Origin of the sequence: Bacteroides intestinalis DSM 17393 (assembly GCF_000172175.1) — a bacterium.
GTDB lineage: Bacteria > Bacteroidota > Bacteroidia > Bacteroidales > Bacteroidaceae > Bacteroides > Bacteroides intestinalis.
This window is the reverse complement of sequence record NZ_ABJL02000001.1, coordinates 57,672-115,342: the sequence shown is the minus strand read 5'-3', so window position 1 is coordinate 115,342 and position 57,671 is coordinate 57,672. Positions and strand designations below refer to the sequence as shown.

The window sequence follows — 57,671 nt, the reverse complement described above, 5'->3', positions numbered from 1 at the left end:
ACAGGTACAAGCTGCCTTTGAGATGTGGCAAAAAGCCAAAGCAGGACTTGAAATTGCCGAGAAATCTTACAAACGTGTGAAGAATCTTGCTGATCAGGGCGTGATGTCAGCCCAAAAGCTGGATGAGGTTACTGCACAGCGGGACGCTGCCGTCGCTACAGAAAAAGCCGCCAAAGCTCAATACGACATGGCAAAAAACGGTGCGGAACGAGAAGATAAAGCAGCAGCTGCCGCCTTGGTAGACCGTGCCAAAGGAGCCGTTGCAGAAGTAGAATCTTATATCAAAGAAACTTATCTTATAGCCCAGACAGCCGGAGAAGTTTCGGAAATCTTCCCCAAAGTAGGTGAATTGGTAGGAACCGGTGCACCGATCATGAACATAGCCATACTGGATGATATGTGGGTAACTTTTAATGTTCGGGAAGATTTGCTGCAAGGTCTGACAATGGGAACTGAATTCGAAGCTTTCGTTCCGGCATTGGATAAAAATATCCGCCTGAAAGTGAACTACATGAAGGATCTTGGTACTTATGCAGCCTGGAAGGCTACGAAAACAACCGGGCAATTTGATCTGAAGACTTTTGAGGTAAAAGCTTTACCACAGGAGAAAGTGGAAGGCTTACGTCCCGGAATGTCGGTGATACTGAAGAAGTGATTAACGGTTAGTGATTAGTGATAAGTATAAGGAATGGCACGAGATAAGAAATATATAGCTTTGTGGAACGTCATGAAACGGGAAAGCCGACGGCTCGTTTCCCGTCCGCTGTACCTGTTCTGCATGGTGATAGCGCCGTTGTTCTGCTACGTGTTCTTCACGACACTGATGGATTCGGGCTTACCGGTCAATATGCCTGTAGGGGTGGTGGATCAGGATATGACATCCACTTCACGCCAATTGATGCGAAACCTGGATGCATTTGAGCAGACCGCCATCGTAGCCCATTATCCTACTATCAACGAAGCACGTGCCGCCATGCAGAAAGGAGAAATCTACGGATTCTACTACATTCCGAAAGGTACCACTGCCAAGGCGCAATCTCAACGACAGCCTACCGTATCGTTCTATACCAACAACACGCTGCTTATCGCTGGTTCTCTGCTTTACAAAGATATGAAGATGATGAGCGAGTTGGCATCGGGAGCCGCAGCACGCACCAGTTTGTATGCCAAAGGTGCTACGGAAGACCAGGCTATGGCATTCCTGCAACCCATCGTCATCGATACACATCCGCTGAACAATCCGTGGCTGAATTACTCCGTATATCTGTGTAACACATTTGCACCAGGTGTATTGATGCTGCTTATATTTATGATAACGGTTTACTCCATCGGCGTGGAAATAAAAGACCGTACCGCACGCGAATGGCTGCGCATGGGAAATAATTCCATCTATATCTCCCTTGCCGGAAAGCTGTTGCCGCATACGGCTATTTTCTTCCTGATGGGTATATTGTATAACGTATATCTATATGGCTTCCTGCACTTCCCCTGCAACAGTGGCATCATGCCGATGCTTCTTGCCACTCTCTGCCTTGTACTGGCTTCGCAAGGGATGGGTGTACTGATGATAGGTACATTGCCTACCCTGCGTCTGGGACTGAGTTTTGCATCCTTATGGGGAGTGCTTTCATTTTCTATGTGCGGACTATCATTCCCTGCCATGGCAATGCATCCGGTTCTGCAAGGATTAGCCAATCTGTTCCCGCTGCGTCACTATTTCCTGATCTATGTAGATCAGGCCCTGAACGGTTATCCGATGATTTATTCATGGATAAACTATGTGGCGTTACTTATTTTTATGATGCTTCCTTTCTTTGTCGTACACCGGCTCAAAGAAGCGTTGATTTATTATAAATACGTGCCCTAATGAAACATCTGACGTTCAAACAGAAAGTAGTACAAGGTATCCACGACCTATTCTATATCTGGATACGGGAATTCCGCACGACCTTTCGCGATCAGGGTGTGCTCATCTTCTTTGTGCTTGTCCCGTTGGTGTATCCACTGATTTATGCTTTCATTTATACCAATGAAACCATACGGGAAGTACCTGCTGTGGTAGTGGATAACTCACGCAGTTCGTTAAGCCGCGAATACCTGCGCAAAGTGGACTCCAGTCCGGAAGTGAAGATTGTATCTTATTGCGCCGACATGGAAGAAGCCAAACTGATGCTGAAAGATCGTCTGGCTTATGGCATCATCTATATACCTGCTGAATTCAGTGAAGATATTGCACGGAGAAAGCAAACGCAGGTCAGTCTGTATTGCGATATGAGCGGATTGCTTTATTATAAATCTTTGCTGAACACCAATACCAGCGTGTCATTGGATATGAATGCAGACATCAAAATGCAACGTGCCGGCAATACCACCAACCGCCAGGATGAGATTACCGCCTATCCGATAAAATATGAAGATGTTACCTTGTTCAACCCTGCAAATGGTTTTGCGGCTTTCCTGATACCTGCGGTATTGATACTGATTATTCAGCAAACCTTGCTGCTGGGTATCGGACTTTCTGCCGGAACAGCCCGCGAACAGAATCGTTTCAAAGATTTAGTTCCTATCAACCGCCACTACAACGGCACATTACGTATCGTGCTGGGTAAAGGTTTAAGTTACTTCATGGTGTATGCACTTGTATCCGTATATGTGCTCTGTGTAGTGCCACGTCTGTTCAGTCTCATCCAGATAGCTCAACCGGGTGTACTGACCCTCTTTATGTTGCCTTATCTGGCAGCATGTATATTCTTTGCCATGACAGCTTCTATTGCCATACGCAACCGTGAAACCTGCATGTTGATATTCGTCTTCACATCCGTACCTTTATTGTTCCTTTCAGGTGTTTCCTGGCCGGGAGCCGCCATGCCGGATTTCTGGAGATACTTCTCTTATATCTTCCCGTCCACTTTCGGCATCAATGGCTATGTACGTATCAATAGCATGGGAGCTACACTGGGCGAAGTATCCTTTGAATACCGTGCATTATGGATACAGGCAGGCATCTACTTCCTGACTACTTGCTGGGTATATCGCTGGCAGATTATCCAAAGCAGGAAACATGTGATTGAAAAATACAAAGAATACAAGAACAAATAACATACTGTAGTGTCACCTTTCATGGTAACTCTGTTTACCCCACACGGTAACTCTGTTTACATACCGAGGTAAAGGCCGTTACATGCCGAGGTAAAAGCCGTTACAATAAGGGGTAAAGGTCGTTACATACGGCAGTAAATGCTTTTACATCCTGCGGCAAACAATCGGTAAATGCAACGCATTGGTAATCAAAACACTAACTCATCCATCGCAGTTGGTTCGGGTCCCATATCGAATTCCAGTACCCCACCCTTCACAATCTCATTATGCGTTATCCACAAACGGTTCAATTTCTTACCGTTCAATGATACCGACTGAATATAAATGTTCTGAGGCGAGTTATTATGCGCTATGATTTTGAAATTCTTACCGGAGTAAAAATGTGTATCCAGGTTTATCTCTACGCTTTCGAAGACAGGGCTGGTAATCTCATAACGGGGATTTCCCGGACAAACCGGATGAATGCCCATAGCCGCCAATACATACCACGCCGACATCTGCCCTACATCTTCGTTTCCGCACAATCCCAGAACATCGTCACCATAAGCTTTATCACAAATCTTTCTCGTCCACTTCTGTGTCAGCCACGGGCAAGAAGAGTAGTTGAAAAGGAATGGTACATGATGGTTCGGTTCATTAGGATGATTATAATAATCATTCCATAAAAAATCTTCCGGAACATTGGCAAAGAACTCTTCCAGTTCCGCATCAAACTTCTTTTGTCCTCCCATCAGAGCTTTCTTTCCGTCAATGTCATGAGGGACAAACCAGCCTTGCTGGAAAGGATTACTTTCCGTGGTACCCTGATCCTGTGCCGTGCGACCTCGCCAAGGCAACCAGCCTCCACCCTTCACGCGGGCACGAAACCACTGCACGCTGTCACACCACACATTCCGGTAAGCTTTGGCACGTTTTTCATATTCAGCTGCTTCTTTCTTTTTGCCCAAGGAACCCATGAGTTGTCCTAAGCACCAATCCGTATAAGCATACTCCAATGTATGGGAAAGACTGCCGGGAGTATATCCCAGTTCTCCATTACCAAACTGCTTCTGTGTATTCTCAGCATACTCAACGGCTTTCTGTACATCATACTCCCGGATCCCCTTCTCATAGGCATCCGCCAGCACCGAGATAGCGGGATTTCCCAACATACAGCCGGAATATGCATTCACTACTTCCCAACGCGGGAAATACTCCTTCCCACTTAATTGGGCAATCTGGATCAAAGAGTTTATCTCATCATTCACCAATCGGGGATTAATCAATGTTTGCAATGGGAACTGACTACGGAATACATCCCAACCGCTAAATACAGTACGATAAGTAAAATTCTCCGTCTGGTAGATCTTCTTATCCGCACCGACATATCGGCCGTCACAATCGGAGAAGCAACGTGGATCGATCATTGTATGATACAAAGAGGTATAAAAGATAGTCTTATCCCTTTCACTTCCCTCAACCTTTACCGAAGAGAGTGCCTGATTCCACAGATTACGTGTATTTTCTTTTACCCGCTCAAAATTCCAGTCCGGAATATCCTGTTCCAGATTGCGCTGGGCACCTTCCATGCTGACAAACGATATACCACACTTCAGTTGCACCTGTTCGTCTTTCCGGGTAGGAAACTCTGTATAAAAGCCCAAGTGCTTTCCCTGTGCTTTCCCGATAGCAGGTATTATCCGGGCATCCTTAATATAGTTGAAATAGGCCGGATTATCATTGGCATCATTCTTTCTGCTAACACCCTCAGGAATAGAAGCACTCCAAACACCGTATTCCGTCAATGGGCGATCAAAACAGCAATAGAAGTAAACGGTATAATCAGATTTACCCGAGCCGTTTCCCCAACCTCCACAAGCAGGCGTACATTTCATCCATCCCCGAATCGTATATTCATCTACTTTTTCCACATACTGTTCATCAGATGTGCCACCAATTCTACGGGCCAGATCAATCTGGATACGTGACTTTTCCGACTCTGGATATGTGAAACGCAGAATCCCTGAACGAGGAGCGGATGTCAGTTCCACCTTCACCTGATAATCTTGCAAGTATACCGAATAGTATCCGGCCTGTGTAATCTCCGTATCATGGGAATATCTGGAACGGTAACCTTCCTCCGGTTTATTTTCGGTTCCCTTGAATGTCCGTAATGGTCCGGTGGTAGGCATTACCAGAAAGTTTCCGAAATCACCATACCAGCCAATACCGCTTAAATGCGTAAAGCTGAATCCTTCGATAGTAGAATGATGCCACGAATATCCGGGGCCGTTATCACCACCTGTTTTAGTATCCGGACTCAACTGTACAAGTCCGAAAGGAGTACAACTTCCCGGAAAGGTTTTTCCCAACCCATGCCCCGACTTTCCGGCCTCTGCCGAAGTTGAAGCACCAATAATCGTATTGACATAATCCACCGGCTCTTTTTGAGCAAATGACAAAATAGAAAAAGAAATCAATAAAGCCGATAGCCAAGACCTGCCATGTTTCATAGAATAATAAAATAGAAAAAGTTACCGAATATGTTTTTTAATTAACGGATATAATACTTCCGCATAGCGCATAAAGCCCAGATCTGTAAAATGAATACCATCAACAGTAGCCTCACCATCGTGCCCGATGATATCCTTTGAAGAAAGAAGATAGATGTTCTTTTCACCCTTTTTCTTCATTGACTGGAAAATAGCCGCAATCGTTTCATTTTTAGCTTTCACTTCTCTTGCAACCCTTTTATCAAAACGGGAATGAGTGAAAATAGGATCTTCTACAAAAAGGATGGGAGTCTCGGGATGTTTGCTACGGACGATAGAGTAAAATTTCTCCGCCCGTTCTTTCATCTGTTCCACTGTGGCATTGGGAAGGAAATCAAGCACAAACATGGAAGCATCGACCGTAGCTATAAGTTCCGCAATCTCCAGATCGAGCAAAGCATTACCGCTAAAACCTAAATTGATACATTCACGATTGAGCCAACGTTCCAGAATATTCGTATGGGCCATTCCGGGACGGGAAGCACAACCACCCTGCAAAATACTGGTTCCATAAAAAACAACGGGCTTCTCACGTACCGGCAAATCAACAGTAGGCTGGTCAAGCGTCGAAAGACTATCCACACCGATTGCCAATGAGGTGACCCCGTCATACAAAGAAAGATATAAAAGATATTCCCGTTCTTCAGGATCCATATTCTTCACGATAGTAGCCTCATTTACCTTTCCTTGAGGTCGCCCGCTACCGGCAAAGACCCACTTACCATCTTGCAGACAATACAGATCCAATCCTTTGATTCCGGTAGGGGTCATGTGGTTCATACTTCTGTTATCCCTCACTTCCCACTTTGCCCCAATGCATGTAGAGTTGGAACGGAAGCGCAAAGCAAGTCCGGCACTGTTACGTCCTAAATCCCAGAGCGGTTTACGGGAAACAGATTCCAGAGAAGCCGGAAGGCGTTCGTAACGGGTAAGAGTAGCATCCGTAGCTTTGCCTAACAGGGGGAAAGCGGAAGCATCGTGATAAAGAAGCTGGGCATGAGTAGAAGCTGCCAGCAGCAATCCAAAAATTAAAGCTTTGGTTCTCATGATTTAATAGATATTAAGATGACCCAAAGTTACACTGAAAAACTACATTTTTCATTCGTTTTACATCAATTAACAAGCAAGATGTTCTACGGTTACGAAAGATTCGTAACTTTGGTAAAAACTATATAGTATGAAAAAGCTCAATTTTCTCCTCAGCAGTCTGCTACTATGCATGTGCTGCACCATTCAAGCTAAAAACAAAGTGATTGAACAACCTCCGTTCGTCGTAAGTAACACCACTTCTATTGAAGTCAGCCAGGTCGAAATCAGTGACACGGCTACAGTCCTGCACATTTTTGCCAAATACCGGCCTAAAAACTGGATAAAGATTGCTTCGGGAAGTTACTTGCAAGATAATAACGGAAAAACTTACCAACTACGTTCGGGCATAGGCATCACACCGGATGCAGAGTTCTGGATGCCGGAATCCGGTGAAGCTGAGTTTCAACTGGTATTTCCTCCCCTCCCCGCATCCGTTACATCCATTGACTTCACAGAAGGTGCCGACGTTGAAAATGGATTCAGTATTTGGGGAATCCAGTTGAAAGGCAATAATCTGCCAAAGTTGGTACTGCCGAAAGAGGCTGTTATCCATAAAGCAGACAAAGAAACTGCCTTGCCAAACCCTGTCATAGAATATGGGAAAGCTACCTTGAAAGGTAAGTTACTGGATTTCCGTCCCGGCATGTCCAAGACCATGACTCTGGTATCATGGGAAAGTGCCAAAGGCGATATATCGGAAGCACTGGTAGAAATCCAACCGGATGGTAGTTTCAGCAAAGAAATATCCTTGGCAAGTACTACACCCGTTTCTATATATATGTCCGGCAGCTCACCCCTCCAACTATTTATGGAACCGGGAAAAACGACTGAAGCATATATCAATTTGCGTGAAATCTCCCGCCGCCGATCCAAATTCCATAGCGAGGAGAAGCCTTACGGAGAGATTCTATACATTAACGGCCCCTTAGCAACTGTTGCACAAGAATTGAACCAGGATATGCCAGACACCAATGTACAAGATAAGGTATATAAGGATATGAAGGCATTTGCCGGTATGGATATAGACACTTACAAATCAAAAGTGCTGGAGTTGTCGGCTGAAGTGCAAACGGAAATAGATAAACTCCCATGCAGTCTGGCAACACGTCAAGTACTCACCATCAACAACAAGTTGTCCACAATTGGGTTATTGCGTTTAGCTGCAAATACACTGACATCAGCTGCCATACAGGCCAATCAGATAACACGCGAAGAAGCTCAAAAATACTATATGGAACGGGCACAGAAAATACCGGCTGACTATATTCCAAATGCTAACTTTGCAATACTAAACGATCTGCAAGCCACCCTGTCCAGCAATTACTCAAACATCGTAATCGGTTGTTATCAGAAAAGTGATGACCTTGCCAAAACTTGGGGAACAGACAACGGTATCTTCTTTGACATCGTCCGGGTTATCCCTCTTTATCAAAGCATCAAGAATTTCACTCCGCTGACTGAAGAGCAAATTAGCACAATCAACACTTTCCCTTCCGCTTATCGTGAAATGCTGACTGTAGCCAACGATGAACTCCTGGCAAAGATTGAAGCCAATAAGAAAAAGACGGGATTCACAGTAAATGAAGCCGGTGAAGTCAGCGATGAAGACCTCTTTGCTTCCATTATCAGTAAGTTCAGTGGAAAAGTATTGCTGGTTGATTTCTGGGCTACCTGGTGCGGTCCATGCCGCATGGCTAACAAAGAAATGATTCCAATGAAGGAAGAATTAAAAGATAAGGATATTGTGTATTTGTATATCACCGGTGAGACATCTCCGTTGAAGACATGGGAAAATATGATTCCTGATATTCATGGTGAACATTACCGTGTGACAGCCGCCCAATGGAATTTCTTAGGCAAGAGTTTCAATGTTTCAGGTGTTCCTACCTACCTCATTATTGACCGCGAAGGAAATATAAAATACAGACAAGTAGGTTTCCCCGGTGTTAAAACAATGAAAGAAGAGCTCCTGAAAGTAGCTGATCAATAAAAAAGAAGTACCGGACGGTACGAAGCCTGTTAAAAAAAAATGGCACTGCCCATCATTTACATTCAATGATGAACAGTGCCATTCGTTTTATTTCTCACCCGATTCCTGCTTCCAGCCTTCGGCTCCTTTTTCTTTCAATTTGCTTGTAAAGGCTTTAGCTTTATCCATAGTCTCTTTTTCTTCTTCAAGACTTGCATAAGCAAACTTATAGCCTTTTATAACATTCCATTCGCCGCGGGTAAAATCAGGAAATTCCACAGCAGCACAATTGTTATCCATAGAAAGCTCACCCAGTTCTGCCAGACAGCACCATTCTGCTAAGTCGTATACATCCAGATCCAAAGGTAAACCGTTCTGCAAGCAATATACCAAACGGCTATCCATAATGAAATCCATGCCTCCATGGCCTCCTACTTCCTTAGCCATTTCACCATACTTCTTTAATATTGGATGCTGGAACTTTTCTACAAGCGCCTCCATTTCCTCTTTAGGCAAAAAGCTATGGGTATTCAGATTGTCAACTTGCGGTTCTACTCCCGAAGCGCTCAACTGCTTAGCATCAAGAGCATACCCCTGAATCGGATACTTATTGGCAAAGCCCTTGGTTCCGGTAAGCTGATACAAACGGTTATAAGGTTGCGGTGTCATCACATTATGTTGAATCTCGATAACTTTTCCGTTTGCCGTACGAATCAGTGTAGTTGTATGGTCACCGTTACGGAAATCATCACATTCCTCTCCGGTTCTTTTTTCTACCAGATCCTTACCAACAACCGACTTGGTATCCATAGCTACCAACGTCACCATACGGTCGCCACGATGAATATCAAATGCTTGCGCCACAGGACCAAGACCGTGAGTAGCATACACATCACCACGATGTTTCTTGTTGTAATCCAAACGCCATCCCAGTTTATCATTCTCACCGTTCTTCCAATAATGATCCCAGAACGGGCTCAATTCATGGATGTAAGCACCTTGTCCGCGAATCACTTCACCAAATACTCCCTGCTGTGCCATGTTCAGCGTATTCATTTCAAACCAGTCATAACAACAGTTTTCCAGTATCATACAATGTTTGCGAGTCTTTTCACTCATGTTGATCAAGTCCCAACACTCCTGAAGATTCATAGCCGAAGGAACTTCTATAGCTACATGTTTGCCGTTCTCCATAGCGCACATTGCTACAGGGAAGTGATGCAACCAATCGGTAGCAATATAAACCAGGTCTATGTCATCGCGTTTACAAAGTTCTTCGTATCCTTTCTCTCCGGAATAAACAGCTGCCTTAGGCAAAGATGCTTTCTGCAAATACTTCTGGCAGCCCTCAGCACGTGATTGTTCATAATCACAAAGAGCCACGATCTGCGTACCGGGAATATGGGTAAAACGCTCTACAGCACCGGGGCCACGCATACCCAGTCCTACGAATCCTACTCTAACGACTTCCATCTTCGGGGCAGTCAGCCCAATCACACTCTGCTGCCCAGCCGGACGCTCGGGAGTTTTCACAATAATAGTTCCATTCTTCCATTCCCACTGAGTGCCCTTGTCATTGGTTTGCACAGTAGAAGTTTGAGATGTGCATGCACATAATGCGACACACATACCCAACAACAATGATTTCAAAATCTTCATGTTCTATTTAATTTAAAGTGAATCAATCTGTACGATACTACAGTCTATTTCAAATCCAAATTTGTTTGATGCTCAAAGATAACCAATCTCTTCAAAGTAAATGCAAATATTCTCCTCTTTTTCCATACAAAAGCCATAAAAACATATCACAGCAAAGAAATACCCACAATATACTTTAGCTCCAACTGCCCAATAATACAATCCACATGATTCAAAAAGCAGTATTTAGAATAATTAACTCACTGTTCATTGCTTTATTACGAAACTTTCGTAGCTTTGTATTGAATTCATTCAAAAACTTTTATTCCATGGAAAAATTAACAATACAAGAAGAAGAAGCAATGATCTACATCTGGGAACTGGGCAGTTGCTTCGTAAAAGACATTGTTGCCAAATATTCCCAACCGGCACCTCCCTACACTACGGTAGCTTCCATCGTCAAGAACCTGGAACGCAAGCAGTATGTTACAGCCGCACGCGTAGGAAATACGTACCAATATACACCCGCTATCCGTGAAAGCGAATACAAACGTACGTTCATGAGTGGCTTTGTGCGTAATTACTTTGAAAACTCGTATAAGGAAATGGTTTCTTTCTTTGCCAAAGAGCAAAAGATTTCGACCAATGACCTGAAAGATATCATCAATATGATTGAGAGAGGAAAAGAGTGAAGATTTATGATTCTTGATTTATGATATATAACATCCGGAATAAGGGAAATATTTCATGATTCAAGAAACACATAAATCATAAACTATAAATCATACTTCAAAAGATGTTGGCCTATTTTCTAAAAATCAACGTAGCCATTGCGCTATTTTATGCGTTTTACCGGCTATTCTTCTATAAAGACACGTTCTTCACGTGGCGCAGGGTTGCTTTGCTCTGTTTCTTTGCCGTATCTGCCGTCTATCCATTACTAAATATACAAACTTGGATTACGGCACAGGAACCTATGGTTGCCATGGCAGATTTATACGCTGACATCGTTTTGCCGGAGTTTACCCTGACGCCGGAAAAGACAACCTTCGACTGGAAAGCAATCCTGCTCCAAACGGCTGGTTTTGTTTATTGGGGAGGAGTAGCCCTATTAGCTGCCCGTTTTCTTATACAACTGGCAGGCATTATTCGGCTAGCTTTCCGTAGCCGGAAAACGAAGATTGGAAATACCAACGTACACTTGCTTAAGCAAGCAAGCGGACCTTTTTCCTTCTTTCACTGGATTTTTATTCATCCGACTTCACATACAGAAGATGAACTAAGCGAAATATTAACCCACGAACAGACTCATGCCAACCAATGGCATTCCATTGACGTACTTGTCAGTGAGATTGTATGTACATTTTGCTGGTTCAATCCTTTTGCCTGGCTCATGAAACGGGAAATCCGCACCAATCTGGAATATCTGGCGGACAACCGTGTACTGGAAACCGGGCATGATTCCAAAGCCTATCAGTATCACCTGTTAGGATTATCACACCATAAGGCTGCAGCAACTATCTATAACAGTTTTAATGTATTACCTCTAAAAAAACGCATCAAAATGATGAACAAAAAGAGAACCCGAGAAATAGGGAGAACTAAGTATCTTATGTTCCTCCCCTTGGCAGCCTTACTTATGATTATCAGCAACATCGAAGCCGTGGCACGCACCACGAAGGAAGTTGCCAGAGATGTCATAGAGGCTGTGGAAGATAATCTGACGTCAGATACAACGGCGCCGGATATGGAAGTTGCTACTGAAACGGCACCGCTGGAAACACCGGCACCGCAACAGGATAAAGACAAGCTTGTGACTTACAAAGGGGTAGTAGTGGATAAAGACGGAAAAGCGGTGGAAGGCGCTGAGTTTTTCGTTGATGGCGACTACAAATTACCACAAGGTCAATCGTATGTCACAGGAAAGAACGGTAATTTTTCTTTCAAAGCATTTGAGAATGCTAAAATGATAGTAATTTGGAAAAAAGATGGAAAAATGATGGGGGTACCCGCCACTGTCAACAAAGAAAACAACTCCAACATGAAGATTGTCATGGATAGGGAATGGCAAAATCCGCCTGCCGATGACCCGGACAATCCTGTATTTGAGGTAGTGGAAACAATGCCGGAATTTCCGAATGGCGGAATGGGAGCAATGATGGAATTCTTATCGAAAAACATCAGATATCCGGTAAATGCACAGAAGAATGGTACACAAGGACGCGTCACCGTACAATTTATTGTAAATACGGATGGAAGCATCTCCAACATAGGAATTCTCCGTGAAGTAGACCCTGAATTGGACGGTGAAGCAGTGCGCGTTATCAGTGCAATGCCTAAATGGAAACCCGGTATGCAAAAAGGAAAACCTGTCCGGGTGAAATATACTGTTCCTGTTATGTTCCGCTTAAATGACGACGCAGTCCCAAAAGAAGACTACAAGCCTATAGAAAAAGTCGATGAAATGGTAGTCGTGGGTTATGCCCCTAAGGAAGAATCGCCTGTCAATGAAGACGTAGTATTTGAAGTAGTGGAAGAAATGCCTTCATTCCCCGGTGGCACGAATGGATTAATGCAATATTTATCCAAAAATATCAAATATCCGGTAGAGGCACAAAAGGAAAAGATACAAGGACGGGTAGTCATACAAATGATAGTCGATAAAAATGGTAATGTCACACGTCCTAAAATCATCGAGGGCGTAAATCCATCTTTGGATGCAGAAGCAATCCGTATTACTACGAACATGCCTAAATGGAAACCGGGTATGCAAAGAGGAAAAGCAGTAGACGTGAAATACACATTCCCTATCGTTTTCAGATTACAATAAAGTAACCTCTATTCAGTTTAAATTCTCTCTTACACAATAGATTATCCGCAAGTCCTCCCCCTGATCATTTATTCCGGTATCAAGGGGAGGATGCAGATAATCATAAAATTCTTGCACCATGAAAAAGCTACTTGTTCTATTATCCTTCTTATTTATAATCAACACAGTCAATGCACTGGAAGACCCAAAGGTATACTTACAGAAAGTACTCAATAACCTTGAAAAGGTAGAGTCGGCAAGCTACACAAGTTTTAATGAATCCTGGCAACCTGGTGATACAGTTCCGGTATTCATTCATTCTGATTATACCAATGAATACAATAATCCGAATGATAGTACCATTGGAGCAAGTTATGTTTCTTTCGAAACGAAAGATATGGGCAAAATGGTCTTTTGCTATGATGGGCACAAAAGAGTATTAGTGTACGACGATGACAAGGCAATTGTAGAAGACGACTTCACCGCCCGGCCACTCCCTTTCAGATTAGTAGGACCACCTTTTTACAACTTCACTAAAAACATAATCAAATACGCTCTGCAAACAAAGGACAATATAACCGTTGACTTGCAAGATAAAGGTAACGATTACTTTTTCAGATTGGTTATTGAAGAAGACACACAAGTGGAATTTTTCGGAAAAGCCTATCACATGCAGAAGCCACCGTTTTATGTAGAACCGACTTCAATCTATGAGCTATGGATACGTAAATCGGACAATCTACCTTATAAAGCACGGAGAGAAATGTCACATGATATATCAGTTACGGCTATTACATCCGTAGAATTCAACAAGTTGTCCATTAATGATTTCAATGTATCTGATTATTACCCAAAGGGGTATACTGTTGAGCCATACAGATACGGTAATAAAAAAGCCGCCTCAGCACCCGAACTTACAGGCAAGCAGGCACCGGAATGGACTTTAAACGACTCCAATGGCAATCCAGTATCACTTGCCAACCAAAAAAGCAAAGTGTTGCTAATCAACTTTACCGGAATAGGTTGTGGTGCCTGTCAGGCTGCCGTTCCCTTCCTGAAAGAATTGAAAGGCAAATTCAGTAATGAAGATTTCGACCTTATAGCAATAGAAGGCTGGAGCCGGAAGGAACACTCCATTCAAGTTTATGCAAATAATAAAAAACTCAATTACACCATTCTGAATGCAAACGACCAGGTAATCAAAGACTATCAAACAGGGAATGCAGCCCCCTTCTTCTTCATACTGGACGAACACCACATTATCAGAAAAGTTATCAGGGGATATGGCAATGAAAGAACAGACAAAGAAATTATGGATGCCATAACGGAATTATTATAGAAACATGTCCCAATAAAAAAACAGTAGATTGAGCTATCCATACTCAGTCTACTGTTTCTTTTATAAATATAAGGGATACTTCTTATTTCTGCATCTTCACCACTTCCGTCGGTGCCATTTCCACATTCCGCTTATCTACCTGGCGAACCACACTTGCCGCTAATTGCAGGAAAGCACGTCCTGTCACAGTATTCTCATCAAGCGCTACCGGTGTACCTTTGTCGCCACTTTCGCAGATGCTTTGTACAATAGGAATTTGCCCCAATAAAGGTACATTCATTTCCTCTGCCAGCTTCTTAGCGCCTTCCTTACCGAAAATATAATATTTATTTTCCGGTAGTTCGGCAGGCGTAAACCAAGCCATATTCTCTACCAGACCGAGAATAGGAACATTTACCTTTTCATTGACAAACATATTGATACCTTTACGAGCATCGGCCAATGCAACGGCTTGCGGAGTACTGACTACGATAGCCCCCGTCAAGGCGAGCGTCTGAACCACTGTCAAGTGAATATCGCTTGTACCGGGAGGCAGGTCGATAAGGAAATAATCAAGGTCGCCCCAATTCGCATCACCTATCAGTTGCTTCAAAGCATTGCTCGCCATACCACCACGCCACAGAGTTGCCTGGTCAGGATCAACAAAAAAACCTATGGAAAGTAGCTTTATACCATATTTCTCAACCGGTACAATCAGGTCACGTCCTTCTACATTTTCTGCGTAAGGACGTGCATCTTCTACCTGAAACATCTTCGGCATAGACGGACCGAAAATATCAGCATCCAGCAAACCTACTTTATAGCCCAACTTTGCCAAAGCTACTGCAAGATTGGCAGATACCGTTGATTTACCTACCCCACCTTTACCAGAAGAAATTCCGATAATATTCTTTACCTGAGGCAATAACTTACCCGGTTCAGGACGTGCCGCCTGCTTACTCTCCGTAGCAATAACAACCTCTACCTCATTGGATACATAGGTATGAATAGCTGTTTCAGCAGCTTTTATTACAGACTTCATAAAAGGATCGGTCGGCTTCTCAAATATCAATGAGAAACTGACTTTCATGCCTTCAATACGCAGATTATCAGCAACCATTTCCGCTTCTACAAGGTTCTTTCCGGTGCCGGGATACCGCACTGTTGCCAGTGCATCTAAAATCAGTTTAGGATAAAGTGTCATAATCTAAAGTTGTGATAGAGTGATAAAGCGGTAAGGTGATAAAGTGACTATCAGTTCAGCACTTTATCACCCTAACACTTCATCACTATGTATTATTTTGAAGTTTGCAGTCCGCTCCGCTTACTGCGGTTATAACTGCGATATTCATCTAACTCTATTTCTACATCGGGTTCATGCAGTTCACCTTCTTTCGGCAGATGAAACTTGATATACTTGATGTTCAACCCACGATCCAACCATTGTTGTTCGTAATAAGTTTTAATGCTAAGGATTTCATCAGCCATGCCGGAGTGATACAGATCTTCTGTCATCACATCCACTGGAAGGCTATTCTCCTCAATCATATAACGGGTATAAGTGAACATAAAGTTACTATCTGTCTTGAGATGAATGATACCATCCGGTTTCAGGAATCTACGGTAGCGCTCCATGAAATAAGTGGAAGTTAAACGCTTTGTGGCCTTCTTCATCTGTGGATCAGAGAAGGTCAACCAGATTTCACTCACTTCATTTTCTGAAAAGAAACGATCGATGATTTCGATGTTCGTACGCAGGAAAGCGACATTCTTCATGCCAGCCTGCATCGACTCCGTAGCACCAGACCACATACGGGCACCTTTGATGTCTACTCCGATAAAGTTCTTATCTGGAAATAGCCGTCCCAGTCCTACTGTATATTCACCGCGTCCGCAACCCAATTCCAAAACAATGGGATGGTCATTCTTAAAGAACGACTCATTCCATTTTCCTCTCATCTCAAAAGGCACGTCATCTACTGCCGAATAGGGGTATTCGAACACATGCGGATAACTTGCCATATCGGCAAACTTCGCTAACTTACCTTTACTCATGCGTTATTCTACAATGGTTACCCAGCCATGCGTATCAGGTTCGTCACCATATTGGATACCACGCAACTTATTGTATAACTTCATGCATACAGGTCCCGGTTTGCCGTCTTTGGCAATAACATAAGAATGATTATTCTCCGGATCGTCAATACGTTCAATCGGGCTTATTACCGCAGCAGTACCACAAGCACCAGCTTCCTCGAAAGTAGAAAGTTCTTCTTCTGCAATCGGACGGCGTTCAACCTTCATGCCCATATCTTCAGCCAACTGCATCAAGCTCTTATTTGTGATAGAAGGCAGGATGGAAGTAGATAAAGGAGTTATATAAGTATTATCCTTGATACCGAAGAAGTTGGCTGCACCACATTCATCAATGTATTTCTTTTCTTTAGCATCCAGGTAGAATTCTGCAGAATAACCCGCTGCATGAGCCTCTTGGCTGGCACGCAAACTAGCTGCATAGTTACCACCTACCTTATAGATACCTGTTCCGAGAGGAGCCGCGCGATCGTACTTACGAGTAATCACGTAAGGAGTAGCAGCAAAACCACCTTTAAAGTATGGACCTACCGGAGTAACAAAGATTAGGAACATATATTCACTGGACGGACGAACCCCCACTTGTGCACCTGTTCCGATCAGTAACGGACGAATATAAAGAGAAGCACCGCTTTCGTAAGGCGGAATAAAACGCTCATTCATCTTCACTACTGCGAGTACAGCTTCTTTGAAACGTTCTGTGGGCAATTCTGCCATCATAATACCACGACAGGTAGACTGCAAGCGAGCGGCATTCTCTTCCAAACGGAAAATACGAACTTTACCATCTTTACCACGGAATGCTTTCAATCCTTCGAATGCCTCCTGACCATAATGCAGACAGGTAGCTGCCATATGCATATTGATCAGTTCACTACTACTGATTTCGAGTTTTCCCCACTCACCTTCCCGGAAATTAATTCTCACATTGTAATCTGTCTTCATGTATCCGAATGACAGATTAGACCAATCTATTTCTTTCATATCTCAAAGTATTAGTAATCTCATTACGTACATTTTGCAACAAATTTAATCTTTATTCTTCACTTTCTCGCTTCTCCGACAGTAATTTTTCTATTTCCTTGTCGGCTTTAGTCAATTTGTCACTGCAAAACGCAATAATCTCATTCGCTTCCTTTATTTTTTCAGCAAGCGCATCGATTTCCAACTCATTATTGTCTATCTGACGGACAATCTTCTCCAGACGTTCCATTGCCTGGGAATAGGTTTCTTTTTTCTTCGGAGCAGGCATATCTATATTTTTATTTTAATTAACGCCATTATGGATATCTTGAATTATATCCATAAGCTATAAATCTGTTACTATAGAAACAATCTCCCCTTGATAAAGGCGAGTGACTATTTCATCGTTCAGCTGCAATACATCCCCGTTTTTTACAACTTTTCCATCTTTCAACGTGATACTATAGCCACGTGCCAGCATCTTCTCGGGAGAAGCATCAGCAAGACGTTGTTGTAACAACTCCAGACGATGCCGTTGACGCGAAAGTAAAGTCTGAACAGCCAGCGAAATATCTTTCCGGGTAGTCAGTAATGCAAGTTTGGCATCGGACACACGCCGGACAACAGCAGAAGGAATACGGTTTCTGTATGAAATCAATTTACGATGTTCTTCTGTCAGACGGGAGCGCACACTTTCATGCAGTTGACTGATAAGTACTTCCAGTTCATCAGCGGCAAGATCCATACAATTTATAAGATACTCCGCAGCAGCAGTCGGAGTCTTCACACGGGTATGAGCCACAGAATCAAGTACTGTATCATCTCTCTCATGTCCTATACCAGTGATTATGGGCAACGGAAACTGAGCACAAGCAGCAGCAAGCAGATAGGTATCGAAACCGGACAAATCAGAAGTAGCCCCACCGCCACGGATAATAACCACAGCATCAAAATCTTCCTGACGATTCAGAATAGCATCCAGAGCAGATAATACAGATTCTTCCACACGATCGCCTTGCATCAATGCCGGAAATAATTCCGTATGAAAGAAGAAGCCACGGGAATTATTTTTTAACTGATGGCAAAAGTCCCCATAACCTGCGGCTGTAGGTGATGAAACTACTGCAATACGCTGGGGCAAGACCGGCATTTCCAGCTCCTTATTCAAGGTCAACACCCCTTCCTCCTCAAGTTGTTTTAATATCTCCCGGCGCCGGCGTGCCATATCACCCAAGGTATAAGTAGGGTCAATATCCTGCACAGTAAGACTGTAGCCATAAAGTTCATGAAAACTGACAGTAACCTGAACTAAAACCTTAATACCTGAAACAAATGCCTGTCCCGTCGACTCTTCAAAATAAGGTTTCAACAAACGATATACATTTGCCCAAATGGTTCCACGTGCCTTTGCTATCAGATTATTGCTACGGGGATCTTTCTGAATAAACTCCAGGTAACAATGTCCGGTACTGTTCGTACGCACATCGCTCAGCTCTGCCTGCACCCAATATTCATCGGGCAGGCATTGTTCAAGGCTCCGACGCACCAAAGCGTTTAAATCATACAAAGACAATGCTTCCATTCTGTTCATTTACGTATTACAGGTCACACATCACCAATAGCAGTATGTAATCTATTATTTATTCTTCAACTTATACTCATTGTATGCTTTCCACATATCAGGTACCCCATATCCATAGATATTATCGGGAAAATCCGCACGGTCACCGGACCGACGTACCAATTCAATCACTTCTTTTGCTGTCAACTTCGGACAAGCCTGCCACAAACAAGTCACCATACCACACATAATAGGCGAAGAGAAAGAAGTACCATTAGCCCGTCCCTGATTACCATCCGGACGGATGACGTCTGATCCTGACCCTACTGCAACTACATCAGGCTTCACACGATGGTCTGCAGTATTACCAATAGATGAGAAAGGGGCCAATGTTCCTTTCTTATCAACAGCTCCTACCGTCAATACATTTTCCGCATCTCCCGGAGGGGTAATTTTCTTCCAAGAACCCATGCCGGAATTACCAGCACTACATACCAGCACCATTCCCTTATCAGCAATGCGTGAAGCCTGACGAGACATCAAAGCATGCCGTCCATCCAAATCACGGTATTTATAATTCTTTGATTTGTCATCAAACGTATAATACCCCAAAGAGGTATTAATCACATCCACTCCCACACTATCGGCAAATTCTACGGCAGCCGACCAATAATCCTGCTCTACCAGATGTTCCGAATATTCGTCTTCACTACGAAGCAACCAGAAGGAAGCTTCGGGTGCTGTCCCTGTCATAATCTCAGGCTGATTCATTCCAATGCAAGACAGAACGCTCAAGCCATGACTGCTCTCCGCAAAAATATCCGCTTGGGGATTCACAAAATCTTTTGTACCCAAAATATGAATATTCTGCATAGCAGTAATCTTATCTACATTGTGGAAACCGGCATCAATAACTGCAATCGTCATTCCCTGACCTTTGAAACCTGCTTCATGCAGTTTATCTCCATTGCTCAGTTGAACCTGAGTGATGGCATGCCCATAGATACTATCCGGATGCAGGATCGGTTGATTGATTACAGAATCCCGTTCCGTTGACATTGTCGGTTTATCAGCACCGGGAGAAAACCATACCTTTTCCGTAGAACGTACAAAAGGTAATGCTGCAATGCGGTCTATTAAAGTAGTATCATTACAAGATACTGTTACAAAATTATCCCATTTTCCAACCACTACGATATTCACTCCCTGTTTACGGATTTCATCTATATATTTGCGGCACACCGGAAGATCAGTAGAATCAATCGGAAGATTCTGCTTTTTACGGCGCTCAATAGCCTTTTCCGACAGGAACTTCTCAGGACATTTTAACGAATACTCTGTAGTAGCCTTGTCTTTTAAACTGATGCGATACTTCAATGAATCTTGCTGTGCGGACACACCTGTCATAAACAGGATGAAAGCCCCAAAAAGAAATAATTTTCTCATTCTATTACTATCCATTACTTATTTATTTTCTGCAATAACCAAGCCAATGCCCCGCTGGGAAGCAATAAACGAGCCCCCCACTACCCGCCTTCCAATATAGAATACAGCTGACTGCCCGGGTGCAATAGCTGATGCTTCGGACAAGAAATGTACAAACAGCCGCCCGTCTTCCAACCTTTTCACCGTGCAGGGAATCGGTTTGCTACGATAACGGACACGTACTGTCAAGTCAAGAGCCGAGAAGAATTCCTGTTCATCGATGATGTTATCCTGTTCGGCCAGCATATATTCAGTCTGTAATTGTTCGGCATCGCCCAGCATCACTGTATTTTTCTGCGGATTTATCTTCAACACATAAGCCGGTTTGCCCAAAGCTATTTCCAGGCCTTTCCGCTGTCCGATGGTATAATAAGGAAAACCTTTATGCTCGCCCAACTTCACCCCTTCGGAATTGACAAACCATCCGGGACCGATTTCACGGTCTATTTCAGGAGAATGTTCGCGCAGGAAGTCCCGGTAATCACCCTTGATGAAACATACCTCCATGCTCTCCCCTTCTTCCGCCTTCAACTGATAGCCTTTCTCGCGCAAATACTTCCGTACTTGCAACTTAGTATAAGTGCCCAGCGGAAAAAGGCAACGTTTCAGCACATCCTGCCCCAGTCGCCAGAGAAAATAAGACTGGTCTTTCTTATCGTCATCTCCGGCCACTATATATATATTCCCGTTCTTTTCTTCCAGATGGCTATAATGCCCGGTAGAGATAAATGCGCAATCCAGTTTGTCCGCCCATTCAGTGAGTATACGGAATTTAAATGTAGGGTTACACATCACGCACGGATTGGGTGTCCGCCCCTGGCAATATTCATCAATAAAGTTCTGCACAATTACTTTGCGAAAAGCCTCACGCTCATCAGCCACATGGTGTTCGATACCCATACTGTCGGCAAGTTGTCGCGCCTCCACCGGTTCATCTCCCCACACCCACATGGTTAGTCCGACTATCTCATACCCCTGTTCTTTCAACATCAGACAAGTGGCGGTACTGTCTATACCGCCGCTCATGCCTACCAATACTCGCTTCTCAGGTCTGTTCATTTTAGGATGTTCATTCAATTAGCTTACAAAAATAGATGATTTCGGGGAGAAGAAAAACAAAATGTCCCTCAAAAGTTGGACAATAACTTTTGAGGGACTTTATTTTTATCTTTTAAGGCATATCCTTATTTGAAAAGCAACTGTGCCATGTGATACAAACTTCTACGCCAAGTCAGGAATTCATGCGCCGTATCGGGAGAAACGAACGACGTAGCCTTGAAACCGGCAGCCTTGAGGTCGTTCACAGCCTTAGTCACACCATCCGGATTCTCCTTGCTTCCGCAACTGATGAAGATGGATTCCACCTGCTTTTTATCCTTGATGTCGTCCGGTGCATAAGTGCCACCGCTCAACAGTCCATAGTAATTGAATACTTCCGGACGTCGCAGAGTAATCAGTTTCGTCTCAAAGCCACCCATAGAAAGTCCTGCCATAGCACGGTGCTTCTTGTCGGCCTGTGTACGGAAGTTACTATCAATATAAGGTATTAGTTCGTCCACCAGCACCGTTTCAAACTCCTTAGCCGTGAACTCTTTGATATGCCCAAATTTCACATCATTCGTCATGCCATACGTCATTACAATGATGAACGGTTCAATCTTGCCTTCGGCAATCAGGTTGTCCATAATCAGATTCGCATGCCCCTGGTTGGACCATGCCGTTTCATCTTCTCCCCATCCGTGCTGTAAATAAAGAACCGGATACTTCTTCTTATCCTTGCCATAAGTGGGCGGTGTATAAACAAATGCACGACGGTGAGTGTCCGTACTCTTGGAATAGAAATAAACCTGCTGAACATTGCCGTGAGGCACTTGTTTCATGGCATAGAAATCTTCGTCATGAGCCGGAATCTCAATGCCGCTTTCCCATCGGCAAGAACCGTAATAATTCTTGGCGCCCGGGTCATTAAACACGCCACCGTCGATAGTGAGGTGGTAATAATGGAATCCCTCGTCCATAGGGCCATCTGTAGTACCCACCCATACACCTTCTTTATCCTTACGGAGAACTGTGCCGCCACGACCTCCCAGTCCAAGGCTGACAATGACTGATTTGGCATCAGGAGCAACTACACGGAAGCGGGCATATCCCTGCGAATTAACCATAGGATACTGCCGTCCGGGCTGATTAAGCACAGAAGGACGGAAATCTTCTTTCACCACAGCATTATCGTGTGCCGGATCAAAATCCTTAATGATGCTATAGACACGTTTCGGCTTATAATTCTCATCGTAAGGCAACGGATAATTGCGTGCGCCGAGCCATGAGTCGCGGTCGGAAAGATTCCAGAAAGTAACATTGTCTACCACATCCTTATGCTTGCGAAGCACTTTAAACAGGCGAGCATACTGATCTTCCTGAAGCGTTTTCACCACCTGACTGATATTGCCGCCGTCACGGCTGAAGTTGAGCTGTCCTCCCATCTCCTGATTGGCACGAATATCCAACTCGGTAATATGAATATGTTTCACTATCGTAGAGTATTTTGTCAAGGCAGCATCTACATCTTCCATACTCGGACCGTAGACATTGTAATGTCCCTGCATGCCGATACCATCAATGGGCACACCTTCTTCCTTCATGGATTTCACCATATTATAGATGCGGTCGCGCTTTCCGGGATCGGCAGCATTATAGTCATTATAGAAAAGGAGTACATTAGGGTCGGCCTCACGGGCATAAATAAAGGCTTTCTTAATGAACTCGTCACCGGCAATCTGATAAAGGGGGGAATTGCGATATGGACTTGGTTGCTCTCCCATGCCTCGCCGGCCACCCTGCCAGCCACCATCGGAGATAGCTTCGTTCACCACGTCCCACGCATATATCACGTCTTTATAACGTTCCACGATGGCTGTGATATGATGCTTCATATTCTGGAATAATTTCTCTTTCGACACAAAATCGCCTTTTTCATCCTTATACATCCATTCTCCTATCTGGGCATGCCACATCAAGCAATGCCCGCGAAGTTTGATACCGTTGCTACGGCAAAAGTTGGCGATCTTGTCGGCATTCTCCCAGTTGAACTGTCCGTAGGCAGGCTCGGTGGGTTGCGGCTTCATGTCGTTTTCCGCCGTAATACTGTTAAAGTCTTTTTTGATGATGGCAATCTGTTCGGGATTTGCGATATTACGCATATTAACAGCCACGCCAATAGAGAAGTAATCTTTATAAGCATCCTTCAGTCCTGTTTCGCCGCTTTGTGCGAACCCGTTATTTGCGCTCATGGCAAATGCCAACGCGCAAAGGGAAAATTTGAATAAATGTTTCATCTGATAATTATTTAAAAGGTTTTTCATTGTATATCCGTATACTATGATATCATATATTCATTATTTAATGTTTGCTATTGGAAACGGTTGCAAAAGAATGCTTTTTTTAGAGAGAATCCCCATATCTGTGTTACAAGTTTTTTCGCTTATGTTACCTCCTCTAATAAAAAGTGAAGGAAAACGTCTTTTTATGGTTGACACCACCACTAAAATGAAAAAGAAAAAAGAGAATTGTAACTAAAACGAAATACACATGACATAAAAACATAACACGTATGTCTGAACTTTGCCGCCATAAATTAATCGACTACAACTAAGAATTATGAAGAAAAGCGCATTGATGTTGCTCATCATTTTGTTGCCACTGGCTGTGAAAGCTCAAACTCCATACCGCAACGAAGACGGAAAGAAGATTGATAAAGAAGAGCTGGAAACAAAAGATTATCTTCCGGAAATACATGGTACTATCCGCACCAAGTTCGAGTATCAGACAGAAATGGCTGCCAGCCGCTTCGAAGTGCGCAATGCGCGTATTAGTATTACCGGCAATGTATTACCAATAGTGGCTTATAAAGCAGAAATCGACCTTTCCGATGAAGGACAAATCAAGATGCTGGATGCCTACGCCCGCCTCTTCCCGGTAAAAGACCTGACAGTAACTGCAGGACAAATGCGCGTACCGTTCACCATTGACGCCCACCGTTCTCCGCACCAGCAATATTTTGCCAACCGTTCATTCATTGCGAAACAAGTCGGTAACGTACGTGACGTTGGCGTTACATTGGGATATAAACTCGGAACTGAAATACCTGTTACATTAGAGGGCGGGCTTTATAATGGTTCGGGACTGACCAACCAGAAGGAGTGGCACAAAGAAGTGAATTACTCCGCCAAAGCGCAATTCCTGTTTGCCCAAAAACTTAATCTGGCTTTAAGCATACAGAGCATTCAGCCGCAAGATGTACGGATTAACTCTTATGACATCGGTGCTTTCTACGAATCCGGCCGTTTCCATATTGAAGGGGAATACCTGTACAAGACGTATGCTGACAATGCTTACGACAATGTGCATGCCGTGAACAGCTTCATCAACTACGATTTACCTCTACGAAAGGTTTTCAACAAAATGTCTTTCCTGGTACGCTATGATATGATGACCAGCCAGAGCGACGGCAAAGCTATCGATGAGGAAACAGGCGCTTTAGTCACTACTGACTATAAACGGCACCGCGTGACGGGTGGTGTCACTTTCAGCCTCAGCAAAGCATTCCGTACGGACCTTCGCCTGAACTTTGAAAAATACTTTTATGCCAAAAACAGCATTACCAAAGAATCAGAGCAGGATAAGATTGTATTAGAACTGATGGTTCGGTTCTAATGCACGCAAATCTCTCAGACAATCAGCTCCGCTTAGGCCGATACAGGATACCGAATATATTAATCAAATACCCTGTCAAACATACGATGGGAGCTACCCTTATACGCAATCCACTGAATATATCAGGGTTGTAGGCGGCGGGGGTACTCCCCTCGCCGCTCATGAACAGATATCCCACTATTATCATTACCGAGCCAATTAGCAGAATTACATAATTTCTCCTGTCAAATACCGTTTCTGTCTCCTTCAGCTTCATTATTTTTGTTCCCATGTTCTTCTTTAGTTTTAGTTCTTATAACCCATGTTTGGAGCAAATAGTGCATATTTATCTTCAAACCGTCTGTTGCTCTCTTTATAACTCTCCTCATCTACCTTCTTCAGAAGTTCATTACATTGGTTCCATTGCCAGAATTTATAGATACAATCATTGCGGACCATTTCCATACGGTTCCCCTTTAATGAAAAAGCCCAGTTGATATAATCTTCCGCTTCGGCTATCAAATGCTCTGTCAGGGTTATCGCTTTCATCTTTTCGCCCAATGCGGCATAGGCTGTTGCTATGCTATAAGAACCGCTTTCATACGTTTCGGGAACATTATATCCCGGAACAGCCTGTTCCGCATAAGCAAGTACTTTCTTTGCACGCGCAGGGTCTCCTTGTATTATCAGTTCTTTGGCCAGTTGCGCGAAAAGCCTGCGATGATACCAACACGTACGCAGGGTTGTTTCATCCAGATAGAGCCCCGGAGTATTCAGCCCGCCATATTTATATCTGTTCATTACATTGTCATAAAGCCTTTCCACATCTACTGCATAAGGCCTGTTTTCGTCGGCATCTCCCCACTTCTTATAGTCAAAAGGCGTAAAGCGGAATGCTAATCCTTCCTGCACAAAGTAATTGTCAAACTTCAGTTTACTGACACTCCCTACGGAGATTGCAAGGTAAAGCGGACGCTCCCAATTACAGTTCGCCAGTATCTCCAGCATCAGTAAATCTACTTTGTTCAGCATACGTATATCTTTTAAAGGAATATAAAGTTTGTCCGGTATCGCATCTTTCAGTTCTTCCCCCTTCAACTGCCGGATTGCTTCAGGAAGCATGATTCCCGAACGAAGCAGCGCGTCCTTATCAATATGGATATTTATCGTATCCGTAGGAATTACATTAAATTCCTGTCTCTCTGAGAATATCCAATATTTCAAGATATTTTTTACTTCAAACGGGTCTTCTCCAAAGCTGTCACGTGCTTCCTCCGGATTTCTCCGGTACAATTCCTCTATTTGCTTTTTCAGTTCCGGGCGTACGGCCACATATTCGTTTTTACCTTCCTGATATTGATTCTTATTCCAACTTATAGGTAGTCCGGGAGCATCATACAACGGACATTGCTGTTGATAAATATACCAATCGGTCTGTGCGTAGCTTAGGTTGCAGACACGTGCATCCTTGCGTACTTCCTCCGTATCCTGATTATACCACAATGGGAAAGTATCATTATCCCCGTTACAAAAGATAATCGGATTTCCCGTATCGGGAAGAGTCATCAGATAGTTAGCCCCAAAGTCGCGACAAGTGAAACGGGCACTCCGGTCATGGTCATCCCACGTCTGAGTGGCCATTTGCACCGGAATCAATAAACAGATTGTCATTAATACACTGACTTGTACCGTAGAAGTCGTTTTCCGGCGAAGCGCATCACACAATCCGGCAGCACCTATCCCTATCCAGATAGCAAAAGCATAGAACGAACCGGCGTATGCATAGTCCCGTTCGCGCGGCTGACCGGGTGTTTGATTCAGATAAAGCACAATAGCCAGTCCTGTCATAAAGAAGAGGAAAAACAGTACACTAAACTGCTGTTTACCTTTCTTGCTGCGGTTCCATTGCCAATAGATACCGAACAGTCCTAATAATAGCGGCAATCCGTAAAACACATTGTGCCCTTTGTTCTGGCGCAGGGATTCCGGCAACAAACTCTGGTCTCCCAATCTTAAATTATCCAACCAGGAAATTCCTGTTATCCAGTTCCCATGTTCCGGTTCGCCACTTCCTTGCACATCATTCTGCCGTCCTACAAAGTTCCACAAGAAATAGCGCCAATACATATAATTGAGTTGATAGGTAATGAAATAAGTCAGGTTTTCTTTTTGTGTGGGAGCGGCCTCGTTTCCTCCTGTCCAATTTTTGTAAGAAGAAGCCATGCGCTCACTCCACATCCGGGGAAACAGCATATTCTGAGTATAGCACACGTCTTCTTTATGCCGGATTATTTTATATTTGCCTTCTTCTTTATCCGGGCGATATACAGCACTCCCCTTTGTGGTTTTTACTCTGTAATAATCACCCTCGGGCACATATTCCGGCTCGGAAGCGTAGGTTTTTCCATAAAGCAGGGGAGCACTTTCATACTGCTCTCGGTTCAGGTAACTTTTGAGCGTAAAAATATTGTCCGGCGCATTCTCATTAAGCGGAGTATTGGCGTTGGCACGAATCAGTATCACCGCATAGGTGGTATAACCTACGGTGAGCATAAGCAAGCACCATAAAGAAGTATGCAACATACGTTTTCGGAAACGATAAATGGCTCCGGCCAGTACGAAAAATGTTAAAGCTAAAAAGCTTATCAGCCCTGTGTGGAAAGGAAGTCCGAATACATTGACAAAAAGCAGTTCGAACCAGCCTCCCATGTCAGCCATGCCCGGAATATAAACAAAAAGAATAAATATAATAAGAAGACCGGATGTAGTAATTGCCGCAGCTACTCCTTTAAGCGATATCGTCCGATATTTCTGATAATAGAAAACCAACACAATGGCCGGGATACAGAGTAAATTAAGCAAATGCACTCCGATTGACAGTCCGATGACATAAGCTATCAGGATAAGCCAACGGTCGCCATATACCGAATCCGACTCATCTTGCCAGCGAAGAATCATCCAAAACACCAGTGCCGTAAGAAAAGAAGAGAAGGCATAGACTTCACCTTCTACCGCACTGAACCAGAATGTGTCACTGAATGTATATGCCAAGGCTCCAACAAACCCTGCCCCCAGAATGATGATAACATCCGCCGTTAATAAATTCTGCCCATCATTTATTATCAGGAACCTTACTAAGCGGGTGATACTCCAAAAAAGAAATAAGATACAACCGGCACTCAGCAACGCATTCAGAAAATTAACCATCCAGGACACTTGTGACGGGTCGGAAGCAAACTGAGTAAACAAGTTTCCAACAAGCATATAGAAAGGTGCACCCGGCGGATGCCCCACTTGTAACTTTTCGGCACACGAAATAAATTCGGGACAGTCCCAAAAACTGACAGTAGGTTCAATTGTCATTCCATATACAAAAGCTGCTATCACAAAGACAATCCACCCACTAAAATCATTCCACTTTTTAAATAATAAGTTGCTCATTGTTCTGTAACTTTTTTGTTTGCAAAGTTATAGAACAGCCCCGTAAAAGAGAAGAAATTTACCGGACGAGCACGGACATCCCGGCAGCATAGTCAACTGATAACCAGCAATATTACATTACCAATTACAGACAAATTCAGACTTACAATGATTTTACAATATCTTCCAACGATTCTTTAGAGTTTGCCAACATCAGTTTCTCCGTTTTTATCCTGGAGATTCTCCGGGTCAGAGTCTCAACAGTCAGTTTCATTAAATCAGCAAAACAAGCGGGCTGAACGCCTTCGCGTAAAAAGGCACATACCCTTAAATCCTCTTCCGTAAGTTTCGGACTTATCCCTCTCAATTTGGATACAAGTCCGTAAACACTCTCCTGAAGCCGCAAAAGTTCGGTCCAGTCTTTCTCAGAGAAAAAAGATACTTTAGAAGATAAAGCCGTTCGCTCCTTCAACTGACGGACTTTTGAGACAACCGGAGAGCTCTCATAAATATATTGTTGGAGGGATTGATATTTTTCTTCAAGATAATTACATTGCATCACCAGTTTGTCAGCTTCGACCTCTTTCATCTGCATTTCTTCCTTAAAGGTATCCAGTTGCGAATGTACTGTCAGATGTTTCTTCCAAAGTAACCCAAGCAAGAGAGACATAACACCCAATAAACCTAAAGCAGAAGATAAAATGACAGTAGAGTTATCTTTGCTGTCAATCAACATCAACTGGCTGGCGTATGCTTTTCTTTCCATCTCCAGTGCTTCGTCAAAGTTTTCATATTTCTGATAATACAGGCTGCATCTCTTGCAAATCTTAGTCATTTGCTCATATTCTTCTGCTTGTGCTGCTAATTTTATTGCTTCCTTGAAATGAACTTCGGCGTCTTTCTCCTGATTCAAATCACTCTCTACGCATGCCAGATAATAATAGGCTCTCGACTTTTGAAGTTCATTTCCATATTGCTCATAATAAGATACCGCCTGACGAATCTGATTATCAGAAGAATGAGGTATATTCTTATCTTCATTGAACTGAGTACAAAGCAAATTATATTCTGCAAGTTGCTCCTCATTCATCTGGTTCATTTGAATCGTTTCAAGAATAATGGATGCCGTATCCGGATCTTGCTCTATTAATTGAGCGGCTTTGTCCAATCCTTGTTTCACATTAGTCCCTTCCGGATGACATGCAACCAAAGAAAGGATAAATACATACAATAAAATTCGAAGATTACTCATAGTCTCAATTTTTGATCTCTGCATACAAATATGCGACAAATTTATAAGATTATCGTTAGAGTAACGAATATTTCGAATGTACTTCCGATGCATCTGTAGTGTATCCGGAATGTACGGAGCAAGTATGGCTCTGATACAATTCAGGTACGGTGCAGATACAAAAGAAACCTAAACTTTTCCATACAGAGTTTGATTATTCGCCCGAAAAATCTTATATTTGAATAAATAACTCAATGCTTATGGCAAATCCGATTATTCCGGGAATACCCGAAGCAGAACAAGGACTGTTGTATCAGAAACTAAACGAATACAACCGAGGAAGAACATCTTACAAAGATGCAGGTGCTTATCTGGTGGTATTGCCCCATCCTGGCTATCCCCGTTACTCATTATGGGTTTATTCTCCACTACCCGAACGCCAGTCTATTTTTTACATTCAAGACCTTTCTACAAATATCCATGAAAGTCTGCGGGTAGCAAGCAGTCTATGTTATTACTCTCCCCGCTGCATGCTATTGGTGGAGTATAATGCTAAACGTATGCAAAGCAAGGGAGACGATATCATTGCTTTCGGGAAGTATCGCGGACATTTTCTGCACGAGATTTTCCGCATCGACCCGAGTTATGTAAGTTGGATTGCCTATAAATTCACGCCCCGCATTCCTAAACAGGAACGTTTCGCAGAAATAGCCCGGATATACCATTCCGTTCATCTGGATATTCAGAAACGGCAGGCAAGGCAGAAATATTCTACCAGCCGCTTCCTGGGCAAGGAAGGAGATAAAGTAGAGAACCTGACACTGAAAGTACTGCGCGTACGGTTGGAAGACGATCCTTACAAAACAATGGTCAAAGGAACAACTCCCTATTTCTCTGTCCGGCAAATACTGACGCTGGAAGATCCTATCGGCAACCTGGTTACTTTCCGGGTAAGCTCCCGTACAGCAAGCCGTGAATCGGGACAAGTGCCCGGCACAGAGCATGCTTTCCAACCCGGTGAGACGGTATTTATCGCCTCAGCGCGTATCTCATGTACCTTTACTTCGGGAAACAAGCAATATACACGACTGAATTATGTTAAGTTTAAATAATCATAAAAGATAAGCTGGTCTCTTTCCTGTTAAAAACATTCGTCTTTACTTTACCGGCAGAAAAGGGGGTGCTATAAATATAGCTGAGATTATACCCAATGAACCTGATACGGTTAGTACCGTCGAAGGGAATTTTTCTTCTTATCTTCTTACTATTCGTTTATACTACTGCCCCTTTCTGCAAGTATAATTTCTAAATTCAGAATTTGAATGTTTGACGTACAATTCATTACGCATTTTACGGCATCCATTTCTTATCCGGACTCCGCACGTATAGCCCTCGAGGGAGGTTGCCGCTGGGTTCAACTTCGGATGAAAGACGTTTCCGAAGAAGAACTGAAAAACACAGCCATGCACGTGCAGGAACTCTGCCGCCAGTACGGGGCTACCTTCATCATTGATGATCGTGTAGATCTGGTGAAAGAAATTGGTGCGGACGGTGTCCACTTAGGAAAACTGGATATGCCGATAAAAGAAGCAAGGAAAATGCTGGGCAAAGGGTTTATTATCGGTGGAACCGCCAACACATTCGCGGACATCAGGCAACACGTTGCCGATGGTGCCGACTACATAGGTTGCGGCCCTTTCCGTTTCACAACTACCAAGCAAAAGTTATCACCTATCTTGGGACTGGACGGCTACCGCTCCATACTCGTACAAATGCAGGAGGAAGGTCTAACCATCCCTATTGTTGCTATCGGTGGAATCACACGCGAAGACATTCCATCCCTGAAAGCATTAGGACTGAGCGGGATAGCACTGAGCGGCGGTATTCTGAAAGCTGAGAATCCTGTACTTGAAATGGAGACAATTATACGACTGACCCAATAGCAATCAATTAGTGAACCATGGAAGATAAAACAAAAATTACTTATCCCGAATCCGAGAAAGTCTATATGCAGGGGCAACTCTATCCTTACCTGAAGGTGGGGATGCGAAAAGTGAACCTCACCCCTACCGTAGTAGTGGAAAACGGGAAGAAAGTCATGACGGAGAATACCCCCGTCTACATCTATGACACAAGTGGTGCATACAGTGATCCAAACCTGAAAGTAGACTTAAAGAAAGGTCTGCCACGCCTCCGCGAACCGTGGATACAGGAACGGGAAGTTGAACGACTACCGGAAATCAGTTCCGAATATGGAAAGATGCGCCTGGCGGACAAAAGTCTCGATCCCTTACGTTTCGACCATATCACCTTGCCCTATCGTGCAAAGGAAGGAAAAAAGATTACCCAAATGTATTATGCTAAACAGGGTATTGTTACCCCGGAAATGGAATATGTAGCCATCCGTGAAAACATGAACTGCAAAGAACTGGGTATAGATACTTACATCACACCTGAGTTTGTAAGGGAAGAGATTGCAGCAGGACGTGCAGCATTGCCTGCTAATATCAACCATCCTGAGGCAGAACCTATGATCATCGGTTCAAAGTTTCTTGTAAAGATCAATACCAATATTGGAAATTCGGCTACTTCCTCTACCATTGAAGAAGAGGTGGAAAAAGCCGTTTGGAGTTGCAAATGGGGCGGAGATACATTGATGGATTTATCTACAGGAGAAAACATCCACGAAACCCGCGAATGGATCATCCGTAATTGTCCCGTTCCGGTAGGTACAGTCCCTATGTATCAGGCTATGGAAAAAGTACGCGGAAAAGCGGGAAACCTTACTTGGGAGTTATTCCGGGATACACTGATCGAGCAGTGTGAACAAGGAGTGGATTATTTTACAATTCATTGCGGCATACGCCTGAAGAATATCCATTATGCTAACGAACGCCTTTGCGGAATGGTGAGTCGTGGTGGCAGTATCATTTCACAATGGTGCAAAGTACATCAAAAGGAAAGTTTCCTGTATGAGCATTTTGATGATATATGTGACATATGTGCACAATATGATGTGGCACTCTCTTTAGGAGACGGTTTACGTCCCGGAGCGATTCGTGATGCCAATGACCGGGCTCAGTTTGCGGAGTTGGACACAATGGGTGAACTCGTAGAACGTGCCTGGGCAAAGAATGTACAGGCATTTATCGAAGGTCCCGGTCATGTGCCGATGCATAAGATCAGAGAGAATATGGACCGGCAGATAGAAAAATGCCACGGAGCACCATTTTATACCCTCGGCCCGCTGGTAACGGATATTGCGCCGGGATACGACCATATCACAAGTGCCATCGGCGCAGCACAAATCGGTTGGTACGGAACAGCAATGCTTTGCTATGTAACCCCGAAAGAACATCTCGCTCTGCCTCAAAAAGAAGATGTCCGTATAGGAGTGGTCACTTATAAAATAGCTGCACATGCTGCGGATCTTGCCAAAGGCCATCCGGGTGCGGAGATCCGGGACGATGCCTTGAGTAAAGCCCGCTACGAGTTCCGCTGGAAAGACCAGTTTAATCTGAGTTTGGATCCGGAACGTGCCTTGCAATATTACAAGGAAGCAAACCATCTGAACGGGAAGTACTGTACGATGTGCGGACCTAACTTCTGCGCCATGCGAATCAGCCAAGGGCTGAGGGATTGTGATTATGACGCAGAAGCGGATAAATGATAATTTATCCGCATAACTATTGATATTCGGAGTGTCTCCATTCCCCTCCTCCCGGGAGGAGAGGTGCCCAAAGGGCGGGGTGGTAGGTGAGAAAGAGGGTACTCCTCCTCCCGAGAGGAAGAGAATGGAGATAGTTCTGCGTACCATTTATCAAACAAATAGAAATAACTTTTAAACTTATAAGAACATGATTGAAACAAAAGTATCCAAAGGTATCATTAGTACCTATTTTGAGAAATTAGAAAGAAACCTTGATCTGGATGTTGCCATTGTAGGTGGTGGTCCGTCGGGTATCGTAGCTGCTTACTATCTGGCAAAGGCCGGATTGAAAGTAGCACAGTTTGACCGTAAACTTGCCCCCGGCGGTGGCATGTGGGGTGGCGCTATGATGTTCAACCAGATTGTAATTCAGGAAGAAGCTATTGATATTATAAAAGAATTCAATATCAATCACGAGAAGTATGAAGACGGGCTCTATGTAATGGACTCTGTGGAAAGTACCTCCGCATTGCTTTACCATGCCGTACATGCAGGAGCCACCGTATTCAACTGCTATTCTGTAGAAGATGTCATTTTCAAAAATAACACAGTAAATGGAGTAGTCGTAAACTGGACTCCCGTATTGCGCGAAGGCATGCACGTAGACCCACTGAACATCCTTGCCAAAATAGTAGTGGACGGAACAGGACACGACAGCGAAATCGCCGCTACCGTGGCACGCAAAAATGGCAGCCGCCTGGCTACCGAAACAGGTGGTGTGATTGGTGAACGTTCACTGGACGTAATTGCAGGAGAAGAAGAAGTAGTAAACGGTACAAAAGAAATTTATCCGGGACTGTACGTTTGCGGTATGGCAGCTTCTGCCGTTTCGGGAACTCCACGCATGGGCCCTATCTTCGGTGGCATGTTGATGTCAGGTAAAAAGGTTGCTGAAGAGATTATTGCAAAGTTGAAGAAATAAATCTTTCATAGACTATTTTTCCATATATACCGGGCGAGCGATTATCCGTTTCTACGATGTCACATACAATTGATAGAGACGAAAATCTTTCGCCCGTATATTGTTTTATCCTTTTGTGACCTTGCTAAATCTATTTTTCTTATCAGGTGTTATTTTCTCCGGCAGAAATTATCAATGAACAACAAAATTATATAATTTTGTTTCCTACGAACACTTTGATAAATATTTAGCAAATTTATTACTGACACATCATGAAATATTTCTTCTTTTTAGCAGTAAGTATATTACTAGCCTCATGCAGGAATAATAATACGGGTAGTAATACTCAAAATAATATTTTACAGGCAGATCTGCAGCCCTCGACACTATCCATACATGAAATTTTTGACAGTATTCAGGTAATTCCCCTGGAAACTACAGATAGTTGTCTGCTGAGAGCCCCTGTAAAAGTCACTACCGGTAACAACAGAAACTATATCCTCGACTGGAAAAGTTTCCAGGTATTTGTATTCGATGACGAAGGACACTTCCTGCACACTATCGGCAAAAAAGGACAAGGTCCCGGAGAGTATCGGGAAGTTTATGACATGATTGTGGATGAAAGCCGGAAACAGGTAAAGTTGCTTTCACCTTTCGGTAGTTTATATGTTTATGATCTGGAAGGGCAATTCATTAAGCAGATACGATTACCGGATAAAAGTAATTACCAGTCTATGGTAGCGATGGGAGACAAAATCATAACATGGACAATTCCCAATGGCAGCGACGAACCGTGTATCACCATTGTGAAAGCAGATACCGGAGAAGAAGTGAACAATTTATGGAAAGGACCACGCATTCTGAATTCCGTAGCACCGGGTAATTTCTATACTTATCATAAGAAAAGCTACTTTGCTCCTGCTTTTCACGATAATGAGGTCTATGAAATTACGGAAGATAGCCTGCTATTAGCTTATAAATGGAATTTTGGCGAAGACAACATCGATATCTCCAGCTATAAATTTACTTTTACCGATGACAATCAGGCAGAAGAAGGACGGCTTCTAACCCAATATCTGAAAGAGAATGCGATACCTTATTTACTAAGATCACAATATCAGAATGAAAAGTTCTTTTATGCCGGATTATCATACGGTTGGTTTCCGAATCTGACTTTAAAAAATCTTTTTTACCGGAAGAGCGATGGAAAGAGTTTCTTATTCAAGGACACCCAAGAGGGTATACTGATCAGGCCGGAAGCTTTTGAAGATGGATATATCATGCAGTTTTCTTTCAATGAAGAATTCGAAGCGTATCAATCCGTATTGGCTCCGGAAGAATATCAGAAATTGATGTCCCGGCAGGAGGATGATAACCCTTGCCTCATTAAATTATACTTCAAATAAGAAACCGGCTACCCTTTTCATGGAAAGAAAAAGATTATTCTGCACAATGTTTCAGTTTTCTGAAATGGGTAAGCAGTTGTTCGGTGTCTTCCCATGCATGATAACGATTCCAAATATCGCCCAATAAAGTAGCACCACCGAAACCTAAAGATTTGATTTCTGCAAGGTTTGCTTCACTGATCCCACCCAGAGCAATCACTTTTTCATTGATAATGCCTTTTTCTTGCGCTTGTCTCAGTGCCTCTGTTGAATAGCCCGAACGATATCCTTGTTTGGAAATACTGTCGTAAACGGGGCTCATGAGTACATAATCAAACCGAGGTGTTGTGGTTTCCACCTCTTCCAAGCTATGACAGGCACGACTTAATAGTCCATGGTAATTTTCAGGTGCTTCCGGATGACGGGAATTCAGGTGAATCCCTCCTAAAGAATACTTCTCTTTCAGAAGGAAGAAGTCATGAATAACAATCCGGCTTCTATATTCCATCGGGATTTCCTGTAGAAGACTTTCCACTTCATAGATTTCAGCCTCCGGCTTACGTAAATGCAATAAATCCAGTCCTGCCTTAAAAAGTTCAGTGAGGATACGCGCCTCACCCGGAAGAAAGTCCGGAGATGTAATGATAATGAGTTTCATGTCTTTATTTGTTATTTACAGGACTTATCAAAGACGGGAAATGCCATAAAGGACCATTCCCCTGCCCTATATGCAAATCTTTTCCGGCTTCGATAGCACAAGAAATGTATTCCTTGGCTTGCTCCACAGCTTCATACAAAGATGCTCCTTGTGCCAGGAATGTAGCAATTGCAGATGAAAGTGTACACCCTGTACCATGCAGATTGCCGGAACGGATGCGATTGCTACCAAAGATATTCAGTTGATTTCCATCATAAAGCACATCACACATTTCATTACCCTTCAAATGACCTCCTTTAATAAGAAAGGCACAGTGATACTTTTCAAACAAGCGGCATGCAGCACCCTCCATTTCATCAACCGTATGAACAGGTTGCTGTAGCAGAACTTCTGTTTCGTGTAAATTAGGAGTAACAAGAGACACTTCCGGAAGCAATAGCGTGCAAATAGCTTCCACTGCCTCATCCGTCATCAGATTGTGCCCACTGGTAGAAACCATTACCGGATCGAGAACCACCTGCTGGGGTGAATATTGATGTAACAACCGTGCTATTTCACTAATAATCTCCACATTTCCGGTCATACCTATCTTAATGGCATCCGGCCGTAAATCTTCCATCACGGCCTGCATCTGCTTACCTACCAGTTCTGCCGGCACAGGATGCACAGCTTGCACACCTAATGTATTCTGCACAGTGATTGCAGTGATTGCCGTAGCAGCATATCCGCCCAATGCGGAGATAGTCTTTATATCCGCCTGTATGCCTGCACCACCGGAACTGTCGGAACCGGCAACGGAAAGAACAATCGCTTTTTTATCCATAAGTCAGGTTATAATCTGATAACACTTCCTGTCCGACTACTTTCCCAAGCCGCTTCAATCAGCCGGATAACACCAAGAACTCCGCGAGCATCACTTTGCAAGACCTCTCCTTTACGGACATGCTGATAAATATTCTCATAGAAAGCAGCATAGTTACCGGGAAGGGTTGGATAGGATTCACGCACCACATCCCCATTCTTTTCCGTATGAAGTATTCCCCACTGGGATTTATCTTCCTCTCCCCAATGCGGAGTATCCGGCAGTATGCCTTTAGTTAGATCTGCTTCCTGAGGATCAAGACCGTACTTCACATACGAACCTTCCGTGCCATGAAGTACAAAGCGAGGTTCATTCTCACACATCAGATAACTGGCTTTCAGTGTAATCTTCACTTCCGGCGCATGGGCAGGTTTCAGTAAGTGGATAATGAAGTAATCATCCACTTTACCACCGGTACGCAAAGTTGCAATATCGGCAAATACAGCTTCGGGCATACCGAACAACTGCACAGCCTGATCTATGACGTGGGCACCCAGATTATAAGTCAGGCCTCCGCCACTCTCCCCGGTTTCTTTCCAGGTATTGGGTTTGATGAAATTCCGGTAACGGGGAAAGGTGGATTCAAATTCTACCAAACGACCTAACAGACCTTTGTCCAATATTTCTTTCACGGTCAGGAAGTCGCAATCCCAACGGCGATTCTGGTAAACGCTCAGGGTTAACCCTTTTTCCGCAGCAAGAGCCACAAGTTCTTCCCCTTCTTCTACGGTAGTAGTGAAAGGCTTTTCCACAATAACATGCTTTCCGCCTTCGAGAGCACGACGGGCATATTCATAATGGGAACTATCCGGAGTATTTACAACAACCAGTTCCAGCTCCTCCATCCCTATTAATTCTTCAAAACTACGCACAATACGGGATTGTGGATATTTCACCTTCGACAATTCCTTGCTGCGTTCCGTAATCGCAGTCAACTCAAAATGGGGATTGGTGGAAATAAAAGGAGCATGAAACACCTGCCCCGACATTCCGAAAGCGACCAATCCTGTTTTTATCTTATCCATATAAATTTCTTTTTCTTGCAGCAAAACTAATGAAATTATCATTTATTCAAAACGAAAGGTGGCATCTTTTGCATGACATGTAAGGAGTTCTTATCAGAAGGGTTATTCCGTAACCAACGGACGTTTACGCCAGTCGTCTTTCATGTAACTGTCAGGATAAACGGTCTTATCTATCAACTCGCCGCCTTTCAGGTGTATCCAGGAAGTAAAGGTGCGTTCTCCCTCCTTCAATACAATCACACGGGCACCGTTTGAAAGGTGATTATACTCCGTATTACCGCCAGTGAAGCGTCCATAGGCCAGTACGATACCTTTCCACATGACTGAATAATCATTATCATGGTCATGACCGACAAAAGTACCCATTACGTCGCCCGCCTCTTTCATAGCAGCAAACATACCGGTATTAATAGCAGGTGCACAAGCTTTTTCCATACGCGTACCATAGAGAATAGCATTCTCATCGGAAGCCGCTTCATTATATTCGGGCAAGGGGATGTGGAAAAATGCCAAAGCAGGCAAAGGTTTCCCATCATTCTTAGCGGTAAAAGCTGCACTTTGTTGACGATACCAGTTTACCTGATCGAACGTGAGCCAATCGTACCCTTTCACATCGGGCAGCTTGGAATACGAATGAGAGTCGAGGCAATAGAGCACAGAGGCATCTTTCTTACCATCCGAAGACTTTACTACAAGAACGTAATCGGGAGATTCGACTGTTCCGCGATCGGGCTGAATGTTGTAAGGCATGGACCGGATGATATCATAGAGCTCGGCATGGGTTTTACCTTGTTCATTATCATGGTTACCGAAAGTAACAGCAAAAGGCAGCTTGCGGGAAGAAGCACAGGCAAGCACGGTTCGCATAGCCGTATCCGCAGGTGCGGCATAAACCACATCTCCTGTGAAAACAACCAAGTCGGGACGTTCGGCATCAAGCACTTCATTGATACGCTTCAAAGCAATATCCGAAGCAGGATTACCATACTTGAAGTGGATGTCGGTAAACTGGACGATTTTAAACTCTCCGTTCTTGTTAAACTTTAAGGAGGCAACCTGTGCCTGGCAGAACAGAACTGTCAGAAAAGCCAGACAAAGGGTTAAAGAGATTCTCTTCATGTTAGTGATTAGTTTTAGGTAGTTATTAGGTCAGAATCAATTATTCTTTAGTAATCAGGACTGTTGCATAAGCAGAGATACCTTCTTCGCGACCGGTAAAGCCAAGCTTTTCCGTAGTAGTAGCTTTGATGGAGATGTCGTCTTCATCTATTCCCATTACTTTGGCAAGCGTCTGCTGCATGGCGGGAATATGGGATTTCAGTTTGGGGCGTTCCGCACATATGGTTGCATCAATGTTGCCCACGGAATAGCCTTTGGTTGCAATCAGTTCTACGGTTTTCTTCAGTAATATTTTGCTGTCTATGTCCTTGAACTCTCCCGCGGTATCGGGAAAATGATAACCGATATCACGCATATTGGCGGCTCCCAGCAAGGCATCACAAATGGTATGGATCAGCACATCGGCATCCGAATGTCCAAGTAATCCTTTCTCATGTTCCAGACGGATACCGCCTAACCAAAGTTCGCGCCCTGCCACCAACCGGTGTACATCGAAGCCAAAGCCTACACGTATTTTCATATCGTTCTTCTTTAATTTATTGGATGAATGCACGAAAGTACGGAAAAAAAGCAAGTGGGGGATAAAGACAGAACGCAAATTACACAAATTACGCAATTTTTCGTCTTATATAAGGCAACCGATAGGAGGCCTGAAAGAAGTTGCGTAACCTGTGTAATTTGCGTTTTATTCCGTATTCCTTATGATTTACGGTCTATCCGGCAGTTGGGACAGCAGGTCTTTGTAGAATGCCCTGACGTCCTTCCAGTGATAGAAAGGAGCGATGTCGGTCTTCACCGGAATACTCACTTCTTTCTCGTTCAGCATGAACTTCACGATAATATCGTCTGCACTGCCTTTCTTACGGAAGAAAACAATCTGCACATTGGCAGCCATAGGCACCATTTTGAAGTTACACCATGCCTGATAGAATTTGGCCGGATCGGACTCTTCATTATAGCAGTTCTCTAGTCTCAGCAAGCCCACTAGAGGAATCACATTACCGTCGTGTCCGAAGCGGAAAGTAGCCGAGTTTGTACCGGAGGCAATCGCCGCGTCTGCCGAGTCCATGATATTCTCGACCAGAGATTTGGCGTTTGCCAGCATCAGTCCGTTCGTCATGGGTGAAGGGCCGTCGCATACATAGTTCTTATAATTATGTATCTGCCAGATATCAAACAATTCCTGCTTCTCAAAGATATCATAAAAACAGACCTCCGGTTCCACGTTCTGCATATCAGAAGCAACCCAATACAGACCGCGCATCAGTTCTTCAGGATTTACATTCTTACGAATATACTCTTTGCTATTGAACAGTGTATTCATCAGACGTTCCGGACGGACATGTTCTTCTTCGAACTTACGAAATTCCTCATACCAGGGACCTTTGCGTGAAGTAAACTTCATAGCTTCCTGTGTATGGAAATTCAGGTAATCCATATACTTATTGCTGGATTCACGCTCAATCTGCATCTTCGGGTTGAATTCCTTCAGCCGTTCGCAGAATGCATCCATGCTGAGTACGCAACGGATAACTACGGTAGAGCGGGCAGACATTTGCGGTTCACCTTTAAATACTTCGGGGAATGCCTGATACATACGTTCGGCAATGCCTCGTTGCTGCTTCACTCCTACCGGACTGAGGTCGCCGCCGTGTCCTTTGGCATCTGCCCAGACAATGTCCAGACGCTTACGGACGTCTTCGCCCAAATCGGTTAATGCTCCGGCTGCGTGGGCTTTCTCAAAGACTTCCATTACACGGACGTAGTCTTCATCCGCAATCAGCCAGCGGGAACCATGACGGCCATAATGGCTGATATAGAACGGTTCATAACCTTTCGGCGCCTTGGTCTGGACGCCCGAAGGACCTGGGTAAGCGTAATATACACCACCTGTCGTTGCAATATCATTGAAGATTTCTTCGCGTGTAGCTTGTGCATATAAGCCTTGCACAGCAAAAGCAGCTAACAGGACGATTGAAAAAAGAGTTCGTTTCATTCTCATAAACAAGTTGTTATTTAATTGTTTTCTTTATTTCTGATAATCCGGATTCTGTGTCAGATACGGGTTCGTGGTAAACTCATCCTGCGGAATGGGATACAATTTGTACTTATCGTTCACATCTTTACCCACATACGTACCAACTTCACCGTCACTGCTACCTTTCCAATCCCAGTTATATCCTTTTGTGAATTTGCCGAAGCGGATCAGGTCTGTGCGACGCACCAACTCCATATTCATCTCACGGGCTCTTTCATCCAGAATGAAATCCAGATTCAACTGACCGTCGGTAATACGACCGGATACCCCACCACCATAGCTGCCGGACATATAAGCACGGTCTCTGATTTCATTCACATAACCCAATGCCTCAGCACGTGTGCCTTCCGCGGCCCCGCGAAGAATAGCCTCAGCAGCCATCAGGTAAGCATCTGCCGTACGGAACATCGGGAGGTCTACAGACGAATACTTAGTACCGCCATCTACCAATTCCTTACGGTCCCTGGTTACATTTCTCCATTTGATGCACGCATAACCATTCTCAAACGTCTTCTGGAAAGCCTTACCTTCTACCCAGGTTTCCTTTGTATGGCCGATGGTAAAGAACTGTGCACGCTTATCCTTCTTATTATCTCCCCAGGGATCATTTTCATAGAAGGTTTGGTCAGCCTCATCAAACTTATCTACAAGCGCCACCTTCACACGGGCATTACCCCAACCACGGCTACCTACTCCGGTTTTTACATAGCTATCCATCGGACCATTCATCAATGCTTTAATCAGGAAGTTGGTTCCGGCACTGCTCTGTGCATAGTCAGCATCTTGTACCAAAGGCCAGATGATTTCGGAGCAAGTATTGTTATCTGCCAGGAAGATGTGACGATAATCGGAAGCCAACGGATAATTACCTTCCGTAATCACTTTCCTGGCATATTTATAAGCATTGGTATATTCATTCTTGCCTACCCATGTTTCGGCATTCAGATAGACACGTGCCAGAAGAAACCAAGCCGACACACGATCCACACGGCCATACTCATTCCGCTTCGGTTCTTTCAGCAAGGTTGTCAGTTCTTCCGTTTCGGAAACCACATAGTCGTAGATTTCCTGGCGGGTCTTCTGATGGGGAATCGTACCTACATCCATCGTTTCATCAATGAAGGGACCCGAACCGTACAAGTCGCAAATCATGCTGTAGCAATAAGCACGGATGAAGCGTGCTTCGGCACGGTAATAAGGCATTTCAGCCTGCAAAGCATCATATACACCACGGGCTTTCAGCTTCCCTTCCGCACTTTCGCGCAAGAACTCATTACAGTAGTTAATGGCCATATACAGACGATAATATGAATAGCAAATAATCTTTGTCGAAGGGTCCCAGTTCATATACAACAGTGACAAACTTCCATGACTGCCACCGGAATGGAAAACGATCTCATCCGTACAAGCCTCTTGCAAATAGAACAGAGCACGTGTATAACCACTATAACCTTCATCAATACCCGGCACGTCACCGTTTCCGCCATCACCACCCTTTTGTCCGGTCTGGATAAGACTGGCATAACACTTTGCCAATACTCCGATGTATCCCTCAGGCGTAGAATAAACCTTCTCGCCCACCAACTCATTGTCGTCCAAAGGCAATGTATCCAAATCTCCCAGACAAGAAGAAAGAAGGAAGAAAGATACCAAACATATACTTGCTAACTTGAAATATTTCGTTTTCATTGTTTTCTGATTTTTCATGAATTAAAAATTAAGATTTACTCCCAGCATGAACATACGCGGGCGCTGATAGATGTTCTTGTCGATACCGCTATAAATTTCCGGGTCAAGACCGCTATAGCCTGTCAGTGTACATACATTCTGCACTGTGAAAGAGAGACGAAGAGAGGTCTTTTCGTTCCACAACTTATCGAAGGTATGTCCTAACGTGATGTTGTCGATACGGAAGAAGTCACCTTTCTCTAGGAAGTAATCGGTATAGATGCGATCCTGCGTAAATCCGGTTTCAAGAGTAGAACGCAGAATATTGCTGGAAACGCCGGTTCCGCCATAAAGTCCGTCCAAAGAATCGGAGGCTTTCACATAGTTATAAACATAAGCACCGAAGCTTCCATGTCCGTTGATACCCAAATCCCAGTTCTTGTATGTCAGACGGGTAGAAAGACCGCAGTAGTAAGGAGCTTTGGAACTTTTGCCGGTCACGTACTTGTTGGCATCTTCTTCGCTGCTGGTGGTAGAACCATCTTTTGCGATATACTTGCCATCCAGCGGCTTACCATTATCATCATAAGCCTGTTGCAACAGGTAGAAAGTATTCGGAGTTTCGCCTACCATGTGGACTTGCAGATATTTACCCGTACCGCCGGCATTACCTGTCTTCACATAGTTGTCTTCACGGTCTATGGTGTTCAGCTTCGTAATTTCAGAAGTATTCCAGGTAAAATTACCTCTGACAGTCCATTCCCAATCCTTGTTCTTCACGGGAATCACGTTGATACCGATTTCCAGACCTTTACTCTTCATATTACCGATATTGGTTTCAATCATATTGGTAAAGTTACTTCCGGCAGGAACGAATATCTTATTCAGCAGGTCTTTGGTAGTACGCCAGTAGTAATCAATCGTACCGGAGATACGGTTGTTCAGGAAACCGTAGTCGATACCGATATTATAAGTTTCGGTAGTCTCCCACTTGATATTGGCATCGTAGCCATTGGGACGGTAAGTAGTATACCATTGATCGCCGAAGTAATAGCGGGATTCGTCATAAGATGCCGTATAAGTCGGCAGGTGCTGATAGTAAGAACCGATGGATTGCTGACCGGTCTGGCCGTAGCTCAAACGGAGTTTCAAATCGGACAGGGCTTTGAAGTTCGAGAGGAAAGCCTCTTCGTTCACACGCCAGGCTGCCGCAACTGAAGGGAAATAACCCCAACGGTTATCAGGAGAGAAACGTGAAGAAGCATCGGCACGCAGAGTAGCCGTCAGCATATAGCGTTGCTTCCAGGAGTAGTTTACACGTCCATAGAAAGAAAGCAGGTAAAGTTCGGCTTCGGCATGCTGGGGAGTAGCCAGTTCTTTGCCTTCGGTATCGGTAGTTATACTATTATTTTTATACCAGAAACGTTGCCAGCCGTAACCACCCATAACATTGATGTGATGATCCTTCAGTTCCTTGTCGTAATTGGCATAGAAATCGAGCAAGGTGTTGCGCTTGGTCTGATGATATTTATAGCGCTTACCTGTACCGTCATTCTGATTACCAGTGTACATGGAGGGAGCAAGATCGGGCACATTTTCACGATTGTCATTCTTCTGGATGTCATAGCCCATATTCAGATTGAAGCGCAGGTCTTCTAATCCGTGCACCTTGTAGTCGAGGGCAATGTTACCGATAGAACGTTTTGTCTTTTCGAGTTTGTCAGCCAGTTCCAGATCGGCAACCGGATTTGCAGCGGCCAGCGTAATGGGTTTACCACCATTCATCCATGTATAATATCCCAAACCTACATTACCTTCATAGTCTTCGTAAACGGGACGGGTAGGATCAAAAGAGATAGCGCTGCCAATCACGCCTGTTGAAACCGGTTGATTATTCTCAATACTTCCCTTGACATTAATATCTACAGAAAGATGTTTATTGAAGAACTTCGGAGACAGACCTACACTAGCGTTGATACGCTCGTAGTTATTATTCTTCAATGTACCATTCTGGTTAGTGTATCCTACGGATACACGGTAAGGCATATTCTTCAAAGCTCCGGTCATGGACAAGTTATGATCCGTACCCAGTGCCACGCGGTAGATTTCTTTCTGCCAGTCTACATCTGCATTGCCCAGCTTGAAAGTCTCCGGAGCATTGGCATGCTCGGCAAAAGCCTGACGGTATTCTTCGGTAGAAAGTACATCTATATACTGATATACATTGCTCACTGTCATGTTTCCGTTGTAGTTGAAGGAGGGACGAGAGGTACCGTCGGCACTTCCCTTCTTGGTAGTGATGATGATGACACCGTTGGAGGCACGCGAACCGTAGATAGCTGTGGCAGAAGCATCCTTCAATACTGTAAAGGAAGCAATGTCATTCGGATTGATGGCACTGATAGAAGTATTGCTTACGGGTACTCCATCGATAACAATCAACGGATCATTATCTGCCGACAAAGAGGCTCCCATACGGATACGGATAGTACCGCCGCTCCCCGGTGCACCATTGCCCGGCACGATATTCACACCGGCAACTTTACCCACCAGAGCATCTTCAGCAGTCAATTGCTTACCTTTGTTCAGTTCATCCGGTTTCACGGTCAGCAAAGATCCGGTCACGTCGCCTTTCTTCACCTGGCCGTAGCCGATGACTACTACTTCGTCCAGCAATTCGCTGTCTTCCTGCATGGTAACTACAATGAGAGGTTTGTTTGTCACGGTGATTTCCTGTCCTTTATAGCCGATACAGGTAACGGTAAGTACATTTCCGGTAGCCGCCTTCAGTGTAAAATTGCCGTCCACATCGGAGATAGTACCTATAGAAGTACCTTTAATAAGAATGTTAGCTCCGATAACCGATTCACCGGTAGCGTCCTTCACATGCCCTTTCACCACGATGTCTTGTGCTGAAAGCGACAGGGATAGTAGTAATCCCAACAAAGGGAGAAGTCCCTTGACAAGTCTAAAAATGTTTTTCATAAGGTTATTATTATAGTTAATAAAAAAATAATTCTATAATCCCCGTGTAATCTGTTTACCTAAATAAAAACCAATACCTAAAGAAAATCTATTGTTAACTTTAATTTCTACGGCAAAGGTAGAGCATAACTTTCCGGGTAAGAGAGTTGAGTAGATACATAAAGTAGATATTAGCAGAGGCTTTTAAACGATAAGCAACTGAAATACAACACAAAAACACTTTTTCAAATGAGTCAGGAAAGTAGATTTAAGTAGACGTTTGAGGAAAAAAGAAAGAGGTTTTATCAACCTATTTGCTGCACGGATTCCATAAATTCATCCTTGGAAAGCAAAGATTTGTTCCGTACTTTCAGACGATAGTTATACACCGTCTGGGCAGAATAATGAAGGAAGTTCGCAATCTTCCCACTATCTGTAATACCCAGTCTGATCAGAGCGAAGACGCGCAACTCAGGTGTCAGCAGTTCACCCTCCTTCGGACAGATACGTTCATCTTCTTGAAGCAAAGTATTAAACTGCTCTATGAACTTAGGATAGAGTTTCAGGAACACACTATCGAACATGTAGAAGAATTCTTTCAACTCATTGGCAACAAAAGAGGAGGAGTTGACAGTCTTATACAAATCATCCAATTGCCCGGTCTTGATTTTACGGGCAAGCATTTTCCGTTGCTCTTCCTGTTTGTTGATATAGAGGGAACACATATTGAATACATAGCCGATATATTCTTCCTTCACATGATTGGATTCCTGCAACTTATCATTCAGTGTATGCAGATCGGAATTGATATGTTTAAGTTCCTCGTTCATAGTGTTCACCGCTTTTCGGGCTACATTCAACCGCTTCATCTGATAGAAAATGAACATCAGAGCAACCAGCAATATAATCAGCAGGACAGATGTCAGGATGACCAGAGCAACCATCTGTGTTTTCTCCTCCCTCAACTTGTTTTCGTACGTCCAGCTGATAACGGGAAGCAATTCTGAAATCTCCTGTGTACGATAGCGTGCATTGCAGAAAGTGGCATCTTGCATAGAGCATTCTATATAAGTATAAGCACGTTTTATGTCTCCTTCCTGAAATAGAAGGTTGGCTAACTTCCACAAGGATATGTACTCCTTCGTTGCCGCCTGAATATCTGCAATAGCCGAAATAGCCAGATATTTCTTCTGCAATTCGGTATTCCCCATAAAGGCATAAGCATTGGCAAGGCCGATAGAAGGAATGGCAACACTGTATCCTTTCTCTTTGTGGGTCTTGTAGCAACTATTCAATATTTCTATGGCTTCATCATACTTTTCTTCATACAGCAATTTTTCACTCATCATCAGCAGATACCCCTGCGAACCGGGACGGCGCATACTGATAATAGAATCTTTATATTGGTATGCCAAACCCCGATAATATTCTTTCATCTGATCTGAGAAAGCATAATCCGCCATCAACGTATAAACTTGATGATACTGATAATAATAATAGGAAACCCCGGAATCATCCAGATCAGCGGACTTGATTCCATCTAGTATTTCCAGACCTTCCTTATACATGGCTACTCCTATCATCACTTCGGCAATATTCAGTTCTGCCGAATAAATGTAAAGGGGATTCTTCATGCGCTTGGCAAGTTCTACGCGCTGATCGGCTACCCACAGAGCCGAGTCCATACGGTAAGAGCGGTATTTGCCGAATAATTCGCGGTAAAGATTATAACGTTCCTGGTCAGAATGAGACAGACGGAGTTTCCGTTGCAAGGCATCTATTTGTTCCTGACGTTTCAAGGTGTACTGAGGACGGTTTCTGATAGACATATCAAGTTCACGAAGCAAAGAGTCTGTTTCATTGGCACAGATATGCAGGGATAGGAATGCTAAAAAGACTACCAGAAGTACTTTTAGTTGCCTCATACGGATTTTTTCGGTTTAACAATAGATTTTCACGAGCAAAAGTACAGAATAAATATCTGAAAAGAAAAGTTTCAGATATCTTTCGGTAGTAATTCACCGGAAACGTTTGCCTTATTACATCATAACAGTATAAAAAAGAACCAGGAAAAGCCTTCCGACCTTCCCTGGTAACTAATGCACTTATGATATTTTCATTCTATCATTCTGCCCAGTCCGGTTTAGGAAATTCCCTTATCGGACTGTACCGGATGTAGGATTCAAATATTTCTTTATCAGGTCCTACTATGCGGGGATCTTCCGATCGTTTCAGTTCCTCTAATAAAGCTTGTTTCAGTTCATTTTCAATCTCAGCATAATCCTTCTTGCCTATCAGGTTATCGAGGCAGAACGGGTCATTACCAATACAATACAACTCAAACTCAGGACGTTTATTAAATGCCAGATCGAAATAAGGACGAATAACGGGGTCCTTATGATTCTCTATCAGAAACGTCTTAGAAGGTGCATCATCCACATCAGTAAATGCCCAATCGGGATGGAAGGTACCATCTTCACCGATTCCGTACATGGGGCATAGTTCGCCCGTTTTCTTATTTAGCATCTGAGGAGCTCCGGCAGGCCAACGTTCCGGTCTAAGGTTCCAGATTAACAGATAATCCTGGTTGCGGACAGCACGCTGCGGATATCCTAAATTCTGCCATCGGGAAGAAGAATGCCTCTCACGGCCCATATACACATACTTTTTCGACTGATCTACTATTCCTTCTTTTTTCGATTTAAGTATATTCATAAAGCTTCGTCCTGAGATAGGAAGCATTCCATCCGGTTTCACTCCCGCTATTTCCAAAATGGTAGGGGCAATATCCACAAAGCTAATCGGATCATCTACCCGGCGTTTTCCCGGAAAACCTTTCGGATAACTAACTGCGAAAGGAACATGTACCCCATATTCAAAACAATTGGCTTTTGCCCGGGGAAAAGGCATACCATTATCTGCCGTTACTATAACAATTGTATTATTGAGTTCACCTATTGAATCCAGATATTCCAGCATTTTAGACAAATGCGAATCAGCCCATTCTATTTCTACGGCATAGTCCAGCATATCTCCTCTCACTTCTTCCGAATCGGGAAGAAAACCGGGGACATCTACCTGATCGAGGCTTTTTCCATTGCGCTTCCATGAACCCTTTTCATAGACGCGATGAGGCTCGGTAGCTCCATACCAAAAATAAAAAGGCTGTCCGTCTTTACGTTGCTGCATGAAGGAACGGAAATTCTCATAATAGTTCGTCAATCCAATTCCTTTGGCCGTACGCAAATCCGAAGAAATGTTTTTTTCATATTTATGTTTATTGAATGGATGCCCGGCAGCGTTTCCTTTTCTCCATAATGTATCCTGATCGTTCCGTGCATATTGGAAAGGGTCTACACCTTTTCCTGTAAAACCTGTGTAATATCCGCTTGCTTCCAGAAGGTCGACAAACGGAACATGCTCTTTCATCCAGGAAGAAGCATGCTGCCCGGATTGCTTGTTTTGCCAGTGATGGCGCCCTGTTACCAAACTACTTCTGGAAGGTGCACTCCCCGGAGAGCCGCCATAACAATTTGTGAAGTAGATTCCATTAGAAGCCACTCTGTCGAATCCCGGTGTATTTACAAACCGGCTACCAGCAAAACTGGTATGTGCATAACTTTGGTCATCGTTTATCACGAATAAGATATTCGGACGCTTGGCAGGTTCTTCTTTTCCTTTAGTTCCGGCAAGTACCCCCGAACTTAATGAAAGTAGCACAGCTCCAGTTATATATCTCATAGGATCGTTGTTTAAAAACATATTATTTTTGATTTAATTCTTCTATTCTTTATTAATCACCCTCGTATACCAAAGGAGGAATGTTCTTTTCCGTACCAGGGTACCCTTTATTCTGATTGATTATTCCCCCGGAGTTCGTATTGATGGCATACGAAGGAATAGGCCAGAATATATGGAAAGGTGAACAAGTAAAATAGTTTCCGTATGGAGTCCGTACACCTTTATTATAAAAGTCACTGACTTCTACTACCCTGTCGTACCAGAAATTATCTTCCGTCAGCCTGTCCATCGTATATGTCTTCCCATTGTAACAAGGAATTCCTGTCCGGGCATAAATAATAGCCATTCGCGTTAATTCCACTTTACGCGGTTCTTCATAGTACAGTTCTCTCGCTCTTTCATCCAATACAGCACCTATCTTTTGCTTTTCAACATCCGCAGCCGAATACATATATTGTGCATTAGCTCTTTTCCGTATCGTATTTATATCTTCGGCAGCTTTCTGCCACTCGCCTTTCCATACATAAGCCTCTGCCCTAAGCAAATAGGTCTCAGCCAAACGGAAAATATAGAAGTCGCCCGGACCTCCCTGTGGTTGTACGCGATCAGGATCGGGATACCAGGTTTTATAATTTGGCCAGCTAAACCAGCATCTGATGGTATCATTACATAAAATGTTTCCCTGATCATTATACAATTGTAGATTCTTTCCATACCATTCATTTCCGTTTTTCTTCAGCGCAGGATTGTTATAGACCAACATTTCCATAGTCATCCAGTTTTCATTATCTGTCCGATGCCTGTAATCTGAAAAATCTTCCACCTGGTTGATAATCCATACCCCTTTTTGTGCATACCAAGTGGGACGGATACGACTGATTCCTCTGCCGTATTTTTCCACAAGCCCGATTTCATTCCTAGCTGCATCCGACAAACCGTTCGCTCCATTGGGTGTTTTAATAACTCCGGTCAGTCCGAAATAAGGAAGTGCATTACGCATGACATTAGTACCATTCGTATTTCCTTCCATACCATACCTATCGATAGTTAACAATAGACCTTCAGTATTTTCCGGCAGACTTTTATTTTCAATACGGAACATATCCCATACCACATCTTTATTGGCAATGTTCTTATCTGATCCGAATCGTTCAGTGCAAAGTTTATGAACTCCACCGTTTATTACTTCGGATGTAATCCGGATAGCATCATCGAATCTCCCTTCGAGTAAGTAGTACTTAGCAAGCAAATGCTTACAGGCAGCTTTGGTCACCTGTCCACCTTTCACTTTATTAGCTTCGGGAACATGCTGTACGGCAAACTCCAGATCCTTTATCATCTTCAGCCAGATGGATTCTTTTGTGGTAGTGTAATAGTCAACTTTGGGTTCAGTAAGTTCATCCAAAACCAAAGGTACATCTCCATACTGCAAGGTTTTCATATAGTAGCGATAGGCTCTTATAAAATAGGCTCCACCTAATAGCGCATTCTTCGATTCTTCCGATTTGAATGTAGCTTCATCGATTCTGTTTATAATCGTATTGCAGTTTTTAATGTTGATAAAAGAATTATCCCAATACCATCCGATCTTGGTATATGCCAAATCGTTGTTTTTTCCATCAGGAAGCATCTGATTGTTCAAATCCTGCCATGGAGTCGCCTTATCGGTTGTACCGTCTACAGCTATATCCGAATATTTCATATTTGTACAGAACGGCGCTTGATCAGCACAGAATTCTCCTCTGAAAGTCGTCATTGCCTTATCCAATACCGCTTGTAATCCAGCCTCATCAATCAATGCATTTTCAGGAGCATAAAAAGAGAGTGGCTTAGGATCAAGGAAATCTGATCCGCATGAGCTAAACAGGCAGACAGTAAATGACAATATCGCTGTTTTATATTTCATAATGGTTTTCATGTCTATATAATTTAATTTAGAACTTAAAGGGTCATATTTAATCCAAAAGTAAATATTCTCTGTGAACGCATTCCATCTTCGGGGTCACCGAATTTCCAGTCTTTTGCCCACATAGCTGCATTCTTTACATTCAGTGTTAGTTTAAGATTGGATATAGGAGTCTTTTTCAAGAACTTAGCAGGAACTTTATAAGCTAAGGCTATATTTTCCAAACGTATATAAGACTTATCGAACCATACTGAATAATCGACTCCTTTTGCAGGTGCAGAGCGCAATCTGGCAAAATCATCCAACTGATTTTCAGGAGTCCAATAAGGAATATCCCTAGAGTTACAGCGATCTTCAATATGATCTGCATGTTTTGCCAAATTATAACTCCCCTTATGCCCCCAGAGAGAATACAGAACAAAAGAGAATTCAAAGTCATTAAACAACGTAAAAGTATTGCTCAAAGTCCACGAAAAACGTGGGGTTTTATATCCCAGAAATTGCTTGTCTTCATCTGTCAACAACCCGTCATCATTTACGTCCTCCAACCTGAAGTCACCAGGTGCCTGATTCCATTTGGCAGCCTCTTCTTCTTGTCCGATCTTCCAGGTTCCCAGAATCTTATAGTCCCATATCACATCTTTTGCCTGACCGATAAACCAGTTATTGGTCTTGTCATCCGGTTCTTTTTGCCCTACAAAGTTACCATCTTTATCAAAAACATCATACTTTTCACCGGTTATAGTAATAATCTTATTCCGGTTTAATGAGAAGATCAGATTGGATGTCCATTCAAAATTATGTTGTTTCATATTGGTACTGCTCAGAGAAAGTTCGAATCCCTTGTTTCTGATTTCTCCCAGATTGGCGTACACTCTTTTATATCCGGTGATGGTAGGAAGTTCTCTGTTTACCAATACATCCGTAGTCGACATATAATAGGTTTCTACGGTTCCATTTAAACGGCCATTAAATAGTCTGAAGTCCAAAGCCAGGTTATAAGCCTCTGTCTTTTCCCATTTAAGCTTTTTGTTTCCCATTGTATTTATTTCCAGAGTAGGGATTGTAATCGGATTTCCGTTTAAATCGGTATTCAATGATTTTTCAGCAAGCATTTTAGACAGAGCTGCATAATTTGTAATGTCCCTGTTTCCATTTATTCCCCAAGATGCTCTTAACTTCAGATAATCAACAAACTTCACTTTGAAAAACTTTTCTTCTGAAATCACCCATCCCAAAGCAGCGGCCGGGAAGGTAGCATAAGGATTGGAATATCCGAACAAAGACGATCCATCCTTTCGTACCGATAAAGTCAATAAATACTTGTTCATGAAACCATAGTTGAGTCTGGCCATCAGAGCATTCGATGTTCTGACCTCATCATTACTTGAAAGTTCCGGCAAATTACCTATAGCCATATCATGATACCCGAGTATATCGTTCGGAGTAAAGTTCTGGTTACTCATTTTCTCCGTATCATTACGGAATTTTTCTGCATTTGCCAGTAAGGTGACATCTACCTTATGTCTTTGCGCAAAAGTCTTATTCCAGTTTATAATGTTATCGACTTGCCACTCTCTTCTCAAAGAATTCTCACGCGAAGCACGTCCTCCGAACAACTTCCATTCCGGGTGTTCAGAAGAATCATGTATGTTGTTATGATAGAAGACGAACCGAGTGGTATAATTCACCGTATAAGTAATTCCAAATGGCAAATCCAGAGTGGCATAGATTTTAGGGAAAAAGGTAAAATATTCCTGCTCCCTCGACCTGTATGTAGAGTTTAATAAAGGATGTTTTGCTTGATTATCATCATTAGGATACAATTTCAATGTTTCTTCATCACTTTCATAAAAGGAACTGTAAGGAGTGAGTTTGGTATACTGATCCACATCTGCGGGAACAGAGCTTTCGTCACGATAAGAAAATTGGGCATTCAGACCTACTTTCAAAAAGCGGGCAGGTTTCCCCTCTATATTCACCCTCGAACGTATGGTAGAAAATTCATCTCCCTTTACTAATGACTCATTCGACATATACCCCAATGACCAGTAATAAGAAAAATCTTCTTTTTTCCCGGAAAGACTTATGTTATAATCCTGCCTCGGACCATTATGAAAAATATAGTCTTCCCAATCAATACTTCTTCCCGCTTTGTAATTCTCTATCTCCAATCCGGTCAGTCGCAGTCCCGACAACCAGGCATCTACCAGATTATCCGGTGTGGTACTATGGTAGGCCATCCATTGATCCAAATATTGAGAATCTATCGTACGCGGATCATCAAAAGGGCTCCAAGGAGTCTGTGGTACAGTTGCACTATAAACTGACTTAAACATATCAGAACGCCACTTAATAAATCCATCTTTATCATACGGCTTTACCCTGTTCGCTGTAGTAGCTATACCGATACTTCCATTAAAGTTGACAACAGGTTTTTGAGAGTTTCCTTTCTTGGTTGTAATAGCGACTACTCCATTGGTGGCTCTCGAACCATAAACCGCAGCGGAACTTGCATCTTTCATAATATCCAGCTTCTCAATATCATTCGGGTTTATGTCTGAAATATCACCATTATAGATCACTCCATCGACAATAATCAGAGGGCTCGATCCGGCAGTCAACGTATTGTCACCACGAATCATCATATCACTATTTCCCTTCGCAGAAACAGAGTATCCCACACTCATACCCGGAATACTGTTGCGCAATAAATCGCCAACACTGGATGGAGTATAGTTTTGCATACTTTCCGCTTTCACCTGAGAAATAGATCCGGTTAGGTCACTTTTCTTTGCCACTCCATAACCCACAACAACTACTTCATCCAGAATTTGTGAATCTTCCTGCAAAGTGACTGTTATATTCTGATTATTTTTTACAGGAATCTCTTGGGTAAGATATCCGATATAAGAAATCTGTAGAACTGCATTTTCCGCAACATTCAGGGAAAAGTCTCCATTCACACTGGTGATTGTACCATTTGATGTTCCTTTTTCCATGATATTACATCCAATGACCGGCTCTCCGGTATTATCCTTAATTATACCCGTAATTCGCTTGCCTGTTTGCTGAGTGGCCTTACTCTTTTCATCTGCTTTAAAAATAACGATGTGCTTATCCTCTATTATATATCCCAAATCCTCCCCTTTAAAAAGAGCATCCAAAATTTGGGTGATGCTGCCATTCTTAATATCAAGGGATACTTTTTTCTTCAGGTTGATTTCCTCATTGCGATACCATAAAGAATATTCTCCCTTTTGCTTGATCTGTGCCAAGGCTTCTTCTAGCGTTACATTTGTTAAGTGGAGAGATAGGTTCTTTACCTGTGAATAAGCTATTTCCGTAGATGCCAAAAAGAATATAATTACAAGAAATAGATAATAAATACGACGAGGGTGTTTATTTTTTAAATTTAAATCCATATTTTTGTATTGATTTTAGGTTTGTAAATCCATGAACAATTACAGACTCTAGTCTTAACTGAAGCGAAAAATGTTAGCGCATTTTTCGCTTTTTCCATACTACTATATCATTTCATCATAGGCATTTTTTTTAGGGTTAATAAATTCTTTTCCGAGTTCTTTTATTTTCATCTATATAGATCATATATTCTTCAATCCTGTATTTTAAACGTTTATCTGCAGTTATCACACGCAATATTTGCTCCAGATTCTCACCTCGTAAGAAGTCTCCGGTCAGAATAATATCCTCAATATTAGAAGAGGTTATGCAAATATTTACATTGAAAATACGTTCAAGCTGTTTGACTATTTCTTTCAAAGGAAGTGCCCTGAAATAATAGATCCCGTTTCTCCACGATGTATAATGGGCAATATCCACTGTACGTGTAGTCAAAGAATGATTGTGCTTATCATAATATGCTTGTTCGCCAGGAGACAGGAAGATTCTTCTTTTCTTGTCTTTACTCTGCACCTCGACTTTTCCTTCTGATAAAGAAACCTCAATCCAGTCATCTTCTTCGTATGCTTTTACATTGAATTGTGTACCCAATACTTCAACGTTAATCTGATTAGCCTTCACTATAAAAGGATGCTCGGCATCATGAGCCACCTCAAAGAAAGCTTCTCCATTTATTTCGACTTCCCTGTTCTTTGAGACAAAAGCATTGGGATAAGTGATTGTAGTTCCGGCATTCAAAATGACTTTACTCCCATCGGGCAAAGTGATTGTTGATAACATACCGAATGGATTAGACATCTCTATTGGTTGACTGTTGACTTGATTGAAACCTTCTTTATATGAAAAATAGCCGGTCATTCCCAATAGAATTGCAATAGAAGCGGCCACAGTGCTGATCTTTAGAAGACGCCTGATGTATCGGCTCCTGTTTATCCGTTTATGAACTTCTTGCAAGATATAGGATTTCATTTCTTCTTCTTTCTTTTCGATTTCAGAAGAAAGTTTCATTTCACGAATCAACTGGCGGAAACTACGATTATCATCATTAGAATGACTCCAGTCTTCTAACATCGCTTTTTCACGATCACTGATGTCATGAATTAATTCATTTCGTAGAATATCAATAAAGTTGTTTTCCTCGCTCATAATTAATTGTTTCTAAATTGAGGAGTAGGCTTGATGGGATTTCATTTAAAAGGCATCCCATATTTTTAAATTCTTTAACTAATAGAAGAGAAAAAGAAAGACCATAATAGAGAAAGAGTCAAGTCCGGATAATAGGGTTTTATTTGCTTGATAATCTTTTCTATAGCAATTTTCATTTGTACGCGCACCGTGTTTTCCGAAATGCAAAGTCTCTCTGCTATTTCTTTGGGTTTTAATTGCTCCTGACGAGCCATAAGAAATATCAAACGGCATTTTTCCGGCAATTCGCCAATAATCTTTCCCAATAGCTGCTCCATTTCTTTATAAGAGATCTTATCGTAAGGAGATTCTTCTTCTGTGATTTCCAATTGGACAGGTAATTCATCCAATGAGACACGGTTTAGCCTGCCATTTTTCTTATTGTAACGGGTAACCTCGTTTCTTACGGATATAAATAAATAAGCTTCCAGATTTTCTATATCCTTTAGTCTTTTGCGCGATTGCCATACAGCAAAGAAAACATCAGCAACTACTTCCCGACAAGATTCTGTATCTTTCAGAAAATAGTAAGTATAGCGAAATACCTGGTCATAATACATCTCATAGAACATATTGAATGCCAATGTATTTTCCTCTTGAATCATTGTTAAGAGGCTATGGATATCTTCTGTGTCTTTCACCGATTCTAAAATCATTTTTTTCATTTCATACTATTCCATACAACTATTCAGGAATCAATGACTGAATCTGAGAGACAAAGATATAACTGTTTATCTTTGCCTCCAAATTTAATTTATGTGAATTCAATCGTCTGTGGATAGTATTCACTGAAAAAGACAGAAGATTCAGTGCTCTGCAATTCGATTATTTTATATATTTGTGCAGTCATAAATATGACTGTGTTTTTACATATTAAAAAAGAAAAAGCGTTTAGCTGATTCTTGTGCCGGAGAAAAGTCGAAAAATTATCTATACGCACATAGAACAGACTATACGCCTCACTGTTTATGCGGTAGGCGTTTCCTGTTTGTGCGTAAGGGCTTCGACTCCCTCTCCGGCGGATAGGCAAATGCTTACCGCTTTTTTTATGCTTACCGGATAGTGTAGGGCAAAAGCTGTAATCATTTTATTGGAACTCTTTTAACTCAAAGGCAAGTCAAATCGGGCTGATGTGGCGACCGGACGGCTAAAAAGCCGAAAACGTAACATAAATATGTTACTACTTGC

General features: G+C 43.0%; 41 protein-coding genes and 1 riboswitch (1 of these 42 only partly in view). Of the genes, 13 read left to right on the top strand and 28 right to left on the bottom strand.

Going from position 1 to position 57,671, the window contains the following annotated elements; translation table 11 throughout:
* The 3 genes in view from BACINT_RS00435 to BACINT_RS00425 are tightly spaced (at most 33 nt apart) and all read left to right on the top strand, a layout consistent with a single transcriptional unit that may run on beyond the window.
* Positions 1-655 carry the 3' portion of an HlyD family secretion protein gene (locus tag BACINT_RS00435; RefSeq protein ID WP_007659678.1) on the top strand. Its footprint begins 332 nt before the window's first position, so 655 of the gene's 987 nt are visible here — the last part of the coding sequence; its start codon lies beyond the left edge, outside the window; it ends in the stop codon at positions 653-655.
* Positions 656-688: 33 nt separating this feature from the next.
* Positions 689-1,867: an ABC transporter permease gene (locus BACINT_RS00430; RefSeq protein ID WP_007659676.1), complete on the top strand. Its 1,179-nt coding sequence runs from the start codon at positions 689-691 to the stop codon at positions 1,865-1,867.
* Positions 1,867-3,099 (top strand): ABC transporter permease, encoded by a 1,233-nt coding sequence (locus BACINT_RS00425; protein ID WP_007659668.1) that lies wholly within the window; start codon positions 1,867-1,869, stop codon positions 3,097-3,099. Before BACINT_RS00430 ends, BACINT_RS00425 begins: the two co-directional genes overlap by 1 nt.
* Positions 3,100-3,287: 188 nt before the next feature.
* On the opposite strand, the gene BACINT_RS00420 is transcribed toward BACINT_RS00425, so the two are convergent.
* Positions 3,288-5,591: a GH92 family glycosyl hydrolase gene (locus BACINT_RS00420; protein WP_007659667.1), complete on the bottom strand. Its 2,304-nt coding sequence runs from the start codon at positions 5,589-5,591 to the stop codon at positions 3,288-3,290.
* Positions 5,592-5,612: 21 nt separating this feature from the next.
* Positions 5,613-6,677: an SGNH/GDSL hydrolase family protein gene (locus BACINT_RS00415; protein ID WP_007659666.1), complete on the bottom strand. Its 1,065-nt coding sequence runs from the start codon at positions 6,675-6,677 to the stop codon at positions 5,613-5,615.
* 130 nt (positions 6,678-6,807) lie between these two features.
* On the opposite strand from BACINT_RS00415, the gene BACINT_RS00410 reads away from it, so the two are divergent.
* A complete protein-coding gene (locus BACINT_RS00410) occupies positions 6,808-8,709 on the top strand; it encodes a TlpA family protein disulfide reductase (RefSeq protein ID WP_007659665.1) in 1,902 nt (633 codons plus the stop codon).
* Positions 8,710-8,796: 87 nt separating this feature from the next.
* Here BACINT_RS00410 and BACINT_RS00405 read toward each other — a convergent pair whose 3' ends face one another.
* Entirely contained in the window at positions 8,797-10,347 is a 1,551-nt protein-coding gene (locus BACINT_RS00405) for a Gfo/Idh/MocA family protein (RefSeq protein WP_007659664.1), read from the bottom strand.
* Between the two features lie 308 nt (positions 10,348-10,655).
* Here BACINT_RS00405 and BACINT_RS00400 point away from each other — a divergent pair, with 308 nt between their 5' ends.
* From BACINT_RS00400 to BACINT_RS00390, 3 genes are all read left to right on the top strand, one after another.
* A complete protein-coding gene (locus BACINT_RS00400) occupies positions 10,656-11,018 on the top strand; it encodes a BlaI/MecI/CopY family transcriptional regulator (protein ID WP_044154518.1) in 363 nt (120 codons plus the stop codon).
* 104 nt (positions 11,019-11,122) lie between these two features.
* Positions 11,123-13,156 (top strand): M56 family metallopeptidase, encoded by a 2,034-nt coding sequence (locus tag BACINT_RS00395; protein WP_007659661.1) that lies wholly within the window; start codon positions 11,123-11,125, stop codon positions 13,154-13,156.
* A gap of 118 nt (positions 13,157-13,274) precedes the next feature.
* Positions 13,275-14,474 (top strand): peroxiredoxin family protein, encoded by a 1,200-nt coding sequence (locus tag BACINT_RS00390; protein WP_007659658.1) that lies wholly within the window; start codon positions 13,275-13,277, stop codon positions 14,472-14,474.
* A gap of 82 nt (positions 14,475-14,556) precedes the next feature.
* On the opposite strand, the gene BACINT_RS00385 is transcribed toward BACINT_RS00390, so the two are convergent.
* The 8 genes from BACINT_RS00385 to xyn10D/fae1 all read right to left on the bottom strand — a co-directional run bounded on the left by BACINT_RS00385 (position 14,557) and on the right by xyn10D/fae1 (position 23,891).
* Positions 14,557-15,657: an Mrp/NBP35 family ATP-binding protein gene (locus BACINT_RS00385; RefSeq protein WP_007659656.1), complete on the bottom strand. Its 1,101-nt coding sequence runs from the start codon at positions 15,655-15,657 to the stop codon at positions 14,557-14,559.
* A 92-nt stretch (positions 15,658-15,749) separates the two neighbouring features.
* Positions 15,750-16,508 (bottom strand): tRNA (guanosine(46)-N7)-methyltransferase TrmB, encoded by a 759-nt coding sequence (gene trmB, locus BACINT_RS00380; RefSeq protein WP_007659654.1) that lies wholly within the window; start codon positions 16,506-16,508, stop codon positions 15,750-15,752.
* Between the two features lie 3 nt (positions 16,509-16,511).
* Positions 16,512-17,531, bottom strand: coding sequence for a branched-chain amino acid aminotransferase (locus BACINT_RS00375; RefSeq protein WP_007659653.1), 1,020 nt, complete (start codon positions 17,529-17,531; stop codon positions 16,512-16,514).
* 52 nt (positions 17,532-17,583) lie between these two features.
* Positions 17,584-17,799 carry an exodeoxyribonuclease VII small subunit gene (xseB, locus tag BACINT_RS00370; protein WP_007659652.1) on the bottom strand — a complete coding sequence of 72 codons (216 nt, stop codon included), beginning with the start codon at positions 17,797-17,799 and terminating at the stop codon, positions 17,584-17,586.
* A gap of 57 nt (positions 17,800-17,856) precedes the next feature.
* A complete protein-coding gene (xseA, locus tag BACINT_RS00365) occupies positions 17,857-19,092 on the bottom strand; it encodes an exodeoxyribonuclease VII large subunit (RefSeq protein ID WP_021967565.1) in 1,236 nt (411 codons plus the stop codon).
* Between the two features lie 54 nt (positions 19,093-19,146).
* On the bottom strand, positions 19,147-20,517 hold the full coding sequence (locus tag BACINT_RS00360; protein WP_044154516.1) for a S8 family peptidase: 1,371 nt from the start codon (positions 20,515-20,517) through the stop codon (positions 19,147-19,149).
* An 18-nt stretch (positions 20,518-20,535) separates the two neighbouring features.
* Positions 20,536-21,615 carry a tRNA 2-thiouridine(34) synthase MnmA gene (gene mnmA / locus BACINT_RS00355; protein ID WP_007659649.1) on the bottom strand — a complete coding sequence of 360 codons (1,080 nt, stop codon included), beginning with the start codon at positions 21,613-21,615 and terminating at the stop codon, positions 20,536-20,538.
* A 125-nt stretch (positions 21,616-21,740) separates the two neighbouring features.
* Complete coding sequence (gene xyn10D/fae1 / locus BACINT_RS00350; RefSeq protein WP_021967563.1) at positions 21,741-23,891, bottom strand: bifunctional endo-1,4-beta-xylanase/feruloyl esterase; 2,151 nt, start codon at positions 23,889-23,891, stop codon at positions 21,741-21,743.
* Positions 23,892-24,213: 322 nt separating this feature from the next.
* On the opposite strand from xyn10D/fae1, the gene BACINT_RS00345 reads away from it, so the two are divergent.
* Entirely contained in the window at positions 24,214-25,269 is a 1,056-nt protein-coding gene (locus BACINT_RS00345; RefSeq protein WP_007659639.1) for a porin, read from the top strand.
* Between the two features lie 22 nt (positions 25,270-25,291).
* Here the strand turns inward: BACINT_RS00345 and BACINT_RS00340 are convergent, their stop codons facing one another.
* From BACINT_RS00340 to BACINT_RS00330, 3 genes are all read right to left on the bottom strand, one after another.
* Complete coding sequence (locus BACINT_RS00340) at positions 25,292-25,540, bottom strand: DUF3098 domain-containing protein (RefSeq protein ID WP_007659634.1); 249 nt, start codon at positions 25,538-25,540, stop codon at positions 25,292-25,294.
* A 14-nt stretch (positions 25,541-25,554) separates the two neighbouring features.
* Positions 25,555-28,689, bottom strand: coding sequence for a glycosyltransferase family 117 protein (locus BACINT_RS00335; RefSeq protein WP_007659633.1), 3,135 nt, complete (start codon positions 28,687-28,689; stop codon positions 25,555-25,557).
* A 142-nt stretch (positions 28,690-28,831) separates the two neighbouring features.
* Positions 28,832-29,920: a hypothetical protein gene (locus BACINT_RS00330; protein ID WP_021967562.1), complete on the bottom strand. Its 1,089-nt coding sequence runs from the start codon at positions 29,918-29,920 to the stop codon at positions 28,832-28,834.
* Positions 29,921-30,159: 239 nt separating this feature from the next.
* Between BACINT_RS00330 and BACINT_RS00325 the strand changes: the two genes are divergently transcribed.
* The 5 genes from BACINT_RS00325 to BACINT_RS00305 all read left to right on the top strand — a co-directional run bounded on the left by BACINT_RS00325 (position 30,160) and on the right by BACINT_RS00305 (position 35,915).
* The gene (locus tag BACINT_RS00325) at positions 30,160-31,011 is read left to right on the top strand and encodes an exodeoxyribonuclease X C-terminal domain-containing protein (RefSeq protein ID WP_044154550.1); all 852 of its coding nucleotides are present in this window, start codon (positions 30,160-30,162) and stop codon (positions 31,009-31,011) included.
* 54 nt (positions 31,012-31,065) lie between these two features.
* Positions 31,066-31,160, top strand: a riboswitch (TPP riboswitch).
* 61 nt (positions 31,161-31,221) lie between these two features.
* Entirely contained in the window at positions 31,222-31,842 is a 621-nt protein-coding gene (locus tag BACINT_RS00320) for a thiamine phosphate synthase (protein ID WP_007659630.1), read from the top strand.
* A gap of 17 nt (positions 31,843-31,859) precedes the next feature.
* Complete coding sequence (gene thiC / locus BACINT_RS00315) at positions 31,860-33,569, top strand: phosphomethylpyrimidine synthase ThiC (RefSeq protein WP_007659629.1); 1,710 nt, start codon at positions 31,860-31,862, stop codon at positions 33,567-33,569.
* A gap of 187 nt (positions 33,570-33,756) precedes the next feature.
* Entirely contained in the window at positions 33,757-34,530 is a 774-nt protein-coding gene (locus BACINT_RS00310) for a sulfide-dependent adenosine diphosphate thiazole synthase (protein ID WP_007659628.1), read from the top strand.
* A 251-nt stretch (positions 34,531-34,781) separates the two neighbouring features.
* Positions 34,782-35,915, top strand: coding sequence for a 6-bladed beta-propeller (locus BACINT_RS00305; protein ID WP_007659627.1), 1,134 nt, complete (start codon positions 34,782-34,784; stop codon positions 35,913-35,915).
* 34 nt (positions 35,916-35,949) lie between these two features.
* Here BACINT_RS00305 and BACINT_RS00300 read toward each other — a convergent pair whose 3' ends face one another.
* The 14 genes from BACINT_RS00300 to BACINT_RS00235 all read right to left on the bottom strand — a co-directional run bounded on the left by BACINT_RS00300 (position 35,950) and on the right by BACINT_RS00235 (position 57,148).
* On the bottom strand, positions 35,950-36,552 hold the full coding sequence (locus tag BACINT_RS00300; RefSeq protein ID WP_007659626.1) for a thiamine phosphate synthase: 603 nt from the start codon (positions 36,550-36,552) through the stop codon (positions 35,950-35,952).
* Positions 36,553-36,556: 4 nt separating this feature from the next.
* Complete coding sequence (thiD, locus tag BACINT_RS00295) at positions 36,557-37,375, bottom strand: bifunctional hydroxymethylpyrimidine kinase/phosphomethylpyrimidine kinase (RefSeq protein WP_007659625.1); 819 nt, start codon at positions 37,373-37,375, stop codon at positions 36,557-36,559.
* Positions 37,376-37,383: 8 nt separating this feature from the next.
* Positions 37,384-38,439, bottom strand: a complete 1,056-nt coding sequence (locus BACINT_RS00290) for a Gfo/Idh/MocA family oxidoreductase (RefSeq protein ID WP_044154548.1) — start codon at positions 38,437-38,439, stop codon at positions 37,384-37,386.
* Between the two features lie 102 nt (positions 38,440-38,541).
* Complete coding sequence (locus BACINT_RS00285) at positions 38,542-39,558, bottom strand: metallophosphoesterase family protein (RefSeq protein WP_007659623.1); 1,017 nt, start codon at positions 39,556-39,558, stop codon at positions 38,542-38,544.
* 40 nt (positions 39,559-39,598) lie between these two features.
* The gene (gene ispF / locus BACINT_RS00280; RefSeq protein ID WP_007659622.1) at positions 39,599-40,078 is read right to left on the bottom strand and encodes a 2-C-methyl-D-erythritol 2,4-cyclodiphosphate synthase; all 480 of its coding nucleotides are present in this window, start codon (positions 40,076-40,078) and stop codon (positions 39,599-39,601) included.
* Positions 40,079-40,264: 186 nt separating this feature from the next.
* Positions 40,265-41,560, bottom strand: coding sequence for a histidine-type phosphatase (locus tag BACINT_RS00275; protein WP_007659621.1), 1,296 nt, complete (start codon positions 41,558-41,560; stop codon positions 40,265-40,267).
* Positions 41,561-41,587: 27 nt separating this feature from the next.
* Positions 41,588-43,285, bottom strand: a complete 1,698-nt coding sequence (locus BACINT_RS00270) for a RagB/SusD family nutrient uptake outer membrane protein (protein WP_044154509.1) — start codon at positions 43,283-43,285, stop codon at positions 41,588-41,590.
* Between the two features lie 21 nt (positions 43,286-43,306).
* Positions 43,307-46,249 carry a SusC/RagA family TonB-linked outer membrane protein gene (locus BACINT_RS00265; protein WP_007659618.1) on the bottom strand — a complete coding sequence of 981 codons (2,943 nt, stop codon included), beginning with the start codon at positions 46,247-46,249 and terminating at the stop codon, positions 43,307-43,309.
* 284 nt (positions 46,250-46,533) lie between these two features.
* The gene (locus BACINT_RS00260) at positions 46,534-48,153 is read right to left on the bottom strand and encodes a DUF6377 domain-containing protein (RefSeq protein WP_007659616.1); all 1,620 of its coding nucleotides are present in this window, start codon (positions 48,151-48,153) and stop codon (positions 46,534-46,536) included.
* Between the two features lie 199 nt (positions 48,154-48,352).
* Positions 48,353-49,969: a sulfatase family protein gene (locus BACINT_RS00255; protein ID WP_044154547.1), complete on the bottom strand. Its 1,617-nt coding sequence runs from the start codon at positions 49,967-49,969 to the stop codon at positions 48,353-48,355.
* Positions 49,970-50,021: 52 nt separating this feature from the next.
* Positions 50,022-51,875: a RagB/SusD family nutrient uptake outer membrane protein gene (locus BACINT_RS00250; RefSeq protein ID WP_229107093.1), complete on the bottom strand. Its 1,854-nt coding sequence runs from the start codon at positions 51,873-51,875 to the stop codon at positions 50,022-50,024.
* Between the two features lie 35 nt (positions 51,876-51,910).
* Entirely contained in the window at positions 51,911-55,300 is a 3,390-nt protein-coding gene (locus BACINT_RS00245) for a SusC/RagA family TonB-linked outer membrane protein (protein ID WP_007659613.1), read from the bottom strand.
* A gap of 136 nt (positions 55,301-55,436) precedes the next feature.
* Positions 55,437-56,444: a FecR family protein gene (locus tag BACINT_RS00240; RefSeq protein WP_007659611.1), complete on the bottom strand. Its 1,008-nt coding sequence runs from the start codon at positions 56,442-56,444 to the stop codon at positions 55,437-55,439.
* Between the two features lie 74 nt (positions 56,445-56,518).
* The gene (locus BACINT_RS00235) at positions 56,519-57,148 is read right to left on the bottom strand and encodes an RNA polymerase sigma-70 factor (protein WP_007659609.1); all 630 of its coding nucleotides are present in this window, start codon (positions 57,146-57,148) and stop codon (positions 56,519-56,521) included.
* Between the last annotated feature and the right edge of the window lie 523 nt (positions 57,149-57,671).

Bases quoted from the DNA above. Each gene is read 5' to 3' on its own strand.
- BACINT_RS00290 (WP_044154548.1), bottom strand. From the start codon at position 38,439: ATGGATAAGATAAAAACAGGATTGGTCGCTTTCGGAATGTCGGGGCAG.
- BACINT_RS00420 (WP_007659667.1), bottom strand. From the start codon at position 5,591: ATGAAACATGGCAGGTCTTGGCTATCGGCTTTATTGATTTCTTTTTCT.
- BACINT_RS00265 (WP_007659618.1), bottom strand. From the start codon at position 46,249: ATGAAAAACATTTTTAGACTTGTCAAGGGACTTCTCCCTTTGTTGGGA.
- xseB (WP_007659652.1), bottom strand. From the start codon at position 17,799: ATGCCTGCTCCGAAGAAAAAAGAAACCTATTCCCAGGCAATGGAACGT.
- BACINT_RS00345 (WP_007659639.1), top strand. From the start codon at position 24,214: ATGAAGAAAAGCGCATTGATGTTGCTCATCATTTTGTTGCCACTGGCT.
- BACINT_RS00415 (WP_007659666.1), bottom strand. From the start codon at position 6,677: ATGAGAACCAAAGCTTTAATTTTTGGATTGCTGCTGGCAGCTTCTACT.
- BACINT_RS00325 (WP_044154550.1), top strand. From the start codon at position 30,160: ATGGCAAATCCGATTATTCCGGGAATACCCGAAGCAGAACAAGGACTG.
- BACINT_RS00320 (WP_007659630.1), top strand. From the start codon at position 31,222: ATGTTTGACGTACAATTCATTACGCATTTTACGGCATCCATTTCTTAT.
- mnmA (WP_007659649.1), bottom strand. From the start codon at position 21,615: ATGAACAGACCTGAGAAGCGAGTATTGGTAGGCATGAGCGGCGGTATA.
- BACINT_RS00250 (WP_229107093.1), bottom strand. From the start codon at position 51,875: ATGAAATATAAAACAGCGATATTGTCATTTACTGTCTGCCTGTTTAGC.
- thiD (WP_007659625.1), bottom strand. From the start codon at position 37,375: ATGGATAAAAAAGCGATTGTTCTTTCCGTTGCCGGTTCCGACAGTTCC.
- BACINT_RS00335 (WP_007659633.1), bottom strand. From the start codon at position 28,689: ATGAGCAACTTATTATTTAAAAAGTGGAATGATTTTAGTGGGTGGATT.
- BACINT_RS00330 (WP_021967562.1), bottom strand. From the start codon at position 29,920: ATGAGTAATCTTCGAATTTTATTGTATGTATTTATCCTTTCTTTGGTT.
- ispF (WP_007659622.1), bottom strand. From the start codon at position 40,078: ATGAAAATACGTGTAGGCTTTGGCTTCGATGTACACCGGTTGGTGGCA.
- BACINT_RS00360 (WP_044154516.1), bottom strand. From the start codon at position 20,517: ATGAGAAAATTATTTCTTTTTGGGGCTTTCATCCTGTTTATGACAGGT.
- BACINT_RS00260 (WP_007659616.1), bottom strand. From the start codon at position 48,153: ATGAGGCAACTAAAAGTACTTCTGGTAGTCTTTTTAGCATTCCTATCC.
- BACINT_RS00425 (WP_007659668.1), top strand. From the start codon at position 1,867: ATGAAACATCTGACGTTCAAACAGAAAGTAGTACAAGGTATCCACGAC.
- BACINT_RS00410 (WP_007659665.1), top strand. From the start codon at position 6,808: ATGAAAAAGCTCAATTTTCTCCTCAGCAGTCTGCTACTATGCATGTGC.
- BACINT_RS00285 (WP_007659623.1), bottom strand. From the start codon at position 39,558: ATGAAGAGAATCTCTTTAACCCTTTGTCTGGCTTTTCTGACAGTTCTG.
- BACINT_RS00400 (WP_044154518.1), top strand. From the start codon at position 10,656: ATGGAAAAATTAACAATACAAGAAGAAGAAGCAATGATCTACATCTGG.
- xseA (WP_021967565.1), bottom strand. From the start codon at position 19,092: ATGGAAGCATTGTCTTTGTATGATTTAAACGCTTTGGTGCGTCGGAGC.
- BACINT_RS00310 (WP_007659628.1), top strand. From the start codon at position 33,757: ATGATTGAAACAAAAGTATCCAAAGGTATCATTAGTACCTATTTTGAG.
- BACINT_RS00375 (WP_007659653.1), bottom strand. From the start codon at position 17,531: ATGAAAGAAATAGATTGGTCTAATCTGTCATTCGGATACATGAAGACA.
- trmB (WP_007659654.1), bottom strand. From the start codon at position 16,508: ATGAGTAAAGGTAAGTTAGCGAAGTTTGCCGATATGGCAAGTTATCCG.
- BACINT_RS00340 (WP_007659634.1), bottom strand. From the start codon at position 25,540: ATGGGAACAAAAATAATGAAGCTGAAGGAGACAGAAACGGTATTTGAC.
- BACINT_RS00300 (WP_007659626.1), bottom strand. From the start codon at position 36,552: ATGAAACTCATTATCATTACATCTCCGGACTTTCTTCCGGGTGAGGCG.
- BACINT_RS00430 (WP_007659676.1), top strand. From the start codon at position 689: ATGGCACGAGATAAGAAATATATAGCTTTGTGGAACGTCATGAAACGG.
- BACINT_RS00255 (WP_044154547.1), bottom strand. From the start codon at position 49,969: ATGAGATATATAACTGGAGCTGTGCTACTTTCATTAAGTTCGGGGGTA.
- BACINT_RS00305 (WP_007659627.1), top strand. From the start codon at position 34,782: ATGAAATATTTCTTCTTTTTAGCAGTAAGTATATTACTAGCCTCATGC.
- xyn10D/fae1 (WP_021967563.1), bottom strand. From the start codon at position 23,891: ATGAAACATTTATTCAAATTTTCCCTTTGCGCGTTGGCATTTGCCATG.
- BACINT_RS00395 (WP_007659661.1), top strand. From the start codon at position 11,123: ATGTTGGCCTATTTTCTAAAAATCAACGTAGCCATTGCGCTATTTTAT.
- thiC (WP_007659629.1), top strand. From the start codon at position 31,860: ATGGAAGATAAAACAAAAATTACTTATCCCGAATCCGAGAAAGTCTAT.
- BACINT_RS00235 (WP_007659609.1), bottom strand. From the start codon at position 57,148: ATGAAAAAAATGATTTTAGAATCGGTGAAAGACACAGAAGATATCCAT.
- BACINT_RS00405 (WP_007659664.1), bottom strand. From the start codon at position 10,347: ATGAAGATTTTGAAATCATTGTTGTTGGGTATGTGTGTCGCATTATGT.
- BACINT_RS00270 (WP_044154509.1), bottom strand. From the start codon at position 43,285: ATGAAAACGAAATATTTCAAGTTAGCAAGTATATGTTTGGTATCTTTC.
- BACINT_RS00245 (WP_007659613.1), bottom strand. From the start codon at position 55,300: ATGGATTTAAATTTAAAAAATAAACACCCTCGTCGTATTTATTATCTA.
- BACINT_RS00240 (WP_007659611.1), bottom strand. From the start codon at position 56,444: ATGAGCGAGGAAAACAACTTTATTGATATTCTACGAAATGAATTAATT.
- BACINT_RS00275 (WP_007659621.1), bottom strand. From the start codon at position 41,560: ATGAGAATGAAACGAACTCTTTTTTCAATCGTCCTGTTAGCTGCTTTT.
- BACINT_RS00385 (WP_007659656.1), bottom strand. From the start codon at position 15,657: ATGACACTTTATCCTAAACTGATTTTAGATGCACTGGCAACAGTGCGG.
- BACINT_RS00390 (WP_007659658.1), top strand. From the start codon at position 13,275: ATGAAAAAGCTACTTGTTCTATTATCCTTCTTATTTATAATCAACACA.